The following is a 57,671-nucleotide window of genomic DNA, read 5'->3' as shown; positions in this document are numbered from 1 at the left end:
GCTATGGAGGACGGAATGTTACGCTAGTCTACTAGAATCTTTAAACTTTTTTCTTCAAATGATACTTAACAATACCAGTATCAGAATCTTTAATGTCTTTTTTTTCATCTTTAGCAAAGTAAACCGCAAAGCTCGTATTGTCGGAAACATCTTGTGCAACTACTAGGGATGATTCGTAGGGATCCTTTGCTTTATAAATTTGTGCTCCACGAACTGCTTCGCCATAATCTTTGGAGTTAGCAATCGCATCGCCGGGGTTAAAAAATACCATTTCATCCATAAGTAACACATCCTTTCTCTTTTTTCCATTATACAATTATTGGACAAAAGATAGAAAATAATAACGATATCATTAACTTTTATTAATATCTTTTCTCAGCTATACTATGACATATGGAGGGTGTATAAATGACTAATGTTGAAGATTATATTAAACAAAATGTTTTTGGCAAGCCACAGTTAAAGCCTGATGAGAAGAACAAATTCTTGGGAAACTTTGCTGAAAGAGTAGCGATTGCTTTAACGATTGCCCAATTAAAAAATGAGGATAATATCAAGACAGTTGAAAGCGTTATGAAAAAATATCCAGAGTATCATCTGTACTTAAATGGAAAAATTGATTCATATATACTGGATAAATACCTACAATTGAGTGTAAAATTAAAGTATAAGTTTACAATAGTTTCACAATCGGGAGTTCGTAATAAGGACCGTGCCTTAACTGATAATGACATGGGACTAGTTATTGCTAACGAGGGTAAACCTGTTGATAGACCAGTGCTTATATAATTTTGGAGGACAAAAATGTCTAATAGCTCATTAGATAAAATTGCTTTACTTTCTTTAAATGGTAATAAACCATTAGCAAAAAGAATTTCTGACTACATGGGAATTCCATTGTTGGATGCTACCGTTTCACATTTTAGTGATGGTGAAATCAACATTCAAATGAACGAAAGTATTCGTGGAAAAGATGTTTACATTATTCATTCAGTTTCTGATCCTGTTAATGACAACTTCATGGAATTGATGATTGCCGTAGATGCTTTGAGACGTGCTAGTGCTAACAGCATTACTTGTGTATTGCCATACTTTGCTTATACACGTTCAGATAGAAAATCTCGTTCTAGAGAACCTATCTCAGCTAAGTTGTTTGCCAATATGCTAGAAATGGGACAAGTTGATCGCGTAATTGCCATCGACATGCATGCTGACCAAATTCAAGGATTCTTTGATATTCCGGTTGATCACTTACGTGCTATGCCAATTTTTGCCAGTTACTTTGAACAAAAAATCAAGAACCCTGACGATTTCGTCTTTGTAGCTCCTGATCACAATTCAACTAAACGTGCTCGTTCATTGGCTGAAGTATTTGGTTCACAAATTGCTATCGTCGACCAAAGATCAACTGAAGACGATAATGTTATTCCTGATATTATTGGGGACGTTGATGGTAAACAATGTGTTATCGTTGATGATTTGATTGATACAGGTACTAGAATGATCAATAGTGCTGAAGCTGTTAAAAAAGCCGGTGCTAAGACTATTTCTGCCGTTGCTACACACCCAATTTTCTCAAAGAATGCTGCCAAGCGCCTAGAAGCATCAGACTTGATGGAAGTTTTAGTTTCAGATTCAATTGTCGTTCCAGAAGAATGTCATTTTGATAAATTAAAAGTTTTATCTGTAACTGATTTAGTTGGCGATGCTATTCGCATGACTCAAGACAATGAATCAATCGACTCATTATTTGATGTTCGTGATAGCTTCACAATTATTAAATAAATTAATTAATCTCAATCCTTAGTGATTGGGATTTTTTTGTTATCAAAATACTTAATAATGGAAAAATAAAATAATTGTTGTTAAGGTAGTGTTACTTGAGGAGGTTTTATTAATGAAAGTACTTATTATTGGTGCCCATGGTAAAGTGGGTCGTTTATTAGTTGACGAGTTGAAAGCTAGAAAGATTGATTTTGCAGCTGGTTTGCGTAAAGAAGAACAAATCAAAGCTTATCAAGCAGACGGTATTCCAACTCAATACATTGATTTAACAGCATCTCCAAAGGACATTCAAAATTCCATTGCTGAATCTGGTGCCGATACGATCGTCTTCTCTGCTGGTGCCGGTGGTGCTGGATATGACAAGACAATTGAAATCGATTTGGACGGAGCCATCAAGACTATGGATGCCGCACAGATCTTAGGTATCAAGCGTTACGTTATGGTTAGTGCTGTTTACAGTGATGATCGTACTAAGTGGGAAGCTTCAGAAATCAGACCTTATTACGTGGCTAAGCATTATGCTGACAAGTATCTTCGTAGCACAAACTTAGATTATACGATCGTTCATCCTGGAACTTTAACTGATGATCCTGCAACTGGAAAAGTTAACATTCAAAGCAATTATGAAGGTGGATCGGTTGCTAGAGCAGATGTTGCTAAAGTCATTGCTCAAGCTATTCAAACTCCATCATCAATTAAAAATGAATACAATTTCTCTGCTGGAGATCAAGCTATTCAAGACGTTATTAGATAACAAAAAGGAGCCTAAGTTATTGAGGCTCCTTTTTGTGTGTCTTAATTAATATCGGCGTCAGCTAAACTCCATTCCAAGACTCCAGTATACTTACCGGCTTCATTTAAGCCAGTTTGTTTCAAGATTAAACCTGTGTCATCTTTCCAAGAATCAGAAATCATTGTTTCGGTTTCTTCAGGATAACTATGGTTGTCTTCTTCAATCAAAGTTGGCGAATCGTTTAGTGCAGATCTTTGGTCGTCGTCGATGTAAAGCAAGCTACCAGCGAATTGTTCATTGTCACCTGACTTAGTTAATGGTGTAACTACTCGAGTACGTAATTGCCAAGGATTGTTACGACTAGTTACTTTAACATAACCATCATCTTTACGGTGGATGTAGTCAGCTTTACTAGAATAATTGATGTCTTTGAAAGAAATACTCTTGGAGGCGTCAACTTCAAGAACTTTGTTAGGAACTACTTCAACATAGAATTGGACGTTGTTAGAGACTTTAGAATCCTTATCGGTCACTGTGATTTCAATTCGGTGAGGATTGTTCTTTTCTAATGAGAAAGTATTCCAAAAATCACTTGCGGAATCAAAGATAGTTTCATTGATAGGAATTTCGATTTTTTCAGTCGTATCGTTACCAGTGACGTTGATTTTACTTTGAATTTTTTTGTCATTATCGATATTGATATCTACGAGCAATTCATCTCCAGGGACAAATTTTTGTTCAGGGTTGTAAGATAGTTCGATAGGCAAAGTGATATTAGGATTTTCTTGTTGGAAACGGAGCGTGTAATTTTCTTCAAGCCCTTTAGCCATTAAACTCCAGTTCTTCTCATAACGAATATTAAACTCTGGAGAACTAGTTGAAATGATGGCATTGCTACCATTGAAGTAGGCGGGAGCCTTTTGAACTAGATGGTCTTTTAAGTCCTTGTTAATAGCTGTTCCAAAAATTTTGATGTTGGTAATTTTATTGTCGGCGTTATCGAGGTCTTTGGAAAGCTTTTTGTTGATTAAACGGCTATTAATGTCGACTCTGTTACTAGTACTTTCCGCTTGGCCACTAGTTAAAGATACGTCTGAAACTAATAGGTCATCTTGAGTACCATCTTGATATTCGATATAGCCGATACGTTTTTGCCCGGGAGTGTTGGGACTGTCTTCTTGGCGAAAATCTAAGTAAGTTTCCATATCAGGAATTTGGATAGCCGCCACGATATCTTTCCAAGATGGTTTTTGTGAATCGGGGAGAATCGCAGAATTGGATTTTGTATCATCGTCTTTGGCGTGACGAATTTCGTAATTTAAATCGACAGAATCACTACTATTGACGTCAATGTCAGTTGATTGATCAGTGATAGTTTTGTTTAATGTGTTATCAGTTATTGAACTGTTGGCGATTGGATTAGGGGAGTCGGGTAGGGTTTCAAGTTTGACATATTTGTCATAAACTTTATTAGGATCATCATCATCACTGTCTTGACCATAATTACTATTAGACCCTGTAAATCCCCAATAAACGTTGTAATTGTTATAAAGATTAAAGGTACTCATTGGAACTTTGATAGAAGATTCAACACGACGGAAGTATTCATTAGTTGATTTATTATTGTTGGTAATTCCGTTTTCATCTTTGTCGTTGTACACATAACTCAAAGTTCCAGCAGTGAGATCTTCGTTGGGTTCCCAAGTAATCGTGACGTGATGCCAACTAACTAAGTTTCCAAAATAATCATCGTCATTAGTTAACTGTGCTTTTTGTGGGTTTGCGTGAAATTGACCAAGAGTTGTTGAAACACGGTTTTTTGAATAATTAGAAGGTGGATCTGAAAAAATATTGACGAAGTAAGAATAAGGAGTTCCTGGCAAAGTAAAAGCAATATGTCCTGATCCAGCGTTATCCATCGTTTCTGTATAAATTTTAGGTCCTAAATAGGAGTTAGGAAGTAATTCACCTGAAGGAATTCCAAAAAAGTCTGATGGATTTCCAGCATCCATGACGGTACTATCGAAAGCATGTGAGGTAAAGTATTGATCACTTTTAATGCCTAAAATTCCCTTTTTGTAATGTAATTCAGTAGGGGATGCATCGTCAGTTACTTTGTTAAGATTAGTGTCAAACTCTAATGCAACACTATTTCTAATGGAAGTATTAGCAATGATATTTGGAGTAGCGGGTTTTACCGTATCGTCAATGTGAGTCAAATCCCACCCGTAAACGCCTAATCCTTGCAATCCAGTACCCATAGCTTGACCTTTTCTAATGTCGTTTTGTAGCACAAAAGCAAGTCCATCACCATTTGCTAGAGGATTATTATCATAAGGTCCAAAGTATAGCCACGCTGAAATACTTTGCTTTTGGGACAAATCCCAACGATTTTTTTCATTTGACCATAGAGCTCCGTAAGTTCCCATATTTGTATTAATTGTTTTTTCAAGAATGCCGCTTGATTCAGTTGAACCGGAACCATCGGTTAATTGTCCAGTATCAGTATTTAAAAATTGAGCGCTGTTCGTTTTAAAAAGATTAGTACCATTGTCTGGATTAACGACTACAGGGTCGTAGACGGATAGATAATCTTTTATAGGTAAACCAGCTGGTTCAGAAGCATAAATAGTATTTGTATTAAAGAAAACGGCAAAGAATAACCAAAAAAAGGATATAAAAATATATCCAATCAGATGCTTATGATGTCCTTTCATCAAGATTCACTCCCCTAAATGTATATTCATTGTATATAATAGTATATCAAGATATGAATCCGTTTTCATTTCATTTATTAAAAATATTATTTTTAATAAATGAAACACAAAAAAACCGATCCCAAAAGGAATCGGTAAAAGTTAAGCCATCGTATCTTCAACGACGTATTCGTTTTTATTTTTGAAATTGGGAAGAATTTTATTCTTAAGTTGTTGGTTTTCGAAGATAACTGCATCGTAAGGATGATCCTTCAAATAACGGGCAACTTTATTAGTAAAATAATTAAATTTCAAAACATCATGCTTATTGGATTTTTTAGAAAATTTCTTAAAAAATGAGTTCAAAAGTGAATCAAAAAGTAAAATCCGTTTAGGTATCTCAATTGATTGGGTATTTCTCGTATACCAAATTTTTTGAGTTCCTGGAGTAAAAATGACATCAACATCACTATTGTAGGGAATCTTATTGATATCTAAAGCTACGGCAATAACTTTCTTTGTCTCTGACATAATCTAAGACTCCTTTCTATAACTTCAACTGCATATTAGCATAAGAAAAATTATATTATTTAAAGATTGCTTGATGTTTTTGTGAAGATATGAGCTGAAGCTTAAAGGAGTAAGGAAAGAGCAATATATACATTCCGTCATTCCTGTATATATTCTAAGATATCACCAGGCTGACAGTCTAGTGCTTGGCAAATTTTTTCTAAAGTTGAAAAACGAATTGCTTTGGCACGTCCATTTTTTAAAATTGAGATGTTGGCTTGCGTGATACCAACCTTTTCAGCCAATTCAGTAACAGTCATATTCTTTTTAACTAGTAGAAGATCCAAATTTATTTTTATCATTTTGACCTCCTATATTGTTAATTCATTTTCTTGTTTAAATTGAATCGAGTTGATCAGAATTTTTTCCATGACCGAGATAAAAGCTGCGATTGCACTGGGGAAAAAGATAAATCCTAAGGCTACAATAATGAGTCCAGGAGCATCATCGATGTCGGCTGCTTGATACGCTATCGGTAAAATTGCGAGTAAAACAACTGAACAAGCAATGAATAAATAACGAACCATTCTAACAAAGTGCAAAGCCTGTTGGGTAAAAAAATTGTGATTGTCGATCAGTTTGAAAATTCTAAATAAGTAGTAACTGATGATAAGGACTAAGAGACCCACAGTCAAAAAGGTCGTACCAGCAACGGTCGGTAATAATTCAAAAGGATGGTCTTGAATGGCGTTAAGCATGCTCATAGATAACATGACTACAAAGAATAAAACAAAAGCATCTATAATCAAAGTAACAATTTTTAGTAAAGTAGTTTTGATTTTCATAATCGAAATCTCCTTTGTGATTAAGGATATTTTAGCTCATTTTATATTGATAAACAATATAAATTTATTGAAAAACAATAAAGAATATACTTTTAAATATTTTGCTGTTTATTTTTGAAATAAAACTTTTCTAAAAAATGACTTGACGGATATCGAAGAAAGCGCTATCATATTGCTCGTAAACAAAAAGCGTGTTACTGATTCGATCAGGCATAAACCTACTAAATTGTTACACTATAAGTGTAAAATTAGTGGGTATTTTTTTTGAGGAGGGTATTTTTGTGAAATTTGTCAAAAATTATAATAATAATGCCGCTCTTGTCGTCGATGATGAAAACGTTGAATGGATGATTGTTGGAAAAGGAATTGGATTTGGCAAGAAGCCGGGCGATTTGGTGGACGCATCAAAAATCACTCAAAAATTCAAATCAGTTAATAATGATGAAATCGATACCTTGAAAGAGTATGACGAAGGCATTATTAACGTAACGACTGACATTGTTCAAGACGTTGAAGCTTTCTTGAAGGTCAAATTTAACGACTATCAATATTTGATTTTGGCTGATCATATCAATTTCGCGTATAAACGTGCTAAAGAGCACATTGAGTTTACAGATCGAGCAGTTAGTTGGGAAGTTAAGAAATTATTTCCGAAAGAATATCAAGCTTCTGTTCGAGCTCTTGAAATTATTCGAGAAGATTTGGGCGTCGTGTTTCCAAAAGGTGAATTAGTTTTTCTAACTTATCATTTCGTTAATCTTGAAAATGAAAAGGAAACTTTGCAAGATACGATTCAAGTATCAAAGATGATTGCGGATATTATTAATATTATCCAAATCAGTTATCATACGACTTTGGATGATGAATCATTCAATTACAGTCGATTGGTTTCACATTTGCGATATTTTCTAATTAGAAAACTAAAATCAAACAAGACTTCAACTGAACAACTGGATCCGAGTTTATTGAAGTTGATGATTATGAAGTATCCTGATGAAAATGCGACGGTTCAGAAGATTTCTACATTTTTACGCAATACTAAAGGATGGGCACTTTCCCAAAATGATCAAGTTTACTTGATTTTACACGTTTGGCGAGTGACTCATCGTAACAATTAAATAAAATAGCGTGTTACTGTTCGGCAGGCATAAGCTCAAGACTTACATTACTCAACACTTTTGGTGTGGGGATGTTGTCTTGAGCTTTTTTTGTTGGAGAAGGAGGATATTATGATTAAAGATTATGACGGCTTAGCTAAAAAAATAGTTAAGTTAGTTGGTGGTAAAGACAATGTTAATAGCGTTGTTCACTGTGCTACTAGATTACGTTTTAAATTAAAAGATGAGAAAAAAGCTGGCACTGAAGAATTAAAAGATACAGACGGTGTCGTTACAGTTGTTCAAAGCGGTGGCCAATACCAAGTTGTTATTGGTAATGAAGTCGCTGACGTTTACGACCATGTTATCAAAGTCGGTGGTTTCCCAGATGGTGGAACTGTTCCTGATGATTATGGTGAAGAAGACGAAAATATGAGCCTTCTTGATAAATTTATTGATTTAATTTCAGGTATTTTTGCTCCAGCCTTAGGTATTTTGGCTGCTACCGGGATGATCAAAGGTTTGGCAACAATTCTTTTGACTTCCGGATTAATTACTAAGACCTCTGGTACTTATGTGATTCTATATGCCATTGGTGATTCATTCTTCTACTTCTTACCAGTTATCTTAGGACTTTCAGCTGCTAAGAAGTTCGGCGTTGATCAGTTTATTGGTATGACGATTGGTGCGGTTTTGGTTTATCCAACTATCGTAGCTTTGAATCCTACCGCTGTAGCTGGTAAGCCACTCTTTACATTGTTCTCAGGAACGATGTTATCTTCACCAATTCACATTACTTTTTTGAAGATTCCGGTAATCATGATGAACTATACTTCATCAGTTATTCCAATTATCGTAGCCGTATGGTTGGCCTCTAAAGTTGAAAGATACTTCAAGAAGGTTGTTCCAACAGTTGTTAAGACATTCTTAGTTCCATTTTTCACCTTGTTAGTTGTCGTTCCTTTGACATTGCTAATCATTGGACCTATTACTTCATGGATCAGTGATGCTCTAGCTGCTGGTGCTTCAGCTCTATACGGTTTGAGTCCAATCATCACTGGTGCAGTTCTAGGTGGTTTATGGCAAGTTCTTGTCATTTTCGGACTACACTGGGGACTTGTTCCACTACAAATGCTTAATTTACAAAACTTGCACAGTGATCCAATTCTAGTTCTAACAATTGGTGCTTCATTTGCTCAAATCGGTGCCGTTTTGGCTGTTATTATGAAAGTTAAGAGTAAGAAAGTTAAAGGTCTAGGTTGGTCAGCTTTCTTATCAGGTATCTTTGGTATTACTGAACCAGCTATTTATGGTATTACTTTGCCACGTAAAAAAGTTTTCGCTATGAGTTGTGTCGGTGCTGCTATTGGTGGTGCTGTTCTAGGTCTATTTGGTACTAGATACTACATGACTGGGGGCCTTGGCGTCTTTACATTGCCTAGTTTAATTGGTCCTAAGGGTATCGACATGGGATTCTATGGTGCTTTGATTTCATTCGTAGTTTCGTTCCTATCTGGCTGGCTTTTGGCATTGTTCTTTGGTTTCAGCAAAGAAGATTTGAAAGCTGAAAACTCTAAACCAGAGCATGTTGAAAATACAAACGCAGAACCACAATTAGCTACAGCCACAGTAAACTCAGATTCAGCTACAACTACAGTCGCACCTGAAACTGTAGAAAAAGATCCTGTTACACCCGAAACAGTTGTTAGTCCCATCAAAGGTTCTATCGTTCAATTAGCAGACGTCAAAGATGAAGTCTTCTCTTCCGGTGCTTTAGGTAAGGGAATCGCTATTATGCCAGACGAAGGGAAAGTTTATGCTCCAGTAGACGGTAAAGTTTCAGTCGTTTTCCCAACTAAACACGCTATCGGAATCAATTCTAAAGACGGAGCTGAACTATTGATCCACATTGGTATGGATACCGTTCAATTAGAAGGTAAAGGTTTCACTAGCCACGTTGAACAAGATCAAGAAATTAAAAAAGGTCAATTATTGATGGAATTTGATGTTGACGGTATCACTGACCAAGGTTATGACGTAACAACTCCAATTATCGTGACAAACAGTAAAGACTATAACGATGTAAAAGTCGTTGCTGATGGTCAAGTTAATGATGGCGATAATTTAATTGATTTGAAATAAACTTGTTTTCAAACTGAAGAAAACGTTACCATATTAATAGATTGTAAAGAAGGAGAATTTAATTATGACAGTATTTCCAAAGAACTTTTTATGGGGTGGCGCTACTGCCGCTAACCAATACGAAGGTGCCTGGGACGTTGATGGCAAAGGTGTTAGTACAGCCGACCTCTTATTAGGTGGTACATATGAAAAGCCACGTGTCTTCACTAAGACCGTTAAACAAGGTGAATATTATCCATCTCACCAAGGTAGTGATTTTTACCACCACTATAAAGAAGATATTAAGTTACTAGCAGGCATGGGTTATAAGACTTATCGTTTGTCAGTCGCTTGGACAAGAATTTTCCCTAACGGCGACGATGCACAACCTAATCAAAAAGGTTTGGACTTTTATCGTAATGTCTTCGAGGAATGTCATAAGTATGGTATCGAACCATTGGTAACAATTTCTCACTACGAAATGCCATATCATTTGACTGAAGCTTATGGTGGCTGGGGCAATCGTAAGGTAATCGACTTTTACGTTAAATACGCTAAGACTTTGTTTACAGAATACAAAGGCCTCGTTAAATATTGGTTAACATTTAATGAAATCAATATCGGTATGATGTTTGGTGGCTACATGTCACTGGGACTTCCAGTTGAAGACGGTGCTGCACCATTCAATCCTAAGATGAGCAACGACGATATCCAAGCTAACTTACAAGGTTTGCATCACCAATTCGTTGCCAGTGCTTTGGCAGTTAAAATTGGTCACAAGATCAATTCTGACAATATGATAGGTTGTATGATTGCCGGTAACGTTAACTATCCACTAACATCTAATCCTGATGATATTTTGAAGGCTCAACTAGCTAACGAAATTAACAATTACTATTGTGGTGACGTTCAAGTTCGTGGGGCCTATCCACACTTTGCTAAACGTTTCTGGGATGAACATGACGTTAAGTTAGACATCACAGCCGAAGATAGTGAGGTTCTAAAAGAAGGTACAGTTGATTTCTATAGTTTCAGTTACTATTCATCAAATGCTTTGACAACTGATGAAAGTAAAGCTGACGCTGCTGGAAACTTCAGTACTGGTGTGAAGAATCCATACTTGAAGTACAGTGAATGGGGCTGGGCTATGGATCCTAAAGGTCTACGCTGGTACCTAAATGACGTTTATGGACGTTACGGTATTCCTATCATGGTCGTTGAAAATGGATTAGGTGCTCGTGATGAAGTCAAAGCTGATGGTTCAATTGATGATGACTACCGCATCGAATATCTCAAAGGTCACATCGAACAAATGAAAGAAGCTATCAAAGATGGTGTCGATTTGATTGGCTATACTCCTTGGGGCTGTATTGATTTAGTTTCTGCCGGAACTGGTCAAATGGCTAAACGCTATGGTTTCGTTTATGTAAATCGCGACGATAACGAAGAAGGAGATTTCAGTAGAACTCCAAAGAAGAGTTACTACTGGTATAAGAAAGTTATTGCTTCTGATGGTGAAGATTTAGAAAATAACTAAGCATCTGGATTGCACGTTGTTAAAAAATCTTCCATAATGTAGGTGAAATCTCAAGGCAAAGAGGTAATAATTTTATGAAAGACAAAGTACCGAGGTTTTCGCTTAGAGTATCGATTCTAATATTAATCGGACTAGCAATAGTTTTGTACTTCTTCAACCAACCAAATGCGTTTTTAGCGTTGTTTGCGGTGGTAGTGTTGTCGATAGTTTATTTAGGTGGTATGGAGAAAAATCATGAAATATTCATGCGACATCATAAGCGTTGGTTGTAAATAAGAAATGAATGAATATAGACAGAATTGTTTTTAAAAAGCATTCTGTCTTTTTTTATCCTTAATTTTTTCTTTAAAGTAGGAAAAATATGATAATATGTTTCTTGTTTACATAGGGGGTAAATATGAAGTCAAAACGTGTTATTTACATTGATGTTATTCGTGTCGTGGCTATGATTTTGGTTGTTTTGGCACATGCCTGTTCAGTCAGAATAGCAACGCCAGATCATTCTTTTTCGTGGTCAGTGACAAATGTTTTAGTAGGGATTACTGAAGTAGCTGTACCAATGTTTTTCATGATAAGTGGGGCAACTATTTTAAATAGTAAAAAAACGACGAATGTAGGGTATCTATTCAAACATCGTTTGGTCAATTATCAGTGCCTATCCGGTAAGTAAGATAGATGGAATTTTTAATATTCATCAATTCTTAGTAACGGTTTCACTGATATTTCATCAACCAGTTTTGATGGCCTATTGGTTCATTTATTCATTGTTTGGATTGTATTTAATTTCGCCATTCATCAAGCTATTAGTTGATCATATGAATAAGAGCTTGTTGAACTATCTTCTATTATTGTGGATGATTGGTGATATTATTTTGCCAGCAATCGGTCAATTCACACCACCAGCAATTGGTAATGTGTTTAGCTTATATAGTATGGCTAAAATTATTTTGTCATCTTATTTGGGATATTTTGTGATGGGGTACTTATTGACCCACAAGACTAAGCTGAAATTCAATTTATCTAAATATGTAATTATTATTGTTATTTTGTTCGTAATTAAAGTAGCAGTGAGATTTATTCCGGCACAAAGTCCATGGGCTTTTTTGAATATCGCTTCTTCATTGAGCACACCAGTGATTGCCGTCATGTTGTTCATGTGCTTCAAATTTTTTGAGGGAAAGTATTCAAATTGTTTTACGAAGTCGGTAGAATTCATTGCACCGTTGACTTATGGAATTTATTTGTCACATGGATTGATTATTAATTTTATTGGTAAGTTCATTAGTCCTAATAATTATCCAGTTATCTTTTTAGCTACGTTAGTATTTTCAATAATTATGATTTACATTATCAGAAAAATTCCTGTAATAAAGAATTTACTGGCATAATTGTTCGAAAAAAGTAACCGTTTTACAAATATTAACTTTTATTTAAATTTTTCTTAAAAAAGAAGGTATTTTTGCCTTCTTTTTTTGTTGTTTCTTGATATGATAAAGGTGTCTAGATATATATATAAATTATCAGGGAGATAAATGCTATGAAAAAAATAAAAATGATAGCTTTGACTGGTATTTTGTTATCAAGCACTATTTTAGGGGCAAATACAACAGTTGCACAAGCTAGTTCCAACAAAGCATTAAGCGTTGACAAATCTGAAATCGCTAACAACGTGATTCAAGTTATCAATGAGTTATTGAATTCAAGTTCCACCGCTAGCAACGTCAATTCCCAAACGAAGTTTTCTGATCTAGAAGATGGTCAAACTATGTCAGTTGCACCAATCTTTGGTCAAAAGACTGACACTCAATTTGACAATGTCTTGCAAGGGGAACTAAACGTAGTCGATGGTAATGAACAATTAGTTTCTATGGTTACATCTGACAAAGATTCAAATGGATTCCCTAAGACAGTTAAATATACTCTTGATGGTGTGACGAAGACTATTACAGTAAACTACAATTTTGCCAGACCAATCGTTTCATTTACTAATAATAGTCAGGTTATGAATTTTAAAGATGGAGAAACTGGTATTAAAAATACTGCTGAAAATTCTGACGTTAAAGCTATTAGTTCTAATGGAACAAACGCTTTAGGTGTTGAAAATAATCCTGTAGTAAAAGGAGTAATGTCAACAGATGGTAAATCAGTAGAATTCACACCGAGTGACAATTATACTAATGCTACTATAACCGGTATTTCAGCAACAAGAACAGTTAATACTTATAAAGAACCAGATTGGTCTAAATTGAACAATAGAACTATTACAAACGCTTCTGATATAAAAAATCCTATCGTGATTAAAGATAGTAATGGTAATTCATATTTGGTTAAAGCCACTGGCTATCCTGATTCTGATGAGACAAATAGCACAATAAATGATGTTACTTATGTTGCAACGGCTATTGATGGCGCAGGTAACACAGTTATTTCAGATGCGACTGGTGATGAAATAACATTTACTGATCCAGATGTACAGAATGTTGCAATAGATGAAAATGCAGTTAATCCAATAATTACTTTTAAAGATAAAACAACTAAAAAAGTATTAGGAACTTATATGCCTGGTACAGGAACTGAAACTATTACTGCCGCTAATATTCAGGAAGCAATGCCGGAAAACAGTACTGTAAGTGGTACAGTAGAGGACTTTACACCAAGTGCTTCCGACTATACTAAAACTTATCATGTAACTAGAAGTGCCAATACAAATATTAATTTTGTAAGTGTTGTGGGAGACAATCCTACTAATTCAACCACTACGTTAGATGGGAATGATGGTGATACAGTATTATTGACAGGCATTCCTGAAGGATACGAGTTAGTAAATAAAGAAGATATGTTGCAAAAATTAAATGCATCTATTTCAAGTAAGAACGTTTACGTAAAACCAAAAGCAGATTCCAACGTTTTAAATTACACTGTAACTTTCAGAGACAAAACAACTGGTAAAGTAGTTGGAACAGAATCTCAAGGTACAGGTAATTTTGGAAGCTATGTTGGTGTTACAGCACCTGATGGCTATGCATTAGCATCTGTTATCGACCATGGCTTTATTTTGTTGAAGAATGACCAAGAGGTAACAAAATATGTTGTAGCCGCAGACACACCTTATAACATCTCCTACGTTGATCAAGATACTGGCGAAGAAGTCGGTACACAAGCAGGTAAGGGTGCTAACGAATCGAAGATTGTTTTGAAGGCCCCAACAGGTTATGCTTTTGTTAATGCCGATGACATTAATTACACAATCGATAAAGACACACCTACTGCAACAGTTTATGTTCAAAAATCAGACCAAACCGTTGATAATATCGTTTCCGGTTATCCACACAATGGCAATATCAAGATTTATGACGGTAATGGTAAATTAAACGATGACGTAGTTCTTTCTGAAGGTTCAAGCTGGATCATTGATAAGACTATAACTATCAATGGTGCTGAATACTATCGTGTTGCGACAAACCAGTATGTCAAGGCTAGTGACGTCTACAAGTACACACCTCTACAAACAGTGGCCGTAACTAATGGAACAAACGTCACACCGGTCTATAACTCTAAAGGACAATTGATTATCGATCGTGCCTTGGATGTCAATACACCATGGTACACCGACAGAAGTGCCACAATCAGAGGTAAGAAGATGTATCGTGTTGCTACAGATGAATGGATTAAGGCAAGCGATTCAACATTAAGATAAATTCTAAAATACACTGACTTTTGTTGGTGTATTTTTTATTTTGTTCCCGCTTACATTCTGGGTTACACTATAACCAAAAGGAGGCAATAAAATGCATGGAATGATTAGAATGTTGCTGATAGTCATGGCAGCTGCTTTAGTCGTCGGGATTGTTTCAACATTGAAATTGAATATGTTAGTTCAGAGCTTGATTTATGCCATAGTTGTTGGTTTAGTCATCTATGCAATTGCCAAAAAGGTTGATAAGTAGGGAGAAAATTATGGATAGAAGTATGCAAGGTTTGATTATGGGATTTGTCGCCTTCATTGTTGTTTTTGGGTTAAGCATGTTGAAAGTCAGTCAAACAGTTATTGGGGCAGTGTTGGTTGTAGCTATATTATTGAGTGCAGTAATTATGAGAAGAATTAAATAAAAGATATTATCGTCATTTATTTTAGTAAATCAAAATGACATCTATTCAGATTTCTTTGAATAGATGCCATTTGTTTTTTATATTACTACTATATCTATTTCCAATTAATTCTTGAAAATACACGCCGACCCAAAACTTCACGCATGAACATGAACAAAGGCCAAGCAGTTAGGAAAATCGCTACATATAAGTATGTGTAGTGCCAATTTAAGATACTTTGTAAACCAAAAGCTTTTTCACTAAAAATGAAAGTAATAATGAAAAGCATAAAGGCAATGCCAATCATGATCTGTTTTCTGACATATAGAGGATTGGCAATCGAAATCAAAGCACAGAATCCAATTACACCGATCGTAAAGACGGATAAGGTTGAAGTAATTTCGTATGAGAAATTAAGATGATTCCCCAAAATAGAAATTACGACGATAAATAAGATATTGCAAATGGCGGCAGGCAAAGCAATTTCCATGACGTTGTGCATAAACCGTCCTGCTGGTGGAGTGTAGTTTGGCTCTAGGGCTAGTAGGAAGGTTGGAATGCCAACGGTTAGTGCATTGATTGGTGTTAACTGGGAAGGTTCGAAAGGATAGCCAGTTCCCAAAATAATAAAGAGAATTGAGAGCACTACTGAATAGATGGTTTTGATCAAGAACAGTGAAGCAACACGTTCTACGTTATTGATTACTCTTCGTCCTTCATTGAGCATGAAAATCATGGAATCAAAATTACGATTTAACAAAACAAAATCCGCTGCCGCTTCAGCCGCATCGCTTTCACCAGCAATAGCAACGCTACAATCGGATTGACGCATAGCCAAAACATCGTTGACACCATCGCCAGTCATACCAACAGTTAAACCGTTATCTTGCATAGCTTTGATTAAATGAGCTTTTTGAGTAGGGCGAACTCGACCAAAAATTTTATAGTATTTGACTAATTCATGATAATCTTCTTTTTCACCTACTTGACTCATATCGATGTATTTGTCTCCAGAAGCGATCCCGGCCTGAGCAGCAACGTTGGCTACTGTAACGGGATTGTCACCAGAAATGATTTTGAGATTGATACCTTGATTGTGCAAATAATTGAAAGTATCAGGAGCTTGTTCTCTGATCTCATCAGAAATCAATAATAAGCCTAGGACTTCTTGTTGCGAAGTTTCTTTGAGAATAGCAATAACTCTGAATCCTTTTTGAGCTGCTTGTTGAATCGTATTCGTTATTTCTGAGCTAGGTTTTTTGATGATGAACTCTGGGGCACCCATGATGTAACGGGTATTGTCACTGGCAACGAAGCCGGAGTATTTAGTTTCAGATGAAAATGGAATGACTTCTTTCACGTCGCTTGCAAAAGGTTTTACTTGTAAAGCTTGAACGGCTAAAGCTGTCGCATTTGTTTCTTGAGTAACATCGACGATCTTTTGAGCAATTGCTTGAACGGTTTGTTCAGTAGTTTGATAACTGAGAGTTTTTTTGACGGTTAATTTGCCAGTTGTGATCGTCCCAGTTTTATCGAGGCACAAGACGTCGACTCGAGCTAGAGTTTCAATGGCACTCAAGGAACGAACTAAAATATGACGTTTTGACAAGTTGTAAGCCCCTGTAGCTAGAGCTACTGATGTTAATAAAACTAAACCTTCAGGAATCATACCAATAACTGAAGCCGATGTTCCGAGAATTGATTTAGCAACGTTATTGTTTTGGGAATAGGTTCTGAAAAATAGTAATAAACCAATTGGGATGATAGTGTATGTTAGAATCTTAATAATATTATTTATAATCTTCATCAAAACACTGACAGAACGTTTTTCTTTACCAACAGCTGAAGAAATTTTAGAAACAAAGCTTTCTTTGCCAACTTGCGTCAATTGAATTCGAGCTTGACCGGCAACGACAAAACTGCCTGAGAAGACTTCATCGTCGGTTGTTTTACTGATAGTATCAGCTTCACCAGTAATACTTGATTCATTAGTTTGTAAACCGTTAGAGGAGCGGATAATACCATCAGCAGGGATAGTATCACCACGTTTGATCGTTACGATATCGTCTTCAACTAAATCGGCAATGTCGACTTTTTCTAATTGTGAATTTCTAGTAACATTAAAATTAGCCGAATTGACTAAACTAATTTTATCAACAGTAATTTTGGCACGGATTTCTTGATAGCTTCCAATAATAATATTGGCAATCACGGGACCTAGGAAAAAGAGATTTCGGTAGGATCCAGTCCAAAAAATTAAAATAGCGATGACCAAATTTAATAAGTTAAACAAAGTAAATAAGTTATCGGCTAAAATTTTTGGAATCGGGCGCGATAATTTTTTGATTTGAACGTTTGTCAGTCCCCGTTGTACTCGGGAATCAACCTCTTGATTAGTTAATCCTTCGTCGAGACTGGTATATTTTTGAGGTTGCTTAATTTTTACCATACTCTACCTACGACTGTTAGTTATTTTCTATTGAATGCTATATACTCTTTACATAACTTAAATTTAACATAAAAGGATGAACAAAATTTGAACAATTTATTTTTTGATTTGGATGGAACGATTATTAATTCTGAAATTGGAATTATGAAGAGCTTGAAGTATATGTATAATCATACTTTAGGATACGTTCCACACGATGATGCTACGTTGCACACTTTTATTGGACCAACGATCGGTGCGTCTTTACAAAAATACGATCACGTAGCGCCAGATGATCCATTTATTAATCAAAGTATAAATGCTTTCCGGGAATACTATCAAGAAGAAGGCTGGGAGCAGTATACTGTTTTTGATGGTATTTATGATATGATGGAGTCCTTAAAGAAAGCTGATAAAGAAATCTTTATTGCGACTTCAAAACCAGAAGTTTTTGCGAAGAAGATTATTGATCAACTGAATATGAAACAATATGTACGACATGTTTTTGGGGCAGCTGAAGATGAATCGATTCGCTCTTTAAAAGAAGACGTTATCTCTTATGGAATCGAGAAAACTTCAGTTGAGTTAGACACAAAAAATCTTGTTATGGTTGGGGATCGTAGCAGTGATATTGTGGGGGCACATAAAAATAATTTAAAAGCTATTGGGGTAACTTATGGCTTTGGGGATTATGCTGAATTGAAATCTGCTAATTCAGAATGGATCGTAAATAAACCACAAGAAATTGCTAAACTAGCTATGGAGAATTAAAAATTATGAGCAAGTCATTGTCATACAACAGACACGGTTTTACTTTGATATTATTGTCAATTTGTTTAATGGTCATCGTTTTCTTAGGGATAACTCTGTCCACAGTTTTGAACAGTAACTATGTCAAAAAAGTCGTCAGTAGTGATACTAATGTTACTTTGATTAGAAACTATACAAATCAACGTTTAGGTCGATTGGTCAATAGTTATTCTGTCTCAACTGATTTGTCAGCAGTGAATTTGACTAATAAGGATGTCAGAAGAATCATTAATGTTTCAGTAGACGAAGTGTATGATGATGACTCACAATTAACTATCGGTAGCAACATTTTGGCTACTATCAGTACTAAATTAAAAGATCAAGCTAATAAATATGGTTTAAATATTGATAGTGAGATTGACGCGGTTATCAAGAGCAATGAAGGAATAATGAATCAAATCGTCAATAATGATTTGGGACCGATCGAGTCGGTGATTGAACAAATACAGACCATTAAACGGTTAATCAAGACTATTATGGTGATAGCGGCTGTTTTATTCGTTATTTTAGCGTTACGTTTGCGAGCTAAAGTTGGATCTAGCATGTTGTTTTTCCACCATTTAGGAACAGTTGGAATTTGTACGTCAATTTTATTGGCAATGCTGTTAGGTGGTACTTATTTTCCACTGCAAGATTTCATCGTAAACAATATAGATTACAATGTCAGGGATGTATTATACAATGTCCTAAACGGAATATTTATTAGTTATATTTCGATTATTTTCATGGTATTTATCGTCAGTATTCTAGATTGGGGCAGTACTGTTAAGTATAAATACTAAAAACAAAATTTGAGGGAACTTGAGGATTAATCTTCGAGTTCTCTTTTTTTATTAGGCCAAAATCATGAAAAAAATACTTTTAAGATATAAATTCCCACTGACATTGATTTTATTTTTAGTAATTAGTATTCTTTCAATTTATTTGACTGGGCTGGATGGACACATCTGGTCTTTTTTGGAAATGGGTAATGATGGTCGTTTCCACGTTATGAGAATGCAAGGTTTGTATGAATCTATCAAACATGGCAATTTCTTTCCTATCGTCAACATGTCATTTTTGGATGGGTTTGGATATATTGCCAATGTTTTTTACTCTAATTTGTGGCTTTATCCGGTAGCATTCTTAAGACTTCTAGGGCTGACAACTGTTCAAGCCTTTATTTGTTTTTACATTTTGATAAATTTTGTAACCTTCGTGATTTCATTTGTTTCGTATTACATAGCTAGTCAAAAGTTTGGCAAGAGTCTAGTTTTTAGCTTCGTCTATACTTTATCGGTTTATCGAATTTTTGATATGGTCCGTCGCTTTGATATTGGCGAAGTATTAACTTTGACATTTTTACCGATTGTTGTTTTAGGCGTGTACGAGATTTTTTATGGAAATAACAACAAGTGGTGGTATTTGACGATTGGAATGACGGCTGTTATTTATTCGCATGCCTTATCACCGATATTAATTGCCATTTTTATTTTATTAGTCATTCTTTTTCGTCTCAAAATTTTGATCAAAGAACCAAAAAGAATTTTAACGTTGATTTATTCAGGATTAACGTCGTTATTATTGAGTCTAGGCTATTTTTTGCCAATGTATGAACAGTTAAAGCATACACAATTTAAATTGACTAATGCGCCACTGATTTACGTTTCTCAAGGTAGTATGCGAGTTCATGAATTGGTCAAATTTAGTTTGAAGAATGACCTTTTTGAACAAAATATCGGTATCTTAATGTTATTAATGGCCTTGGCTATCCCAATAATAATTTGGAAAGCAACGCCTGCTATTCGTGACTTTGGCATTATCGGTGAAATTCTATTATTGATGACAACTGATATTTTTCCGTGGAAGTTGTTTATTCATACACCTTTGAATATGATTCAATTTCCTTGGCGCTTTAATATGTTAGTAACGATCTTATTTGCAATCGTCTTGGCTAGTGATCCTTGGAAATTGTTGAATAGTTTTTGGAAAAAAGGTGTAATCATAAGTTTAACTATCCTGATGATCTTTTTAGCGGAATTTAGTTTGGTAACTAACCATCCAGCTCAAGACGATAGTTACGCTGCTTTTAACAATCTAGACGTTTACAGTATCGGTGCAGGACAAGAGTATTTGCCCAAAGATGCAAGTTTAAAACAGTTGCGTCAGACAAAACATGTTCCCGAAGTTAAAAGTGGGGCGGTAAAAATTAAAAATTTCCAACAAAAAGATTCAGCTATAAAGTTTGATTTTAATGCCACTGAGAGTAGTAAAATCGACTTACCGATTATTGGATATTATGGATATTCATCCAATTCGTCTACTGGACAGGTTTCAGCAATAAAAATGGATCAAACTAATAATGGCTTAGCTCAAGTGAAAGTCTGTGGTAAAGGGATTTTACGAGTGAATTATCAAAAAACACCTATTCAAAAAATCAGCAAAGCGATATCTTTAATTAGCTTTTTAATAATGATTATTTGGCTTTTTCGTCAAAATAAGGTTTCTTCAAAAATTGAATAGTGAGTATAATATGTGATATTGCATGTACAAAGGAAGGCATTTATTTTATGCAATTAAGTTTTTTGAAGAAAAAATCAACTAAAGAAACCTTAATAGTTTTCTTTACAGTTTTACTTTTTTTATTAGTTAGTTTTTTAACGCTTTATCAAACACAATTTTATCATGGAAAGATTTGGTCTTATTTGGGTACTAGCGATGACCGTTTTCACATGATGCGAATTGAAGGTTTATATCATTCATTACAACGGCATCAGTTTTTTCCGTTCGTAAATATGTCATTTATGAACGGTTTCGGATACATTGTTGATGTCTTTTATTCCAATCTCTTGTTGTATCCAGCTGCTTTCTTGCGTTTGATGGGATTTTCAAGTGCTCATACATTGATGGGTTATTATTTGCTCATTAATTTCTTGACCTTTGGAATTTCTTTCTTGTGTTTTTATAAGGTCAGTCAAAAGTATTTCAATAGTTTGGTATTTAGTTTTGTGTATACTTTATCAACTTATCGTCTACATAATTTGTTGTTTCGACATGATTTAGGAGAAGTTGGAGCTTTCATTTTCTTGCCAATTGCGATGTTGGGTATTTATGAAATATTTTATGGCAATCGCAAGAAATGGTGGTATTTGACCTTCGGAATGACAGCTATCATATATTCACATGCAATTTCACCAATTCTGGTAGCCGTTTTGATAGTCATTATTGGGTTATGTCAGTATAAAGAAATCCGCAAGCATCCTAAGCGTTTGCTGTCACTAAGTTGGGCAGCGTTATGTTCTTTGCTATTATCGGCAGCATATTTTTTGCCAATGATTGAACAATTGCGTCATACAAAATTTGTTCTGACGCAGTCAAATGGAATTTTGCCAAAGGGTGCTACGAGCTTTTTTGATATGAGTAAGTGGAGTTTGAACAATGGTCTAGGAGAGCCTAATATTGGTATTGTCCTCTTTATTGCAGCAGTTGTAATAGTGGTGTCATTTACAAAGATTAAAGATAAAGCTGTTAAAGATTTTGCATTAATTGGCGTTATCTTGTTGCTATGCAGTACCAAAGTCTTTCCGTGGGTAATTTTGAATCACACGCCATTTAAGGTGATCCAATATCCTTGGCGTTTTGATATGTTAGTTACTGTATTATTGGCTATTGTAGTGGCAAGTGATCCTTTAAAACTATTTAATAGTAAACTAGCTAAAAGTGGCTTGATTTTGTTTACTTTATTGTTTGCAATTTCGGCCAGTTATCGCTTGGTACAAGGTTCGTCATTACAGTTTGTGGATCAAAGTGAATATAATCAATTAGAACCCTTCAGTATTGGTGCAGGACAAGAGTATTTGCCTCAAGGTACTAGTTTAAGTGATTTGCAAAGAACGTCTCACAAGCCCAAAATAATGGCTGGTAAAGCAAAGATTAGTCAGTTTAAGCAGTATGGGACTCGTTTGAGCTTTGATTTTAAGGATGCCAAGAATGCTAAAGTAGATATTCCTATCATTGCTTATTATGGTTTTCAATCAACTCAGTCAGAAGGCAAAGTATCAAGCTTGCGAGTAGATAAGAGTAATAATAATTTAGCTCAAGTAACAGTTAATGGCAGTGGAAAGGCCGTTGTTGATTATTTTGAGACGATGACGCAAAAAATTGCACGTCGCATATCGTTCTTATCGTTGCTGGTCATGATAGCGATGATCTTTATCAATAAATTGAATTTAGTAGACTTTGGAAAAATCGAAGGTTTACGTTCTAAAGAGTAAAAAAAACTGAATCCCTTTTGTGGATTCAGCTTTTTATTTATCTTTCAAATCATCAACATCAGTTAATGATGCTAAATTATCTTGCTTAGTAACGGCTTTTTTGTCGATCGTAACCTTGAACCAGTTAACAAAACCGTGGTCAAATTCAGCAACTTCAAAATGGAAATTATCCATATCAAAGGTTGAACCCTTTTGGAGGTTAGGGAATTTTTCAATTAAATAGCCACCAACGGTAATGATGTCGGATTTTTGAAATTCTCTAACGTCAGTTCTGAAGTAACGTTCAAAATCGTATAACGTAGTTTTACCTGAAACGTTGTATGAACCGTCTTCGTTTTTAACGATATACTCATCAGAAACATCATCAATTTCATCTTTGACAGTTCCAAACAATTCTTCATAAATATCTTTATCAGTAACAATACCACTAGTACCACCATATTCATCGACAACAATAACGATAGGTGTCTGTTTCTTGATCATCTTGGATAAGATATCTTGAATTGGCATAGTTTCAGGAACGGTATTGACAGAACGCAAGATACGACTGATTCCAACATCACCATCAACTTGGTTTTGACGAACGATATCGTAGGCATAGACATAACCGAGAACTTTATCTTTATCGTTATCCGCTACAACAGGGAATCTTGAAAAACCTTGTTGTAAATAGTCTTTGATAACATCTTTGACCTTGTCGGTTATATCGACGACGTAAAGGCTTGTTCGGTCAACCATGATATCTTTGGCGACTTTATCGTTCAACTCAAAAGCACGCTGCATGAAGATAACGTCGTCTGGTTCCATATCGCCACCCTTGATTGAAGACTTGGATAATCTCAAAATTTCAGATTGAGAGAAGACCTCATTTTCGCTATCAGCTGGGTTCATACCCATTAATCTGACGATTCCAGACGCTGAAACATTTAGTAACCAAACGAATGGATAAACGGCTACGTGGAAGAAACGTAATGGTGTAACGACTAGCATTAACATCTTCATTGGCATATCAATAGAGATATTCTTGGGAACAATTTCTGTTAGAACCACTTCCAAATAAGTTAGTAGTAAAACACCAACGATTGAACTCAAGGCATGTAGACCACTGCTACCACCAGCTGAAACGTGAGCAACGCCCAGTACTTCTATTAATAAATATTCGATGGTGCTTTCACCGATCCAACCTAAAATAATACCAGCGATACTAGTACCAACTTGAGTTGTTGATAAGTATTCGTTTAGGTTATTGACCATCTTTAAAGCACGTTTTAATTTCTTTTTATTTCCTTCACCTTTTTGAATGGCATCTTCTAGTTGACTGGATCTGGTTTGAACTAAAGCAAATTCAGCAGCCACGAAGAAGAAAGCAAAGATAAAGGTAATAAGTATGATAATAAAGTTTGTTGTAATTGCAGAACTTGACAATATATTATTTCCCCTTCTATTCCTGTAAATCGAATTATACACCAAAGAAAAACCGACTGTGTCGGCAAAGAGTAAATATTTTATCTTTTCATCTTTAGTATATCCAATTTAGTGGGTAAAATATAGCTAGGACAATTTTAATTTGAGTTCGTTATGAATTTTGTAGTTGAACTTAACAATCATTATTTTTATAATGAAGAGAATGAAACAACCTTGGGGGAATCCTTTTGAGTAAAGTAAAAACTAACAACTTATTAACTCCTGCACAAGCCGCAAAGGACTTGGGGATCAGCGTTGCAACGCTACGTAAATATTCTTTGATCGTCGAAAAAACTACAGCCAATAGTAAATATTTTGAGCGTAATAGTCAGAATAATCGTCTTTACACTCAAAAAAATATTGAAGACTTTAAAGAAATGGTCAAATTAAGTCATGGACCTAAAATGACTCTAGAAACATCAGCTGCACAAATTTATCCTGCTGCTGACACTAAGAGTCCAGCTGATACTAAACAAAACGATGAAATTGCAGAATTACAAAAAACTGTCGCTAAGTTAGAATCAGAAAATAAAAAGCGCGAATTAACTATTAAAGAATTACAACAGGAGTTAAATGATGCGCAAAAATCAAAAGAACAACTCCAAGTCGAGTTGGATACTTTAAAGCAACAAGCTAAAGAAAAAGTTGAAAATAATGACACGCAAAAAGATGAAAACATCAAAGAACGTGTAAACGAAAAGGTTAATGATGATAAGAAAGGTCACTGGTGGAATAAGTTCATGAACTAATCAACCAATAAACCTTATGATATCAACCTCTTAAGCAATCGGGTCGTACCAAAATGTTGATTTTGGCACGGCTTTTTTATGTATAATTAGAACTTGTGAGAATAACTTAGGAGGATTAATTTTGAAATTAGCAATGATTGGACTCGGCAAGATGGGAATCAATTTGACCGAGAATTTGATTCGTAACGGTAATGAAGTAGTTGCTTTTGATTTAAACGATGGTGCTAGAAATGATGCTTCAACTTTGGGCGCGCGTGTGGAGAAAAGCCTTAAGGATGCGGTTTTAGCCTTGGAAGCACCACGTGTTGTTTGGGTAATGTTACCAGCGGGGAACCCAACTAACACAACGATCGATACCTTGAGCGAAATTTTAAATGAAAATGATATCGTAATTGACGGTGGAAATTCATTTTACAAAGATTCATTGCGACACAATAAAATCCTAACTGATAAAAACATTAAGTTCTTCGATGTTGGTACGTCAGGCGGTATGAGCGGTGCAAATCGTGACGGTAATTTCATGATCGGCGGGGACGATGAAAAAACCTTTGAATATATCGAACCTATTTTCAAAGGTATTGCTCAAACTGACGGTTACTTATATACTGGAAGAGCCGGTAGTGGTCATTACTTAAAGATGGTCCATAACGGTATCGAATACGGTATGATGCAAGCAATCGCTGAAGGTTTCGATGTTTTGAAACATAGTGAATTCGACTATGACAACGAAGCTGTTGCCAAAGTTTGGGAACACGGTTCAGTCGTTCGTGGTTGGTTGATGGAATTGACACAATCGGCCTTTTCAAAAGATCCAGACTTGGATGAAATCAAGGGTGTTATGCATTCATCAGGTGAAGGCAAGTGGACAGTTGAAGAGGCATTGAGATTGCAAGTTCCAACGCCTGTAATTGGAGCTTCATTGATGATGCGTTATCGTTCACTAGAAGACGATACATTTACAGGTAAGGTCGTAGCGGCTTTGCGTAACGAATTTGGTGGACACGTTGTTGAAATAAATAATAATGGGAACAAAGATAAAAAATAATTAATGGAAAACTTGTCGTTGGCAAGTTTTTTCTTTTTTAGAGAGGTTTTTAGATGAAAGAACGAGGGAAAATATTTTTGTTAGTGCTGATTGGGGCCTTTATTGGTAGCAACTTGCGCTATTTAGAGAGTTTGATTTTTAAAAGCGCTAGTGGTTTTCCCTTGGGAACATTGGTAGCTAATTTAACCGGAGCTTTTTTCTTGCCCTTTTTGATTCATTATTTACAAGATCGCTATAATTTATCATCCAGAGTCATTTTAACTTTAAGTACTGGTTTATTAGGATCTTATACGACTTTTTCGACATTTACAGCTGACAGTTATCGGTTATATCAAAGTGGAAATTGGATGTTTTTAATACTGTATTTGACTATGACGATTCTGGGTGGTTTTATTGTAGCAATATTAGGTAATTACTTGGCTGCTAGTCGTGCTTTTAGTGATTATGTCAAAAGGGAGCGGGTTAAATGAATTTTTTAATTGTTGGATTAGGCGCTAGTTTGGGTGCCATCTTGCGAAATGAATTGACATTTTTACAAAGCAAAATAAAAATTGATTTTCCAATAATAACCCTGTTGATAAATATTTTTGGAGCGTTATTATTAGGTATCTTCACTGCACAAATTCATAACGGTGCCTTATTATTGTTGTTAGGGACAGGTTTTTGTGGTGGTTTTACTACTTTTGGAACTTTGAATATGGAATTAAGTCAACTATGGTTTCAACGACGTTTTGTTCGTTGCTTTCTTTATTTCAGTTTGACGTATATTTTTGGTATCCTAGGATTTGTCATTGGAATTCAGATATAGGAGATTTTATTATGCAAATAAAAGAACCAATTTGGAACGAAAGTTTTCGACCAGGAATTATTTCTTCAACTAAATTGTATTTTCAAGATCTTTTCGTTGGCGCTAAAAGAATGAGTCGGAAGGATTTTTGGTGGGGCTATTTAGGATTTAGCATCGTAGCCTATGTTATTGTAGCGTTATTAGCGTTTATCCTTACTAAGATGCCGGTAATGGATTATTATTGGAGCTCAATTATTGGCGTAGCACTGGCTATAACGATGGGCTATTATTGGATTGCTATTTTTACGGCTATTATCAGACGTCTGCACGATCGCAAAATGCGTGGTTGGTGGGTATTATTAGGCTTAGTTCCACTCGTTGGTGCTGTTGCTTTGATTGTTTTATTGTGTTTGCCACAAAGGAATCTCGGTAATCGTTTTCCCAAATCAATCTAAAATTTTGTTAAACTAGAGCAGAAATGTTCTAGTTTTTTGTTGGAGGAAAAATATGTGTGGACGCTTTTTGTTTGAACCTGATCAAAATCCTGAAATAAAGCGGATTTATCAATTAGCTAAAAATGCTGGATACAATCCTAAAACGGGCGAGGTTTTTCCAACTGATGAGACAGCTTTGATTATTGCTGGAAATCGTCAAGTTCAGGTAGTCGGTATGAAATGGGGGTTTCCTGGATTTAAAACGGGTCAATCATTAATCAATGCTCGTAGTGAAACAGTGCAGCAAAAACCAATGTTCGCTGATTCATTTTTGAAACGGCGCTGTGTTTATCCAACAACTGGTTTTTTCGAATGGAACAAGACTAAGCAAAAATACAAATTCAATTTTTCCAATGATCCTCAGACACTCTTTATCGCTGGTTGCTATAACTATTTTGACAGTATAGCTCAGAGTATCTTATTTACGACAGCTCCCAATGAATCAATGGTTCCTATTCATGACCGGATGCCATTGATCTTACAAAAAAATCAAATTAATGCTTGGATTTATAACGATGACTTTGCAAAGAATTTTTTGGATTCGGCAATGCCATCGTTGTGTTCGCAGGCAGAAAAATAGGTATTTCATTATGAATGATAAGATTCAAAAATTTAGTAATAGTCAAGATTTCTTTCAATGTCCAATCTGTGGGAAAGCATTAAAACTGATTGGCAATAGTTTATTTTGCAGTAATAATCATTGCTTTGATGTTTCCAAAAAAGGCTTTGTTGATTTTGTTTTGAATAATAAAGCATCCAAAAATTATGATTTGGAATCTTTTGAAAATCGTCATGTGATTTTGGAACATGGTATGTATGATCACATTGCTAATAAATTGATTGAATTGATTCAAAAATTACATTTGAGAAGCATTTTGGACGTTGGCTGTGGGGAAGGATACTATGCTAAAAAAATTGCTCAAGCTGGCATTGACGATGTTTTAGCTTTCGATATTTCAAAGGATTCAATTCAAATGGCGGCTAAGGGAATAAATACACCAGTGAAGTGGTTTGTTGGCGACTTAGCGCATTTGCCAATTCAGGATAATACGGTTAGGGGTATTATCGATGTTTTTTCACCAGCAAATTACGCTGAATTCAATCGTATTTTAGCTGACGGCTATGTGTTAAAAGTTATCCCTAATCAATTCCATGTACAAGAATTGCGTCAAGTTGCCAAAGATCAATTGCACCAAGCCCAATATTCTAATAAAAAGGTACTCGATTATTTTGAAGAGCATTACGAATTAATTGACCAAATCGATGCAACTGAAACCTATTCGGTAACGCCAGAAGTTAGAAATGCTTTCATCAATATGACGCCGTTATTGTTCAATGTTGATAAATCAAAAATAAATTGGTCCCATGTTAAAAATATTACGGTCGGTTCGACCATCTTAGTTGGACAACCAAAAAATCGTCGAAATTAATCGGCGATTTTTTATTTAGCATATTTTTCTAGATCATTTTTGAAAGCACCTTGGACTAAGGTAGCAACTTGTTGAACGATTTTTTTTGGATCTTCCTTCAGATCGTTTTGAACCCATTCGTGAATCAAAGCTAGTAAAGCTAATGTATAAAAATGAGCGATGAAATCTTTATGTTTCTGTGCAACCGTCATATTTTCAGCTACCTTTTCAACAATATCGATGACATAACTGTAGATAATTTTGAAGATGTACTTTTCCATCAAATCACGATAATTTGACTGATAGACGTTCTTCACAATCGTTTTGTTGTTTTGCATTATCGTCATAACGGCATAAAAACCACATTGTCATTTATCGTAGCTAGCAGTTTTATCTAAAATTTTTCGAGCGTTAGTGCAAGCAGCATATTCGACTAACTCGTAAATGTCAGAGAAATGGTTGTAAAAAGTTTGACGGGTCAAATTGCATTCAGTCACGATATCTTTGACTGTGATTTTATCGATGGTTTTTCTTTTTAAGACATCACGTAACGACAAAGCTAAAGTTTCCTCGGTTGTAGGCATTGTATCCTCCAAATATTCTCAAGTGAGTTTAATTATATAATTTTTTAAATAAAAATACACCGAAAATTTGTTTATTTCTTCAGTTAGTTTAGAGTAATAATACAGACAAAACAGAACGTATGTTTTACAATGTTATTTAACGATATGAGGGGGATACAGTATGGCGACTAAAATTGGAATTCGACAATTAGTGGAATTCGTCTTACGCAGTGGTGATTTAAATGAGACTAAGAATAGTCAAAATACAGCCCTAAATGGCGCACGAATTCATCGGCGGTTGCAAAAGAAACGTAGCCAAGATCCAGATTATCAAAGTGAGGTCTATTTAAAAACTGAAGTGACGATGAATGATAACGAATACTTGATATCAGGTCGCGCTGACGGATTAAAAATTACTGACAAGAGTATTTTAATTGAAGAGATCAAGACTTCAGATCAATCTTTTGAAGAGCTAAGCGATAACACCTTGGAATTATACTGGGGTCAAGTTAAAGTTTATGGTTATTTACTTTTAAAAGATCATTTAGAATTTGACCATGTGACTTTGCGTTTAACGTATTTTCAAGTCAGTACCGAGAAGATCACAACCGATGAACAAGTTTATAATCGTGATGATTTAGATCGCTTTTTTAAGAATTTAATTGATGAGTATGAATATTGGTTAGTTTTACGAGCTAATTTACGGAAAACACGCAATACTTCAATTAAAGAATTACAATTTCCTTTTCCACAGTTTCGAACAGGTCAACATGAACTAGCCGCTGCTGTTTATAAAACCGTTTTGTATGAAACAAGGTTATTTGTCGAAGCACCAACGGGTACCGGCAAAACGATTTCGACATTATTTCCAGCAATTAAAGCAATGGGTGAAGAAAAGATACAGCGACTATTTTATTTGACAGCTAAGCAGAGTACTAGAAGGGTTGCTGAAGAAGCGATTGATTTAATGGCTAGTAAAGGATTGAAACTAAAGAGTATTACTTTGACCGCAAAGGATAAAATTCGTTTTCCTGAGCAGGATGTCCCACCAGAAAAGGACCCATATATGATTGGGTATTATGACCGTTTAAAGCCAGCTCTATCAGATTTATTGACTAATGAAAATAGTATTAGCCGAGAAGTAATTGAAAAGTATGCCAAAAAACATCAAGTTGATCCGTTTGAATTTTCTTTGGATGCGTCACTGTTTTGTGATGTAATTATTTGTGATTATAACTACCTGTTTGATCCTTTAGTTTATTTGCAGCGTTTCTTCATCGAAAAGGATACCGACAATTTTTTCTTGATCGATGAAGCACATAATTTAGTTAGTCGTTCTCGGTCAATGTATTCAGCTCAAATCAGTGATCAAAAGATTGCCGGATTGTTAAAAGCAGCTAAGAAGATCAATACACAACCAAGTGCCGATTTTCAAAAGCAATTGAAGAAGGTTCGCCGCGTGTTCAGTCAGATGAAAAAAGTCTTAAAGGAAGATGATTTAACGGAAAAAATCACTTCGGAAGTTCCTGATAAATTGTTAAATACCTTGAGTAAATTCAATGATTTCATGACTGACTGGATGGCGGATCAGCAACCGTCAGATTTTCTTGATAGTGCTAAAGATTATTTCTTCGATAGTTTAACTTTTGTGAAGATTGGAGCGTTATATGACGATACCTACAAAACAAGAATCATGCTCGAAGACAAGAATTTGCTTGTTAAACAATTGTGTTTAGACCCAAGTCATTTCTTAGATAAGTCGCTAGATTTAGGTTTAGGGGCAGTTTTATTTTCAGCCACATTGTCGCCGATGGATTACTATCAAAGTGTTTTGGGTGGTAAAGAAAACAGTTTTGCGTATCAATTGCCATCGCCTTTTCCAGCACAAAATCAAGCTATCATGGTTACAAATTATATCCAAACTACTTATCGTCAACGTCCTTTTAGTCAAGATGACATTGTTGAAAGTTTACATACATTGATTAGCGGTAAAACAGGTAATTATTTGTGCTTTTTCCCCTCATATGGATATCTGAAACAAATTGCGATTCTTTTTGAAGAGAAATATCCAGAGATTTCGACTGTTACACAGACAAATTCAATGGACAATATCGCTCGTGACGAGTTTTTAAATAAATTTCAGGATAACCCTCAACAGACGTTATTAGGATTTTGCGTTTTAGGTGGAATCTTTTCGGAGGGAATCGATTTGCGAGGAAATAGGTTAATTGGAGTAGCAGTAGTTAGTGTGGGCTTACCTGGACTTAGTGCAGAGAATAATTTAATTCGTGATTATTATGACCAAGAAAATGGACGTGGATTCGAATATGCGTATCAGATGCCAGGGATGAACAATGTATTGCAGGCCGCTGGAAGATTGATCCGTAGTAGCCATGATAAAGGAATCATTTTATTGTTGGATCAACGTTTTGCTAGTTATCGTTATACACAACTTTTCCCCAATCATTGGTACAATCGACAAAAGTTAAAGTCATTAGGACAATTACAACGAGCTGTGGATAAGTTTTGGAAGGGAGTTTCAGATGAAGACTAAGTTAACTAAAGATTTAGAAAGTACGCTTTATCAGTATTGTTTGGAACAAGGATCCTATGTAGTGGAAGAAGTGTCGATGCCCGATAAAAAAGGAATCGTCGATACTTTGAGTTACCAACAATTATCTGATGGTCAGATAGAATGGCGTTGTTATGAATTGAAGGTTACGAAGGCTGATTTTCATTCCAAAGCTAAATTGTCATTTATTGGTAACTACAATTATTTTGTTTTACCACAAAAATTATTTGAAGAAGTAAAAGCTGAAATTCCCACGCATATTGGTGTTTTGATATATCGAGCTTTTGATCAAAAAGCAATTGAGAATTCACCACAGACCTTGCGAGCACCAGGATTTTTGACAGTGGCTAAAAAAGCTCAGTATCAAGACTTGCAAGTAGATGAAACTAAATTAACTAGTCATTTTATAGCATCATTATTTAGAGAAGTCGATAAAGCTAAAAAGGTCGAAAAGGGCCTACAATTGTATTCGGATGATAAGTTATTCAAAGAATTAAAAAAGCGTTCTAAAGCTGGATATGATGTCTATACGCCAGACCATAATCTTTATGATCGTTTTATTGATGATTTGCAAGATGAGGCTATTGATTCATTGCAGGAAGAATTGGATGCTCGTAATGAGCAATATCAAGCTTTGAAATTAGAATTACAGAAATTGCATCAACCAAATTTGGAGGATCAAGTATGATTTATTATCCTTATTTACGAGGTAGAATGTATGACTTGCTGGCGTTAAAAGAATTGGTTGAACAGAGGCGCTTGAGTAAAAATATTATTCCGATAATCGAGCCAGTGAGGGATTCCAAAGAGTTGTTGAAGACGGTGCAAACTTTGATTGAATTTCAACATCCATTCAGCGTTATAGCGAATCCTCAAGTCAGTGTTTATGGTTTGAATGATACAAAATTATTTCCCTTACCAAATTTGTCAAAGCTAGATTTTTATTATCCGAGCGCTATTTTAGCAGCTGATTTTAGTAGTGATTTTGTTCAGACTGAAGGTTCACAAAAATCTTTATTGATTGCCAAAGATTATGAGTTATTGAAGGCTTACCAAAAAACTCAAGTGCTAAAAATTGTGGATAAAGTACTAATTCCCGATGTTGCTCGAATGCAGAAAATGGTTTCTACTAAGGAAATTAAAATGGCTGATCCATTGACTTTTGTGAAACACGTTGAAGATTATCAGTTATTAACGGATGAATATTTTGAGCCAGCTGATTGGTATTATCAAGTGGGTGGTTTCAAAGGATTCGGTGATTATTCAATGGTCGGACACGTTTATTTTGATAAGGGAATGCCATCGCGCGCTATTGCTTTACATTTGATTTATGTAACAAAAACAGGTGAATTACGAATTCATCACTTTGTCTCGGACAGTAATGAGAAGGTAAGCGGACAAAAGGAGAAATTCTTTGAAGCTTTGAATAAGATGATGTCATGGTGTCAGAAAAACATTTCAGGTTTGAATCAGACTCCAGCATTAGAGGAACTATTAAGTTATGCACATCATAATAAGTTTCCGGGACTAGGAGTAGTTAAGAAACTGTCATTGATGCATCATTTTGAATTAATGAGTAAATTGTTAGAAATGAAAACAACTCCAACAGAGTAGCCCAAATAATTTTGAGTTATTCTGTTGGAGTTTTTAATTACCATAATTTAATTAAAGCTTGTGTACCGTCATTTCCGAGGCCTTTTTGATCGACCAAGGTTTCATAAAGTTTCTTAGCTTGTTTAGTAGCTGGCAAGTCTAAGCCCATTTTTTCACTTTCATCCAGAGCAATCCGAAGATCTTTAAGGAAATGCTTAGAATAAAAGCCCGGTTTGAAATCGCCTTTGAGGATTCGTGGACCGTAATTTTCTAGGCTCCAGTTATCTCCGCCGCCACCTTCAACAGTTTCGAGAACTGATTGTAAATCCAATCCAGCAGCTTTAGCATAAACAAACATTTCTGTTAAACCAGTCATCGTGCCAGCAATCATAATTTGATTAGCCATCTTTGCATGTTGTCCAGATCCATATGAGCCAAAGTAGTGATAAGTTTTGCCGATGATATCAAAGATAGGCTTGAGAGTTTCAAAAGCTTTTTTACTGCCACCGACCATAATAGTTAATTTACCATCACGAGCACCAACGTCACCGCCTGAAACAGGAGCATCGATTGATTCAACGTTCATTTCTTCAGCCTTTTGACCGATTTTCTTAGCCAAAGTGGGTGTACTAGTTGTCATGTCAACGATAATCTTACCGGCACTTAATCCGGCAAAGATACCGTTGTCTTTAAAATAAACATCTTCAACATCTTGTGGAAAACCGACCATGGAAAAAATTATGTCGGCATTTTGTGCAACAGTTTTAGGATCAGAAAACCATTTAGCACCTTCATTAATCAGAGGTTCAGCCTTTGATTTTGTTCTAGTATAAATATCAACATCATAGTTAGCTTTTAAGAGATTATTGATGATACCGCTACCCATAACGCCAGTACCAATGAAACCAATTTTTTGCATATTATTTCCTCCAATTATCAAGTTAATTATATTATACGAAAAATCTTCTAGTTAATGATATGATTGCCCTATTTATTAACCATAGTTGTTTGCTATAATTCAGTTGATGTTGTTAATTAAGTTAGTGTTAAATTTTATCGTCCGTTCCAGCCAAATTTTCTTTGCTATGGAGGACGGAAGCATACATTAACAAAAACAAATAGAGATAAGGAGGGGTATTTCGTGAAATTTATTAAGGACTACTATAAAAGTATATTGGCAGCTTTGTTTTATGGAATAACCTCGGCTTTGGGTATTCAGTTACTCTTGCAGCCGGCAAAACTTTATACTAGTGGTGTTACTGGTGCATCACAGTTAATAGTGAACTTGTTGAATGAGTTCGCACATATGAGTACACCTGTTTATCTATGGTACGTTTTATTAAATTTACCATTGATTATTTTGGCTTGGTTAAAATTGGGTAAGAAGTTTACCATCCTTTCAATCATCTCAGTCGCTTCAGCTTCATTATTTATTTTATTTATACCGTTATATCCAATTACTAAAGATCCATTACTTTCAGCCGTCTTTGGTGGAATCCTATCAGGGGCTGGAATTGGTTTGTGTTTTCGTTATGGATTTTCAACTGGTGGTACCGATATTATCGCTTTGATTGTCCAAAGAAGTACGGGTCGTTCAGTTGGTCAAGTTAGCTTTGCCATTAATGCTGTTATTATTACGATTGCTGGTTTTGCCTTTGGATGGGAACTAGCATTGTATACAATTATTTCTATTTATATTACTAATATGGTAATAGATAAAATGTATATCCAACAACAGAAAATTACTGTTACAGTTTACAGTCATAGAGTTGATGATATTGCAAAAGAATTACTCAAGTCGCTTAATCGTGGTTTAACACTTGATTATCACTTGCGCGGCGCATATTCCGGTGAGGAGATTGGCTCTATTACGATGGTTTTAACTAAATATCAATTGTTCTTTGCCAAAAAGATTATCTTAAAAGAAGATCCACAAGCGTTTATCAATATTCAACCAACGATGTCGATTGCTGGTAAATTTAATGATAATTAAAATATAATAAATAAAAATATTTATTAGGTCTGGAAATCGGTTACAATAGAGCTTAATGTAAAGTATGAAGGAGATTTAATATGAAAACTGTTATTTATACTCATCCATACGCGGGAAGTTTTAATCATGAAATTCTAAACAGATTAACTAATTCATTTTCGAAAAATGATGAAGAATTCGAAATAATCGACCCTTACAGTGATCATTTTGATCCAGTACTTTCTGAAGAAGATTTGAAAGTTTATAGTCAAGGTCAAACTAACGATGAATTAGTTAGACGATATCAACGAAAAATCGCAGCATCAGACGAATTAGTTTTTATTTTTCCAATCTGGTGGCACAATCTACCGGCCATGTTGAAGGGCTTTTTGGATAAAACGATGCTGAGTGGCTTTGCATATAACGAAGATAATGGTTGGAAAGGTCTATTGACTAACATCAAGAAGGCTACCGTTATAACGACTTCAACGGTAACTAAAGAATACTTAGAAAATGATTGTGGCAATCCAATTCAAAATGTTTTTATTGCACGAACATTGAATGACTTAGGAATTGATCCTCAGACGGTTAATTGGATCCACTTTGGCCAAGTTAATACGACGACTGATCAAATACGAGAAAAGTATTTAGATGATTTACCTAATTTATATGCGAATAAGTAAAAATAACGCCGATTAGACTTTTTTAGTTTAATCGGCGTTATAATATCTCTAATACTATAGTAATTATGAGGGCGTTTTAATGCACAAAAAGAGAAGGAATAATTTAGGTTGGTTACAGTTAATATTTATGATATTAGCTTCTTTTTTGATAGGCTTTTGCTTAAATTGGGCTCAAACGGGCGACTTAATATTTACCAAACAAATAGTTTTTAGGACTAATTTGAATACGTATTTACTTACCACGGCAATTATTTTCATTATTTATTTAGGATTATATGGTTTATTCAATCGCTTCTTTTATGCTTCAGCGGTGTTTTTCGTGTTCTTTTTCATTTATGCGGTGGCTGACAGAATGAAAGTAATCTATCGTTCTGAACCGATTTTGCCAAGTGATTTATTGTTATTGAAAAACACCAAATCGTTATTAGCAATGTTGACACCAAAACTTATTGTGACCGTATTAGTAGCGTTGATTATCGTTATAGCGGTCTTTGTTATTCTAGAATTGCGATTTGGTAAAAGGATGTTACGCTTCAAACCAATTACAAGATTGATTTTTGTAGGACTGACAGCGCTCAGTATTGGTATTTTTTATACCGCAAATGATAATAATTCGTTCACTTATCGTTTATTGGCGGCTTCGGGATATACTAATTTAGATTCAAATATTAATAAATCGGCCAATACCAACGGTCCAATGCTGACATTTTTAGGTAATATGTATGTCAATATCATGGAAAAACCACAGGATTATAGTCAACAAACAATGTCAAAAGTCGTCAAAAAATATCAAACACGAGCTAAAGAGATAAATAAAAAACGTGATAATAATAATCTATCTGATCAGACTTTGATTTTTGTCCTTAGTGAAAGTTTCTCTGATCCAACTAGAGTTCCCAATCTTAAGATGAATCAAGATCCGATGCCTAATATCCGTAATCTTGAGAACACGACTACTTCAGGATTGATGATGAGTTCTGGATATGGTGGGGGTACTGCTAATATGGAGTATATGACTTTAACTGGTTTGGCCTTGAATCAATTCTCCAATTCGTTACAATCTCCATATACTCAAGTAGTTAACAAGCAAGAAAATCCAATTAATATCGCTAATAGTTTTAAAACTGCCAGCGCTATTCATCCTTATCATGGTAATTTTTATAATCGCAATACGGTTTATAAAAGTTTTGGTTTTCAAAGTTTCCGCAATATTGATACGACTGGTGATGAAGCATTGAAATATTCGACTATTTTGCCAGGAATGGAATATATCAGCGATGAGTCTGCATATGATGATGCATTATGGCAAGTTAATCACGTTAATAATGGGCAATTTATCAACTTAGTTACAATGCAAAATCATATGCCTTATATGAATAATTATAGTGATAACCAATTTTCTAATACCGGCTCAGCTATTTCGAATAAAAATCGTGACCAAGTTAACAACTATGCTAAAGGTTTAAGTTATACCGATAATGCTACGAAGGAATTCTTAGATAGTTTGGATAAGATAGATAAACCAATCACTGTTGTATGGTATGGCGACCATCTCCCAGGTATTTATGATGGCAACGATATGTACAAATACAATATTGCTCAACATCAGACTGATTATTTTGTCTATAGTAATAAATACGCTCGTGACCACAATCAAGGTACAACTAAGATAACCGATGCTACCAAGGTCACTGATCCAAATGGCTTTATCCCGCTAGCCTTGAAACAAATGAATCAAAAAGTGACACCTTATTACGCTCTTTTAACTGAGGTTCAAGAAGAATTACCCGCTATGGCAAGAAATATCGATGATTCTAGTAGTAATTTGTATGTTAATGAGAAAAGTAAGCAAGTTAAAGAATCAGATTTAACACACAAACAAAAAGAATTGCTTCAAGATTATCGTTTAGTCCAGTACGATTTAACAGCTGGTAAAGGATATACTCAAAAAATAATTAATAAATAAGGACGAATCGAGAAATCGGTTCGTTTTTTTTGTAAATTTAAATTAGAATATTAATATACATTCAATAGAGGACATGGGGATATGCATATTAAAAAGTCTGTTTTTATTTACTTGTTACAATTTTTGTTTATGTTATTTTCCGTCGCATTAGTGGGGTATTTGCTTCATCTGTCACAAACAGTTGATGTTAAAGCTACTAATGAAGCAGTTTTTCACACTAATGTAGCGGCGTACTTATTAACAATTACGATTTTGTTTTTATTGTATTTAGCAGTTTATGGTTTAATTAACCGTTTCTTTTATGCGACAGCTATTTATTATATTTTCTTTGGAGTTTATATTGTGGCTAATCGTTTGAAAGTGGCATATCGCAATGAACCAATTATGCCAAGTGATTTGGCGCTTTTAAGAAGTTGGAGGCAATTATTCTCCATGATTAGTTGGAAAATAGTTGCTTTGGCTATTATTAGTTTTGTAATTGTAATAGGTTTTTGCATCTTTTTAGGGAAACATTTTTCGGATAAGACTTTACGTTTTAATCTAATTACAAGAATCATTTTAGTCATCTTGGGAGTAGCTACTATCGGGTCGTTTTATAACGTTGATAAAGAGGGCTCTTTTATGAACAAAGTTACTGCCAAAACTGGTTACATCAACTTTGCACCAAATATTAGTTTGATTGCCAACACTACGGGTCCACTATTGCCATTTTTGGGGAATATTCACACTGATATTATGGATAAACCAGCAAATTATAATCAAGAAACAATGCAAAATATTTTGCACAAGTATCAAAAATCCGCTCAACGAATCAATCGAAAGCGTCCTAATAATGATTTAAATAAGCAAACTTTGATTTTTGTCTTGAGCGAAAGCTTTTCTGATCCAGTGAGGGTTCCAAATGTTACGCTCAATCAAGATCCTATTCCTAAGATCAATCAAATCAAACAAGAGAATACCTCAGGATTAATGTTGAGTTCTGGATACGGTGGTGGAACGGCCAATATGGAATACATGGCTTTTACGGGTTTGGCTTATAATCAATTTGCCAAATCTTTACAATCGCCATATACGCAATTGGTAGTTAATCAAGATCATCCTATCAACATTATTAATAGTTTCGATTATGCGGCAGCTATTCATCCATACTATGGGAATTTTTATGATCGTGATATCGTTTATCCTAAATTAGGATTTGATAAATTCAAGAATTTTCAAACCAAAGGTAAAAATGCCTTGGAGTATAAATCCAAGCTTAGTTACAGTACTTTTATCGATGATAAATCTTCCTATAAAGAGACTTTGAAGCAAATCAACGCCAGAAAAAAGGGACAGTTTATTAGTTTAGTAACGATGCAAAATCATATGCCATTTAATGTATCGTATGATAATAATCAATTTACATATAAAGGTTCAGCGGCGGGGATTCCACTACAAGTTGGCAATTATGCTAAAGGAATTAATTATACTGATGACTCGACTAAAGAATTTTTAGATAAATTGGATACTATCAAAAAACCAATCACGGTTGTTTGGTATGGTGATCATTTGCCAGGATTGTACGATAAAAATTCCATGGAAAAATATAACGTCGTTCAACATGAAACTGATTACTTCATTTATAGCAATAAATATGCTTTGAATCATAATTATGGCACTAAAAAAATTGAGCAAAATACAGCTATAACTGATCCAAATGACTTTATTCCAATTGCTTTAAAACAAATGAAACAAAAAGTTACACCTTATTATGCTTTGTTGACTAAGGTTCAGGAGAAATTGCCAGCTACTGCTAAAAACAGTGTTGGTAAAGATGAAGATTTGATGGTTGATCAAAATGGTAAGCAAATTTCTGACAAACAATTAACCAAATCACAACGTCAATTACGAAAGGAATATCAATTAGTTCAATACGATTTAACAGCTGGCAAGGGATATATCAAGAATAAGATTAATAAATAATATTTTTTAGTATTGAAAACACTTTCATTTTTTGGAACCCTTTTCGTAGGAGTACACTTAACGTATTCACTTACAAAAATGGGGATGAAATTAAGTTTTGAATTTTAAGGGTTTTCTATACATATTGATACCAACATTTCTTTTCAGTTCAATGGAAATTGCATTAAAGATTGCTGGTGGACAGTTTAATCCAATCGAGTTGAATTTTATTAGATTCTTGATTGGTGGACTAGCCCTCTTACCATTTACTATTCTTTACCTTAAGAAGAACAATGTAAAAATATTTAAATCTGGTTGGGGTCGTATCGCTTTGACAGGATTTGTCATCGTTGTAGTAAGTATGACCTTGTATCAAATCTCAATCGGAATGGCAAAGGCCTCGGTTATTGCTATCATGTTGAGTGCTAATCCAATTTTTGGTTTGATTATCGGATTCGTGTTCCTCAAAGAAAAATTATCGAGAACTAATGTTTTAGCATTGATTTTAACGTTAGTCGGTTTATTGATTATTATTAATCCATTCCACTTATCAGGTGCTATGGGAATCATGTTAGGTTTATTATCATCAATTATCTTCGGTGTTTATGGCGTTATGTCACGTGTTTATGGTAGCAAGATTGGCTTGAACGGTCTTTCAATGACTTGCTTGGCCTTTTTGTTCGGTGCCGCTGAATTAGGTATCTTGATGGCTATCAGTCATGTACCTGCTGTTGCTAATGCCATTCCAAGTAATTTTTCACAATTTAGTAACATCCCATACTTCCAAGGAATTTCCTTACAAACCTTGCCATTGATCTTATATATTTCAATCTTAGTCACAGGTGTGGCTTTTGGATTGTACTTCCTATCAATGGAAAAAGTTGGTATCTTGCAAGCTTCATTGATTTTCTTAGTTAAGCCTGCATTAGCACCAGTCTTGTCACTGTTAATTTTGGGTGAGGCAATGACTGCTAATACTATTTTTGGTATTGTGGTTATCTTGCTTGGTTCATTAGTAACACTAATGGGAGAAAAAATTGCTTACCGTGTTATGGCAATCTTCAGACGTAACAATCCTGAAGCTCATCAAGAAGTGGACGAATTGGAAGTTGTTAAAGATAAAATTGAAAACAGTGAACTTGCCAAACGTCGTAAGGCCACTGAAGAAGCTGTCCGTGATACTCTTGAATCAAAAAAAGAGAATCGAGAATTACCTTCTGAAGACTAAAATATTGATTAATGAGATTATGCAAATTATGCATAATCTTATTTTTTTGCAAAAATTTGAGCTATTATGAAGGTAGCGGTTTCAAACGACCCAATATTAAGGAGGCTTTGCGAATGGATAACTTAATTAAAATTGGAAATACTGATGTAACTAGCAAAAAGATTGGTCTTGGGACTAACAAAGTTGGTGGCCACAATCTATTTGATAATTTAAAAGATGAAGATGGCTATGATGTTGTCAAAGAAGCTATCGACAGTGGTATCACGACGTTAGACACGGCTTTTATGTATGGACTCGGACGTTCTGAAGAAATTATTGGCGATGTGATCCAAAATTATGATCGTAGTAAATTAGTCATCGCTACAAAAGCTGCGCAAGATCCTGATAATGATTTGAAATATAATAATAGTTCTGAATTTTTGAAGAAGTCAGTTGATTTAGCCTTGAAGCGTTTGAAGACTGACTATATTGATATTTTCTATATTCATTTTCCAGATGAGAAGACGCCTAAAAATGAGGCGGTAGTGGCTTTGGACGAACTCAAACAAGCAGGAAAAATTAGAGCCATTGGAGTTTCGAATTTCTCACTAGAACAAATTAAAGAAGCTAATCAAGATGGTTTAGTTGATATCGTCGAAGATAATTACAGTTTGGTACATCGTGATGCCGAGCAAACTTTGTTCCCATATTTGAGAAAGAATAATATCTCGTTTGTACCATATTTCCCATTGGCTTCAGGTTTGTTGACGGGTAAATACAATACTTCTGATTATAAGAAATTTGAGCAATATTCTAAGGACGAGTTCGATAACATTTTGAAGTCGATTGCAGTTGTTCAAAAGATTGCTAATAAGTATGATGCAACCATTGCTCAAGTAGTTTTGGCATGGTACATGAAGAATCCAGATATTTCTATCGTGATACCTGGAGCTAGAAAACCAACCCAAGTCGATCAAAATGTTAAGTCTTTGAGTGTTGAATTAGGTAACTCTGATTACCATGTGATTGATGAAGCATTTGAATAGTTTTAAATTGAAAGGATTTTAATTATGGCAAGAAAAGTAGTAATTTTTGGTGCAAACGGATTCGTAGGTGGCGAGTTCGCTAAACAATTTATCGAAAATGGAGATTCGGTTACGAGTGTTTCTAGAACTGGTGAACCTTTGGGCAATGAATTATGGTATAGCAAAGTTGACTGGAAGATTGGTAATGCCTTGGGCACTGGTTTTTGGGAAAACTATTTGAAAGATGCTGACGTAGTTGTTGATACGATCGGCGAATATCAAGAAAATCAAAATGAAGATTTAACTTTTGAAAAGGTTAATTACCAAAGTGCTTTAAATATCGCCGATGCAGCTGAAAAGAATAAAGTTCCAGTCTTCGTTTACATTTCCGCTGACGATATTCCTGGTGCTAATAAACGTTACATCAGTACCAAACGTGATGCTGAAGACAACTTGAATAAACGCAGCTTTAGAACAGTTATCATGAGACCAGCCACGATGGTAACTGACGATGATAAAGTTGATTCTGACTCTAGATATCGTAGTTTACCTGTCAGCATGGTAGCTTTGGCAGCTTTGGATGCTGTTGATAATGATAAGGAAAACGTTACTTTAGATGTTGAAGATATTGATAAATTATAATTATTCGAGTTGATATAAATACAAAAGACACCATAATACTCGCAAGTGAGTTGTTATGGTGTCTTTTATTAGTAATTGTTATTGAACTTTCTTCAGTTTACCGTCTTCAATTTCCCAAATTGTATCGACTAAATCAAGCACTCGTTCATCGTGAGTTACCATAACGGCAGCTTTGTTTTCTTGATGAACAGTCTGTTGAATAATGGAAACGACCTCGTGACCTCTTTGGGAGTCAAGACTAGCAGTTGGTTCATCGGCTAAAATCAAGTCTGGTTGATTGATAAAGGCTCTGGCGATTGCAACTCTTTGTTTTTCGCCACCAGATAAGACGTTTGGATAATTATTGAGACGTGAATTTAGCCCCAACTTGTCGAGAATCTCTATAGCATCGACTGGTTTTTTGGAAGAGATTTTTTGAATAAACTGTAATTGGTCTTTGATTTTTAAGTAGGGAATCAAGTCAGAATTTTGGAAAATAAAGCCAATTTGATTGAGTCGAATCTCAGTTTGTTTTTTCTTAGATAGTTGGCTGATATCTTGACCATTTAAGAGAATCTGTCCAGAAGTAGGTGTCAATAAAGCACCCATGATTGTCAGTAAAGTACTTTTACCAGCACCACTAGGACCAACGATAGCTGCGAATTCTCCTTGATTAACTTGAAAAGAGACGTTCTTTAAAACTTCGTTGATATTTTGTCCATCAGGATAGTTTTTGATGATATTTTTTAATTCTAGAACTGGCATTAGTTATTACCTCCGATTGCAGAAATTGGATCTACTTTGACAACTTTGATTAATGATAGTAAAGCACTGATCAAAGTGATGGCTAAAAAGAGCAGCCCAGTGCCAAGCAAGATTGTTGTGCCCAAGTTAAATGGCATTGAAGCAGGCATGTAAAGTGAGATGCCATAAGTAACTCCTGAAGCAACTATGATAGAAACAAGAGAGAGAATTCCCATTTCTGATAAGACGTGCTTAACTAAATATGAAGTTTTGGTTCCAAGAGCTTTTAGAGTTCCAAAGTCGCTTAATTTTTGTAAATTGATAATGTAGAAGAAGACAGCCAGTACGAATAAAGAAATAATGTAAAGGAAGCCAATCATTAAGTAGAGCGAACCTTGTTCAGCTGAATATCCAGGGATAGCATCAATTAAATCTTGTTGACTAATAACTTGATAGCCAGATTTTTTAGAAATTCCACTCTTTAAAGCAATAGTATTGAAATTAGTATTTGGTGAAAGTTTTTGAGCTTGTTTTTGGTTTAGATAAATTACTGGTGTATGTGAATAAGCTTTGTTGTCAGTAAAACCAGCAATTTCAAAAGTTGTTTTGGTAGCTGGATCTTTGAATTTGTCCCCAAGTTTATAACCGGAGGATTTTAATTTATCGCTGACTACGACTTGGTTATTATTAGCGTTCTTTAGTTTTTGACCAGAGATAGTTGTGGGATTCAAAAAGCTGTTAGCGTCAATTATGAAATAGGCAATGTCAGTCTTTTTGCTGGCATTGTTAGCTTGTTGAATCGACATTTGCGAAACGCTCAATTTGGCAGCCTTATTGTGATATTTATCTTGAAATTTTTGCCAATCTTGCTCAGTTAATTCGGAGCGGTTCAATCTAGATTCAGAACCTTTTTGCAAAATAAAAGTTTGAGCATTGGTTTCTTTAATAGCTGAGCCAGAATCGTTTGCAAGACCACTAGCTAGACCAGTAATGAACAAAACTAAGAAAACAATTAGAAAAATGATGAGTCCTAAAGCTGAAAATTTTAATTTTTCGTGTAATAATTCTTTTAATGTGAGAAACATATTATCTACCTCCTGAGTAACTCTATCTTATGGAGGAATGGTTTTAGGAACAATAAACAATGGTAGCGGTTATGTGTTTTAATGCACAGAAATTATGATTTTGTGAAGGAGATTTGTATGAATGAAAATGATCGTCGGACCAGACGGACTCAAAAATTGATTCGAGATAACTTCATTGACTTGATGGAACAAAAACCAATCAACGAGATTACGATTCAAGAAATTACTGACAAGGCTGATATAAATCGGCGGACATTTTATTTGCATTTCACGGATATTTACGATTTATTGAGTAAAACTGAAGATTACGTCATGGATCACTTTGCCCAGATGTTGCTAAATTTTGAAGCACCAGCGAATAATGAAGTTATTGGTCCAGAATTTTTCCGAACGGTTATGGCTTATATCGGTGAAAATCAAAGAATGATCGGCGTCTTGTGTCAAAATCCTGATTCGAAATTAATGCAGAAGTTGATTGAATTGACGATTACTAATGGTAAAAAAGTCATTCCGTTCGTTCATCCGGAAAATAGTGATTATATTCTTAATTACTGTTGCTGGGGAATGGTTGGCGTTTTGCATACAGCTTTGCGTCAAGGAAAGTTTGATATTACAAAGCTATCCGATTTAGCAGATAATTTATTGACCAGTACCTTAAAGGCTGATGGAATAGCATAAAATTAATTAGGAAAACGCTTTTGTCTATGTATGTAAACTAATAAGTTGTAAAATTAAAACTTGTTTTTAGGACAAATTTACATATATAGGGGTTTATTATGGAAGAACTAGAACCAAATAAGAAGTACATCTCCTGGCCAGTTTTGGCGCTGATGGACTTCGTTACCGTAATTGGCTTTGATGATTTAGCTTACAACTTTCAGAGTCAAGGGATGGGAGTCATTACATCCTGGATTATCATGCTATTCTTGTACGTCATTCCTTATTCATTGATGGTGGGACAATTAGGATCTACCTTCAACAAGGAAGGTGGCGGTTTGACTTCTTGGATTAGAGGTACGAATGGTGAATTTTTGGGATATTTCACTGCTTGGACTTATTGGGCGGCCTCGATTCCTTACGTTGTCGATACGGCCAATTCGTTAGTCGTTGGTTTGGGTTGGACTTTCAATGGAAATGCTAGCTTGCAAAATCACATGTCTAACGGTTGGTTTGCTTTTTGGACTTTGGTAGTATTCGTAGTCTTTATTTTCACTCAATCACGTTTCAAGCATTCATTGGAAGTTTTGAGTACGATCGGTGGAGTGGCTATTTTTGGATTGACGGTTTTATTCGTTTTCATGACTTTTGCCGGACTAGCTATGGGTGGACACATTGCCACTCAACCATTTACGATTCACACAATTATTCCGAAATTTAATTTGCATTACTTAACTACTTTGGGACTTTTGATTTATGCGATGAATGGAGCTGAACTGATAGCACCGTTCGTTACTAAGATGCGTCATCCAAATAAAGAATTTCCCAAAGCAATGATCATGTTGGCTGCAATGACGGCGTTCTTGACTATTTTTGGATCATTCTCATTGGGTGTTTTCTTCAATGCTTATCATTTACCAAAAGATTTGAAGATGAATGGTGCTTACTATGCTTTCCAAGCTTTGGGTAATCAATATCATCTAGGTAATACTTTGTTATACGTTTATGCTTTAGCAGAAGTGTTCTATTTAGCAGCTTTGTTAGCTGTTTTATTAGATGCAATGACAAGAATGTTGATTTCTGACACTGGTAATCGTTATATGCCACAAGTTTTGAAGAAAACTAATTCAGTTGGTTTGCCAGTTAATGGATACTTGCTAACTTGTGGTTTGAGTGCCTTCATTATGTCACTAGGTATTTTCTTGCCAAGTATGAACGATATTTTTAACTGGCTCTTAAACTTGAACGGAATTATTTCTCCGGGTGTAACTTGCTGGGTTTTCTTTGCTTTCATTAAGATTCGTCAAGATAGTGAAAAGTATCCATCCGATTATGTCTTCATTAAAAATGACAAAACTGCTTTGACAGTTGGTTGGTGGTGTTTGATAGTTACTGCCGTTGCGACAATTTTTGGTATCGGACCTCAAGACGTAGTTTTCGCCTCATCAACATGGTGGTACGAATTGATCATCAACTTTGTTTCTATCATTGTCTTGATTGGACTAGGTTTGATCTTGCCATACGTAACTCGTCGTGAAGAACGCAGTACTAATGGTTCAGCCTTTACACGCTTACAATGGACGGGAATTCTGGCAGTTATCTTCTTGACGATTGTCGGTGACTTGTATTTGGGTGGTTCAAATCACGCTTACAATATTCACGGAATCGTAGCACTTAGTGTTGTAGGAATTTTGTTAGTAATCTTGTTTGGTTGGAAAGAACATAATTTGAAAGTTTACTAATCTTCGTTGTCATTTATTATTTATTTTGACAAATTAAAAAACGCGTTTATTCAGATTTGGAGACAGATCTGAGTAGATGCGTTTTTTTAGTATTATTAAAAGTTAAACCACCATTTTCTTCGCTATGGAGGACGGCATACCACCACCAACTAAACTTTTAATGCTATCTTTTTTTTGCAAAAATGTAGGCAAATCAGGAGAGAAAATATTTATATATCACTCCCATATCTTTTATGGTAAAATATTTCGAGTTGCTTATTTTCCATAATGTACACCAAAAGGTCAATCTTTTTAGATTGCGGTCATGTCGGGTAAGTAAGCGCTTAAAATTATTTGATGTTTTTAGATCATTTTCCTACTATTCAACCGAAAGTATTGTATATTTGAATTAACCGTTAGGTGAGTAAATTAGAAAGATGATTTATTTTCACTTGAGGAAAACGCCATGACAGAATTAAATACAAAGAAGAGATACATCAGCTGGCCAGTGTTGGCCCTTATGGATTTTGTTACCGTAGTTGGATTCGACGATCTGACTTACAATTTCCAGAATCAAGGGATGGGCGTTATTACGTCCTGGATCATTATGATTCTCATGTATGTTATTCCGTATTCGTTGATGGTTGGACAATTGGGATCCACCTTTGACGATGACGGTGGAGGATTAACTTCATGGGTAAGAGAAACTAGTGGGGAGTTTTTGGGATATTTTGCTGCCTGGACTTATTGGGCTGCTTCGATTCCGTATGTTGTTGATACTGCTAATACGATTGCGGTCGCGTTAGGTTGGGTCGTTAACGGGAATGCTAACTTGCAGACGCAAATGTCTAATAGTAATTTTGCCCTGTTCACTTTGTTGATCTTTGTATTCTTTATAATCATTCAATCCCGTTTTGAACATTCGTTAGAAGTACTGAGTACGATTGGTGGAATTGCCATGTTCGGGATGACAGTTCTTTTCGTAGTTATGACCGTCACTGCTTTAGGGATGGGTGGCCACATTGCGACTAAGCCTTTAACTGTTCATACGATCGTACCAACTTTTAACTTACATTATTTGACGACTCTAGGATTTTTGATTTTTGCTATTAATGGAGCTGAGAGAATTGCACCCTTTGTTACGAAGATGCGTAACCCTAATCGTGATTTTCCTAAAGCGATGATCATGTTGTCAGTTATGACCGGATTTTTAACTATCTTTGGTTCATTTTCATTGGGAGTATTTTTCAACGCGTACCATTTGCCAGATGATTTAAAAATCAACGGCTCATATTATGCTTTCCAAGCCTTAGGTCAAAGGTTCCACATGGGAAATACTTTGATGTACGTATTTGCTTTTACTGAAATTTTTTACTTAGCTGCTTTGTTGGCCGTCTTGTTGAATGCAATGACGAGAATGTTGATCTCTGATACGGGTAATCGTTACATGCCTAAGTTTTTGCGAAAGACCAATTCCGCTGGATTGCCAATTAATGGTTATATTTTAACGGTTGGCTTGAGTGCCTTTATTATGTTCTTAGGTATTTTATTACCTAATATGAAAGATATCTTCAACTGGTTGTTAAATCTAAACGGAATCATTTCACCGGGAGTAACTTGTTGGATCTTCTGGTCCTTCATCAAGATCAGAATGAATGACGATAAGTATAAATCGGGCTATGTTTACATTAAAAATAAAAAACTTTCGCTCGCTGTTGGTTGGTGGTGCTTGATTTTGACTGGTGTGGCAACTGTTGCTGCAATCGGTCCACAGGATGTGCCATTTGGATCAACAATGTGGTGGTATGAGTTAGTTATTAATTTCGTAGCCATTATTGTTTTAATCGGGCTCGGATTTGTACTACCATACATTACGAAGAGAGAAAGACGCAGTCAGACTGGAACTGCCTTTACGAGGATTCAGCGTATCGGTATTTGGATAGCCGTTCTAGGTACCTTAGTTGGAGATTTGTATTTAGGCGATATCAATTTCAGTCGTAATATTGGTTATATCATTTTATTGACCGCTGCCGGTTTAACTCTAGTGGTTGCCATGGGTTGGCGGGAGCATGATTTGAAGGAAAGTCTTGAATAGTATTCAAGGCTTTTTTTGATACAATAAGAGAGGAATCAGAATAAAATCACATCTAGTTTTTAAAACTAGATTGAATAGTTAAGATAACTATGTTAAATTATAAAAGTAATTACAAAAGGAGCGCTTTCTTATGGATGAATTACAAGACTGGTTAGACAAGGTAGAGGCCTATCACATGCCAAGGTTTGAGGATTTGCCAGAACTAGATCTGTACCGTGATCAACTATTGACACTAGTTGATAAATATATTGGATCCGTTTGGTTGGAGGATGGTCCCGTTGTCACCACATCAATGGTCAATAATTACGTGAAGAATGGTTTATTGCCTCATCCAGAAAAGAAGCGATATACTCGTGAACATTTAGCATATTTGATTGCCATAACTTTTTTGAAACAAGTAGTTTCAATCAACGACATTGAAGAAGGTCTGAAGGTAATGACACGTTTAAACGGTGGTATTGCCCAAGCATATGATTTCTTTTGTGAAAAACAAGAAATAGCTTTACGAATGTTGAATCATCGTGAAGAGAAACAAGCTTTATCTGAAAAGGATCAATCTTCAGCTTATTTGATGGTCGAGATGGTGACAATGGCTTTTGCCACGAAACTAATTACGAAGAAAATATTAATGATTGAAAACAATTCAGATGAAAAGAGTTAATTAGAATGGAAAAGATTGCTGTATTGGTAGATTCTTGTTGTGATTTGCCTAAAGAATATCTCAAAAAGGCTGGTATCTATGAGTTACCAATGCAAATTGCTTACCATGACAAAACTTACTTGGACCGGGTTAATATTTCGGCTGAAGAAGTTTACAAAAATTTACCCGTTGAAATTCCTAAAACTTCATTGCCATCAGGTGAATCGATTCAAAAGACTTTGGATCAAATCGCTAATGATGGTTACACACAGATTATGTCAATTTCGGTTTCGTCAGGTTTGAGTGGGACATTTAATTTTTTGAAAGTCTTTCTAGATGATGATGATCGTTTTGTTTCTAAATATTTTGATACGAAACAAGTTGCTATTGCTTCTGGTTTGATTGCCATTGGTGCCAAAAACTTGGTTGATGAAGGTAAGACTTTAAATGAAGTTGCTGCTGCAGTGGAGAAGATGTGCCAAAACGCCATGGTCTACTTCTGTATTCCAACTTTGACTTACTTAAGAGCTGGTGGTCGAATCAGTGCGGTTGCTTCTGCAGTTGGTGGAATGTTAAAACTAGCACCAATCGTCACTTGTACACCTGAAGGTACTTACACGATTGCCGCCAAAGCTCGTGGTATGAAAAAAGGTCAAAAGATGATGCTTGGTTATGCTCAAGATTTCATCAATGATGGTGATAAATACATGATTGGTATTGGTCATGGAGCTGATGAAGCCGGTGGTCAACACATGTTAGATATTTTGCATGACAACGGTATTAAAGGACAACAAGAATTTACTGAACAAGTTGGACCCGCTTTAGGAGTTCATACTGGTCCCGGTTTGATTGGGATTGCAGTAGTTAAAATATAAAAAAAGGCATTACTTAGTAGTCAATTGATTACTAGGTAATGTCTTTTTATTTGGAATTATTTTTTCTAATAGATTCATAACCAGCACTGGTGAATTGATTGAGTAATTGTAATTCACGATACCAATCATCGTCTTTAATGAAATGATGACGTTTGTTGATGGCAAAAGATCCGTGGATTGAATAGTTAAACAATAATTCTGCTTCCGATTCATTGAGACCAGTTCGCTTCTGAATAGATGGAACGAGTTTATCTTTTTCATGAGCGACGATGCGACCAATAATATAATCATTCAAACTGGGGTCCATTAATAACTTACGATATTTACTAGAATCGGCAATTCGTTGGCAGGCCGGTAAAAGAGATTCATTTTCTTTCAATAAATCCAAACTAGCAGTTGGATCGATAGTTGTATTGGATTGATTATTGTCGGTGAATAGTAAGGCATCATCCAAAACTGCATTCAAGACGGCTGTTAAGTTGTCAAAATGGGCATAAAAAGTCGAACGGGTCATATCCGCATGACGACATAGCTTGGCAACATTGATTTGGGGGTATGGCTCTTGATTGATTAGTTCCAAAAAAGAATCCTTAATGGTACTGATTGTATAAATGGTTCTACGGTCTAGCTTTTTTGTATTAGACATATTTTCTCCCTTACACTTTTGAAAATATGTTATGAAATTAGGCAAATTCACAAAAGTGTTCTTAAATTCAAAAAATGATTTTCATACACTGTGTACGTAATTGTACTATATGGAGGATAAAAAGGAAAATAAATGAACACAAAAATAAAAGAAGTTAAACATTTAATTGATCAGAGCGATGCACTTTTAATCAGTGCTAGCAATGGTTTGTCGATTGCTGAAGGATATAATATTTTTGCTGATGATGATAATTTCGAAAAATATTTTGGTCATTTCAACATTCTTTACGGAATTAATAGTTTGATTCAAGGTGTCTTTGCACAGATTCCGACGCCAGATCATCAAGAATTCATGCGTAAAGTACATCAATATTTAATCGATGATTATCAAAAGACCGAAATCTTTGCAATGTTGAAGCAAATTGTTGATCAAAAAGATTATTTTGTCGTCACATCTAACGCTGATACGCATTTTCAATTAAATGGATTTGATCCTGGAAAAATCTTCGAAATAGAAGGAAATTTCGATCAATTAGAAATGCAATCACCACAGTGGCAAAAACAAAAACAACGTTTTGACCAATCTGTCAACCAATATGCTGACAAAAAAGTCGTTCAACTTGAATTAGGAATCGGTTCACGAAATAAGTTGATTAAGCAACCTCTGATGAAGGCTGTTAGTCAACTACCTTCGTGGAATTATGTGACGCTCAATATGGTAAATGAGATCATGATTGCACCAGAAATAGAATCAAGGTCCATCGCTTTACCGGGAGATATCGAAACTACATTTAAAGATTTATTGAAGGAGAATAAATAATGGCTCAATCATTTTATGAACAATTAGTAATGAAGACACAAATGAATTATCAACAATTTTTTAACGTTTACGCTAGTGGCAAGACACCAGTTAAATTGACGGAAAAGCCAATGTTGCCATATGAAGAACAAGTACAGATCTTAGCGGATAAAATCAAAGAAGCTGATCACATTATCGTTGGGGGAGCTTCAGGTTTGTCAGCTGCCGGTGGTGGTGATTTTTACTACGAAGACAATGCCTCATTTAGAAAGTATTTTGGGAAGTTTGCTGAGAAATATGGTATTAAAGGAGCTTTTTCGGGAATGCAATATCCTTGGCCTAGTCGTGAAGAATATTGGGGTTATTTAGCTACTTTCTTATATACGACTCAACACGCTGAAATTAGAAAGCCATTTTTGGATCTTCAAGAAATTTTAAAGGATAAAGATTATTTTATTTTAACGACTAATCAAGATACTCAAGCAATCAAGGCTTTTCCTGAAGAAAAGGTTGCTCAAATTCAAGGAGACCATCGTTATTTCCAATGTTCACAACAATGTAGTGATGAAGTTTGGGATGCAGTCAAGCCGGTTGAAGAAATGATTCAAGCCATGGGGGATGACACTAAAGTCCCAACTGAATTGATTCCTCACTGTCAAAATTGTGGTGCTGAAGCTTTTCCTTGGGTACGTGGTTACGGTAATTTTCTTGAGGGAACTAGATATCACCAAGAGTACCAAAAGATATCTGACGATGTTTTGAATCATTTGCATGATGACCATCTTTTGTTGATCGAGCTAGGTGTAGGTCGCATGACTCCAATGTTTATTCAAGAACCTTTCTGGGGATTAACAGGTAGTCTTGACGGTGCCTATGACGTTATGATTAACCGTGATTATCAATTTTTGCCAGAAGAAATTGAGGACAAGGGTCAGGCTATTAAGGGCGATATTGCTCAAGTATTGGATGACGTCAAAGCTGCCATGTAATTTTGGAACTCTGAAACTTTTTTGATATGATTAAGAAAAATTAGTTTTAGGGGGATTAATAATGGAACAGGTGGAGAAACTACCGTCGTCGATCAAAACGATTTGGCAGATTAAGGCTTTAATTACTTTGGGAATTTGGCTAATAATTGCCGTAGCACTACTTGTAGGAAAGAACTGGGCCAGTGGATTTTTTGAACAATTTCTATTTGGGGCTAGTTTGGCAGCACTAATCATAGGCGTATTGAATTTTGCTTTTGATATGGGATTAGTTAATTACCATTGGAATTATTGGACTTATTTTATTGATGGACGACAAGTTGAACTGCACCATGGTTTCTTCTTTCGTAAACAAATTATTATTCCAATTGCTCGTGTGCAAAATGTTACCCTGAAACAGGGACCAATTTTACGTCTCAAGAAATTACAAAAAGTTGTCGTTGAAACAGCAGCTGGAGCGGAAGATATTGCAGGATTAGATGAAAAAACGGCTGATAAACTAAAAGAATTGATCATGAAATTAGCGCAGGAGGCCAGAAATGACATCTAAACCGAGACGAATGCATCCCGCAGCGCTAATTTTTTTGACGTACACTTCAATTCGAAGCGTGATTATTCCTTTAATAATTTTGGCAATTGGGATGAATAACGATAATACTCAATTTCAAAAGATTATTATCGTAATCGTTGCTGTACTAATCATTTGGTCAGTTGCCGATATTTTTGTCGATTATTTTATGTACACTTATCAACTGCTTGAGAGTGAAATTGTCATTAGAAGTGGTTTATTCGTCAAAAAAGTCAACCACGTGCCATACAAGAGAATTCAAAATATCACAACTAACCAGTGGTTCTTTTTAAAACCATTTAAATTAGTAGAGTTAGAGATTGAAACAGCTGGTCATTCAGAAACTTCAGAGGTATCTCTAAAAGCCGTACCTAGTAGTCTTAAAGATGAAATCAATCATCTAAGAGATGGTGTCCAAGTCGTTGAAGATATTAAACCGGTTGCCAAAAATACTTATCAAATTTCTTGGTCTGACTTATTGTCATTTTCTTTAACATCACCTGCTTTTCTTAGTGGATTATTAGTTGTTTTGGCCGCTTATGGTAAAATTTCCGATTTAATCAATGACCAATTTTATGCAGATATGGCAACTAAAGCGGCTGGTTTAGGTTTTCTAGTGGTAGTCTTTTTAGCCATATTAGTAGTTGTGATTTTTTACATCGGTTCAGCGTTAATTTTGATTGCTAAGTATTATCACTTTCGACTGACAGAAAACGATGGGCAATTCGTAATTGAGCGTGGCTTGTTCCAGACTAAGAAGACGACGATTGCAACTGAGCGGATTCAAGCTATCGTTATTAAGCAACCGTTAATGCGAAGTTTTTTGAAGATTGCGACGATTCAATTAGTGATAGTGTCAAATTCTAATCAAGGCGATACAGAAAAGGGCATCATCGTAATGCCAGTAATTAAGACAGATAAGATTCCGCAATTTATGACACATTTTTTTAAGAGTGTTCCGTTTGCTATTCCAGAATTTCAACCACAGAAATTTACGTATTTTTATAATTTCAGAAATTACAGCTTGTGGTCCTTGCCGATATTAATTATTTTGATTGCAATTTTACACAACCACATTTTAATCACGGTAATTTTAACGATGGTAGTTTTGATTTTGTGGAATATTCCAGCTTATCTTAAGTCCAAGCGCTCTAAGGTAACAGTTTTAAATCGAGACTATATTTTCTTGCAAAATAGTTCTTTAATGACTAAACAAACGATGTTCATCCCTAAAATGACGATTCAATTTTTAAAGCGACGTAATAGTTTGTGGCTAGAGAAAAAGCAAATTGCTGGTTTAACAGTCAACGTACGCTCCGGCATTGCTAAGCGAAGTTTTAATGTAGATTATCAAAAACAAGCCGATATTGATTCCGTTTTGAAATGGTATAAAGAATAATTGTAATTAATTTAGATGCTTGCTGTCTGTAATAAAAACTCCTCAAAATTTTAATTAATTTTGAGGAGTTTTTATTATGAATTATTCAGATCTAAGTGCTGTAGCAGCATCTTTTTTAGCCGCCATCTTAGCAGGAATGTGACCACCTAAAACAGTTAGAATCGTACTGATAATAACCAAGACGATTGCATGAACTGGATTTAGTTGTGAGACATTCTTCAGATCAGTCATGTTTTGCAAGATGATATTGATTGGGAAAGTTGCCAACCAAGCGATGATAACACCAAGTAGTCCGGAAGAAACACCTAAAATAGTAGTTTCAGCATCGAATACGCGAGTAATATCTTTCTTTCTAGCACCCAAAGCTTTTAGAATACCAATTTCTTTAGTTCTTTCTAGCACTGAAGTGTAAGTGATGATAGCAATCATAATCATACTTGTTACTAGAGATATTCCGGCGAAGGCTACTAAGACATATGTGATAGCATCCATCAAGCCACCAGTTAAGTTAGAAACTTGACCAGCTAAATCAGTATAGATAACTTTATTTGATTCCTTCTTGCCCTTGTTGTATTTATCTAAGTAACTTAGAACCTTATCTTTATCCTTGAAAGTATTAGGGTAAATCAAGATACTTGCAGGAGTTGTTGAACCACCAAGATAACTAACTAACGAAGTCTTAGTTGTATCATCAACATTGCTACCAGTTAAGACGTTACTGTCACTAGCTTTTTGAGCTTGGACGATGTCAGAATTCTTGTTAGTTTGGATGATATCTTGAGTTAATTTGTCACTGTAAGCAATTCCTGAAGCAAGAATGTTTTCAGATGACTTGGATTTAACTTTCAAAATACCAGCAATCTTAATAGTTTTGTTGTTAGCGTTGTTGTAAACGTCATTTAAATTAGAATTTGGTGTGTAAAGATTGTTGCTGACTTTATTGTAGTAATCATTGTTAGCAACGACCTTGAATTCTTTACCGACTAATTTGTTAAAGTCGATTTTTTGATTATCTTTAACGTTCATACCAAGGTTCTTTAGAGCGTTGATGTTGGTTGAATTATCGCGGTCAACTAACAAAATAACTTCATTCTCATTCTTAGGTAGAGCACCAGCAATAACTTTGTAGTGCTTCTTTAAGAAATTATTGTTGTTTGAAGATGGATACACGGAAGTTCCAATACCAGTTGATGAAGCCATAGCAGCAGACATGCCACTCATGGAATTAGAACTGTTAGTATTAGAGAATTGGGCTGTTTTAACTTTGCCGTCGTTCTTAGTCAAAAGATTCATACCAGTTGAATAAGTATAAGTGACGTTCTTACTCAATTCTGGATCTAAGTTCTTAATGTAATTTAAGTAATTCTTGTTTAATTTATTAGTATGAGTTGATTTCTCTTGTTGACTCAATTTGGAAGTAACTTTTTTGGAATTGGAGTTTTTCACTTTATCCACAGAAGCTGTCTGTTTAGAAGCAGTTTGCGAAATAGTAACCGGGAATTGTGCCAAAGTGTTACCTTGGGTTTTGTCAATTTGCTTTTGGAAACCAGACGACAAAGCTAAAACGATAGCGATACTGATAATACCAATACTTGAAGCAAAAGCCGTCAGAGCAGTTCTGGCTTTTTTAGTTTTCAAATTTGTGAATGACAATTTCAAAGCCGTCCAGAAAGTCATCTTAGTTTTCTTGAGTTCAAAATTATCTTTAGAAGCATCTTCAACGAAAGGATTTGAATCGTCAAGAATTTTGCCATCAGCAAAGTTGATAATACGGTCAGCATATTCTTTAGCCAAAGTAGGGTTGTGAGTAACCATGACAACTAATCGTTCAGCTGATAATTCTTTGATCAATTGCATGATTTCTTCACTGGTTTCAGTATCTAAAGCACCAGTAGGTTCATCACAAAGTAAAATTTCTGGGTCATTAGCAATCGCACGAGCAATCGCTACACGTTGTAATTGACCACCAGATAGTTGGTTAGGTTTCTTGTTGATATATGGACCTAAACCGACTCGTTCCAAGGCTTCGCGAGCTTTTTTCTCTTTTTCTTCACTAGGGACACCACTAAGCGTCATTCCCATTTCTACGTTATCTAGGATACTCAAATGTCCAATGATATTGTAGCTTTGGAAAATAAACCCAACGGAATTGTTACGATAAGCATCCCAGTCGGCTTCAGAAAAGTCCTTGGTAGATTTACCATTGATAACTAGATCCCCTGAATCGTAGATATCCAAACCACCGATACCATTAAGCATGGTCGTTTTACCAGAGCCACTAGGTCCTAAGATGGCTACGAATTCTTGCTTACGAAAAGCAACAGAAACGTCATCTAGAGCTTTTGTGACGGAATCACCAACATGGTAATACTTTTTAATATGTTTTAATTCCAGCATTAATTATTCGGCGAATTTTATAATCAAGTTAGCCACCTTAAGAAAAAATAAATAAAAAAAACACC

The 57,671-nt window shown here is 35.2% G+C and carries 52 protein-coding genes and 2 pseudogenes; 40 read left to right on the top strand and 14 right to left on the bottom strand.

All coding sequences use genetic code 11. The features are described from left to right. Positions 1 to 40: 40 nt before the first annotated feature. Positions 41 to 280 carry a hypothetical protein gene (locus tag FC88_RS04780; RefSeq protein WP_057813326.1) on the bottom strand — a complete coding sequence of 80 codons (240 nt, stop codon included), beginning with the start codon at positions 278 to 280 and terminating at the stop codon, positions 41 to 43. A gap of 128 nt (positions 281 to 408) precedes the next feature. Between FC88_RS04780 and FC88_RS04775 the strand changes: the two genes are divergently transcribed. From FC88_RS04775 to FC88_RS04765, 3 genes are all read left to right on the top strand, one after another. Next, on the top strand, positions 409 to 789 hold the full coding sequence (locus FC88_RS04775) for a YueI family protein (RefSeq protein WP_010018294.1): 381 nt from the start codon (positions 409 to 411) through the stop codon (positions 787 to 789). A 15-nt stretch (positions 790 to 804) separates the two neighbouring features. Next, positions 805 to 1,785, top strand: a complete 981-nt coding sequence (locus FC88_RS04770) for a ribose-phosphate diphosphokinase (protein WP_057813324.1) — start codon at positions 805 to 807, stop codon at positions 1,783 to 1,785. Positions 1,786 to 1,897: 112 nt separating this feature from the next. Continuing rightward, entirely contained in the window at positions 1,898 to 2,539 is a 642-nt protein-coding gene (locus tag FC88_RS04765) for an SDR family oxidoreductase (RefSeq protein ID WP_057813322.1), read from the top strand. 41 nt (positions 2,540 to 2,580) lie between these two features. On the opposite strand, the gene FC88_RS04760 is transcribed toward FC88_RS04765, so the two are convergent. The 4 genes from FC88_RS04760 to FC88_RS04745 all read right to left on the bottom strand — a co-directional run bounded on the left by FC88_RS04760 (position 2,581) and on the right by FC88_RS04745 (position 6,569). Then, positions 2,581 to 5,238 carry a hypothetical protein gene (locus FC88_RS04760; protein ID WP_157060424.1) on the bottom strand — a complete coding sequence of 886 codons (2,658 nt, stop codon included), beginning with the start codon at positions 5,236 to 5,238 and terminating at the stop codon, positions 2,581 to 2,583. Between the two features lie 138 nt (positions 5,239 to 5,376). Further along, positions 5,377 to 5,745, bottom strand: a complete 369-nt coding sequence (locus FC88_RS04755) for a hypothetical protein (RefSeq protein WP_057813318.1) — start codon at positions 5,743 to 5,745, stop codon at positions 5,377 to 5,379. 137 nt (positions 5,746 to 5,882) lie between these two features. Continuing rightward, a complete protein-coding gene (locus FC88_RS04750) occupies positions 5,883 to 6,086 on the bottom strand; it encodes a helix-turn-helix domain-containing protein (RefSeq protein WP_057813316.1) in 204 nt (67 codons plus the stop codon). A 9-nt stretch (positions 6,087 to 6,095) separates the two neighbouring features. After that, a complete protein-coding gene (locus FC88_RS04745; RefSeq protein WP_057813314.1) occupies positions 6,096 to 6,569 on the bottom strand; it encodes a DUF2975 domain-containing protein in 474 nt (157 codons plus the stop codon). Positions 6,570 to 6,850: 281 nt separating this feature from the next. On the opposite strand from FC88_RS04745, the gene FC88_RS04740 reads away from it, so the two are divergent. The 7 genes and pseudogenes from FC88_RS04740 to FC88_RS12810 all read left to right on the top strand — a co-directional run bounded on the left by FC88_RS04740 (position 6,851) and on the right by FC88_RS12810 (position 15,434). Then, a complete protein-coding gene (locus tag FC88_RS04740; RefSeq protein WP_057813312.1) occupies positions 6,851 to 7,687 on the top strand; it encodes a PRD domain-containing protein in 837 nt (278 codons plus the stop codon). A gap of 111 nt (positions 7,688 to 7,798) precedes the next feature. After that, positions 7,799 to 9,808 (top strand): beta-glucoside-specific PTS transporter subunit IIABC, encoded by a 2,010-nt coding sequence (locus FC88_RS04735; protein WP_057813310.1) that lies wholly within the window; start codon positions 7,799 to 7,801, stop codon positions 9,806 to 9,808. A gap of 64 nt (positions 9,809 to 9,872) precedes the next feature. After that, positions 9,873 to 11,324 carry a glycoside hydrolase family 1 protein gene (locus tag FC88_RS04730; RefSeq protein ID WP_057813308.1) on the top strand — a complete coding sequence of 484 codons (1,452 nt, stop codon included), beginning with the start codon at positions 9,873 to 9,875 and terminating at the stop codon, positions 11,322 to 11,324. Between the two features lie 397 nt (positions 11,325 to 11,721). Next, positions 11,722 to 12,712 (top strand): annotated as a pseudogene (locus FC88_RS04715) (acyltransferase). A gap of 149 nt (positions 12,713 to 12,861) precedes the next feature. After that, positions 12,862 to 15,021 (top strand): SLAP domain-containing protein, encoded by a 2,160-nt coding sequence (locus tag FC88_RS04710; protein ID WP_057813298.1) that lies wholly within the window; start codon positions 12,862 to 12,864, stop codon positions 15,019 to 15,021. Between the two features lie 91 nt (positions 15,022 to 15,112). Beyond that, entirely contained in the window at positions 15,113 to 15,271 is a 159-nt protein-coding gene (locus tag FC88_RS12815; protein ID WP_157060423.1) for a hypothetical protein, read from the top strand. Between the two features lie 10 nt (positions 15,272 to 15,281). Beyond that, positions 15,282 to 15,434, top strand: a complete 153-nt coding sequence (locus tag FC88_RS12810; protein WP_010018312.1) for a hypothetical protein — start codon at positions 15,282 to 15,284, stop codon at positions 15,432 to 15,434. Between the two features lie 94 nt (positions 15,435 to 15,528). On the opposite strand, the gene FC88_RS04705 is transcribed toward FC88_RS12810, so the two are convergent. Continuing rightward, a complete protein-coding gene (locus FC88_RS04705; RefSeq protein ID WP_057813296.1) occupies positions 15,529 to 17,862 on the bottom strand; it encodes an HAD-IC family P-type ATPase in 2,334 nt (777 codons plus the stop codon). 87 nt (positions 17,863 to 17,949) lie between these two features. Between FC88_RS04705 and FC88_RS04700 the strand changes: the two genes are divergently transcribed. The 4 genes from FC88_RS04700 (at position 17,950) to FC88_RS04685 (ending at position 22,904) form a co-directional block, all read left to right on the top strand. Then, positions 17,950 to 18,612, top strand: coding sequence for an HAD hydrolase-like protein (locus FC88_RS04700; protein ID WP_057813294.1), 663 nt, complete (start codon positions 17,950 to 17,952; stop codon positions 18,610 to 18,612). A gap of 5 nt (positions 18,613 to 18,617) precedes the next feature. Further along, complete coding sequence (locus FC88_RS04695; RefSeq protein ID WP_057813292.1) at positions 18,618 to 19,433, top strand: hypothetical protein; 816 nt, start codon at positions 18,618 to 18,620, stop codon at positions 19,431 to 19,433. Between the two features lie 64 nt (positions 19,434 to 19,497). Next, the gene (locus FC88_RS04690) at positions 19,498 to 21,153 is read left to right on the top strand and encodes a hypothetical protein (protein ID WP_057813291.1); all 1,656 of its coding nucleotides are present in this window, start codon (positions 19,498 to 19,500) and stop codon (positions 21,151 to 21,153) included. Positions 21,154 to 21,200: 47 nt separating this feature from the next. Continuing rightward, complete coding sequence (locus tag FC88_RS04685; protein WP_057813289.1) at positions 21,201 to 22,904, top strand: YfhO family protein; 1,704 nt, start codon at positions 21,201 to 21,203, stop codon at positions 22,902 to 22,904. A 33-nt stretch (positions 22,905 to 22,937) separates the two neighbouring features. Here FC88_RS04685 and FC88_RS04680 read toward each other — a convergent pair whose 3' ends face one another. Then, entirely contained in the window at positions 22,938 to 24,329 is a 1,392-nt protein-coding gene (locus tag FC88_RS04680) for a hemolysin family protein (RefSeq protein WP_057813287.1), read from the bottom strand. Between the two features lie 227 nt (positions 24,330 to 24,556). On the opposite strand from FC88_RS04680, the gene FC88_RS04675 reads away from it, so the two are divergent. The 7 genes from FC88_RS04675 (at position 24,557) to FC88_RS04645 (ending at position 28,873) form a co-directional block, all read left to right on the top strand. Beyond that, a complete protein-coding gene (locus FC88_RS04675) occupies positions 24,557 to 25,117 on the top strand; it encodes a MerR family transcriptional regulator (RefSeq protein ID WP_057813285.1) in 561 nt (186 codons plus the stop codon). 121 nt (positions 25,118 to 25,238) lie between these two features. Further along, a complete protein-coding gene (gnd, locus tag FC88_RS04670) occupies positions 25,239 to 26,162 on the top strand; it encodes a phosphogluconate dehydrogenase (NAD(+)-dependent, decarboxylating) (RefSeq protein ID WP_057813283.1) in 924 nt (307 codons plus the stop codon). A 53-nt stretch (positions 26,163 to 26,215) separates the two neighbouring features. Then, a complete protein-coding gene (locus FC88_RS04665; RefSeq protein WP_057813281.1) occupies positions 26,216 to 26,632 on the top strand; it encodes a fluoride efflux transporter FluC in 417 nt (138 codons plus the stop codon). Next, positions 26,629 to 26,970, top strand: coding sequence for a fluoride efflux transporter FluC (locus tag FC88_RS04660; protein ID WP_057813279.1), 342 nt, complete (start codon positions 26,629 to 26,631; stop codon positions 26,968 to 26,970). The genes FC88_RS04665 and FC88_RS04660 overlap by 4 nt, the downstream gene beginning before the upstream one ends. A gap of 11 nt (positions 26,971 to 26,981) precedes the next feature. After that, a complete protein-coding gene (locus FC88_RS04655; protein WP_057813277.1) occupies positions 26,982 to 27,404 on the top strand; it encodes a DUF805 domain-containing protein in 423 nt (140 codons plus the stop codon). Between the two features lie 52 nt (positions 27,405 to 27,456). Next, positions 27,457 to 28,023: an SOS response-associated peptidase gene (locus FC88_RS04650; RefSeq protein WP_057813275.1), complete on the top strand. Its 567-nt coding sequence runs from the start codon at positions 27,457 to 27,459 to the stop codon at positions 28,021 to 28,023. A 10-nt stretch (positions 28,024 to 28,033) separates the two neighbouring features. After that, the gene (locus FC88_RS04645) at positions 28,034 to 28,873 is read left to right on the top strand and encodes a methyltransferase domain-containing protein (RefSeq protein WP_057813274.1); all 840 of its coding nucleotides are present in this window, start codon (positions 28,034 to 28,036) and stop codon (positions 28,871 to 28,873) included. 11 nt (positions 28,874 to 28,884) lie between these two features. On the opposite strand, the pseudogene FC88_RS13095 reads toward FC88_RS04645, so the two are convergent. Both FC88_RS13095 and FC88_RS13090 read right to left on the bottom strand, forming a co-directional pair. Beyond that, positions 28,885 to 29,202, bottom strand: a pseudogene (locus FC88_RS13095) (TetR-like C-terminal domain-containing protein); the annotation flags it as partial. 18 nt (positions 29,203 to 29,220) lie between these two features. After that, positions 29,221 to 29,436: a TetR family transcriptional regulator gene (locus FC88_RS13090; RefSeq protein WP_235526900.1), complete on the bottom strand. Its 216-nt coding sequence runs from the start codon at positions 29,434 to 29,436 to the stop codon at positions 29,221 to 29,223. A gap of 160 nt (positions 29,437 to 29,596) precedes the next feature. Here FC88_RS13090 and FC88_RS04635 point away from each other — a divergent pair, with 160 nt between their 5' ends. Genes FC88_RS04635 through FC88_RS04625 form a run of 3 tightly spaced genes read left to right on the top strand, consistent with a single transcriptional unit; the run spans position 29,597 to position 33,601 of the window. Next, positions 29,597 to 31,969: an ATP-dependent DNA helicase gene (locus FC88_RS04635; RefSeq protein ID WP_057813272.1), complete on the top strand. Its 2,373-nt coding sequence runs from the start codon at positions 29,597 to 29,599 to the stop codon at positions 31,967 to 31,969. Further along, positions 31,959 to 32,675 (top strand): hypothetical protein, encoded by a 717-nt coding sequence (locus tag FC88_RS04630; RefSeq protein WP_057813270.1) that lies wholly within the window; start codon positions 31,959 to 31,961, stop codon positions 32,673 to 32,675. The genes FC88_RS04635 and FC88_RS04630 overlap by 11 nt, the downstream gene beginning before the upstream one ends. Beyond that, entirely contained in the window at positions 32,672 to 33,601 is a 930-nt protein-coding gene (locus tag FC88_RS04625) for a sce7725 family protein (protein WP_083484556.1), read from the top strand. The genes FC88_RS04630 and FC88_RS04625 overlap by 4 nt, the downstream gene beginning before the upstream one ends. 37 nt (positions 33,602 to 33,638) lie before the next feature. Here the strand turns inward: FC88_RS04625 and FC88_RS04620 are convergent, their stop codons facing one another. Beyond that, the gene (locus FC88_RS04620) at positions 33,639 to 34,499 is read right to left on the bottom strand and encodes an NAD(P)-dependent oxidoreductase (protein ID WP_057813268.1); all 861 of its coding nucleotides are present in this window, start codon (positions 34,497 to 34,499) and stop codon (positions 33,639 to 33,641) included. A gap of 222 nt (positions 34,500 to 34,721) precedes the next feature. Between FC88_RS04620 and FC88_RS04615 the strand changes: the two genes are divergently transcribed. The 7 genes from FC88_RS04615 to FC88_RS04585 all read left to right on the top strand — a co-directional run bounded on the left by FC88_RS04615 (position 34,722) and on the right by FC88_RS04585 (position 43,016). Further along, positions 34,722 to 35,573: a YitT family protein gene (locus tag FC88_RS04615; RefSeq protein ID WP_057813266.1), complete on the top strand. Its 852-nt coding sequence runs from the start codon at positions 34,722 to 34,724 to the stop codon at positions 35,571 to 35,573. An 80-nt stretch (positions 35,574 to 35,653) separates the two neighbouring features. Continuing rightward, a complete protein-coding gene (locus tag FC88_RS04610) occupies positions 35,654 to 36,235 on the top strand; it encodes an NAD(P)H-dependent oxidoreductase (protein ID WP_057813265.1) in 582 nt (193 codons plus the stop codon). Between the two features lie 352 nt (positions 36,236 to 36,587). After that, positions 36,588 to 38,201, top strand: a complete 1,614-nt coding sequence (locus tag FC88_RS04605) for an LTA synthase family protein (protein ID WP_057813262.1) — start codon at positions 36,588 to 36,590, stop codon at positions 38,199 to 38,201. An 81-nt stretch (positions 38,202 to 38,282) separates the two neighbouring features. Then, on the top strand, positions 38,283 to 40,163 hold the full coding sequence (locus tag FC88_RS04600; protein ID WP_057813260.1) for an LTA synthase family protein: 1,881 nt from the start codon (positions 38,283 to 38,285) through the stop codon (positions 40,161 to 40,163). Between the two features lie 97 nt (positions 40,164 to 40,260). Then, entirely contained in the window at positions 40,261 to 41,370 is a 1,110-nt protein-coding gene (locus tag FC88_RS04595; RefSeq protein WP_057813258.1) for a DMT family transporter, read from the top strand. Positions 41,371 to 41,483: 113 nt separating this feature from the next. After that, positions 41,484 to 42,395 carry an aldo/keto reductase gene (locus FC88_RS04590; protein WP_057813257.1) on the top strand — a complete coding sequence of 304 codons (912 nt, stop codon included), beginning with the start codon at positions 41,484 to 41,486 and terminating at the stop codon, positions 42,393 to 42,395. A gap of 24 nt (positions 42,396 to 42,419) precedes the next feature. Beyond that, a complete protein-coding gene (locus FC88_RS04585) occupies positions 42,420 to 43,016 on the top strand; it encodes an NAD-dependent epimerase/dehydratase family protein (RefSeq protein WP_057813255.1) in 597 nt (198 codons plus the stop codon). A 78-nt stretch (positions 43,017 to 43,094) separates the two neighbouring features. On the opposite strand, the gene FC88_RS04580 is transcribed toward FC88_RS04585, so the two are convergent. Then, complete coding sequence (locus tag FC88_RS04580) at positions 43,095 to 43,760, bottom strand: ABC transporter ATP-binding protein (protein WP_057813253.1); 666 nt, start codon at positions 43,758 to 43,760, stop codon at positions 43,095 to 43,097. Continuing rightward, the gene (locus tag FC88_RS04575; RefSeq protein ID WP_057813251.1) at positions 43,760 to 44,824 is read right to left on the bottom strand and encodes an ABC transporter permease; all 1,065 of its coding nucleotides are present in this window, start codon (positions 44,822 to 44,824) and stop codon (positions 43,760 to 43,762) included. Before FC88_RS04575 ends, FC88_RS04580 begins: the two co-directional genes overlap by 1 nt. A gap of 117 nt (positions 44,825 to 44,941) precedes the next feature. Between FC88_RS04575 and FC88_RS04570 the strand changes: the two genes are divergently transcribed. The 5 genes from FC88_RS04570 to FC88_RS04550 all read left to right on the top strand — a co-directional run bounded on the left by FC88_RS04570 (position 44,942) and on the right by FC88_RS04550 (position 50,812). Continuing rightward, positions 44,942 to 45,502 carry a TetR/AcrR family transcriptional regulator gene (locus FC88_RS04570; protein WP_057813249.1) on the top strand — a complete coding sequence of 187 codons (561 nt, stop codon included), beginning with the start codon at positions 44,942 to 44,944 and terminating at the stop codon, positions 45,500 to 45,502. A gap of 98 nt (positions 45,503 to 45,600) precedes the next feature. Next, positions 45,601 to 47,223 carry an APC family permease gene (locus FC88_RS04565; RefSeq protein WP_057813247.1) on the top strand — a complete coding sequence of 541 codons (1,623 nt, stop codon included), beginning with the start codon at positions 45,601 to 45,603 and terminating at the stop codon, positions 47,221 to 47,223. A gap of 445 nt (positions 47,224 to 47,668) precedes the next feature. Next, positions 47,669 to 49,297: an APC family permease gene (locus FC88_RS04560; protein ID WP_057813245.1), complete on the top strand. Its 1,629-nt coding sequence runs from the start codon at positions 47,669 to 47,671 to the stop codon at positions 49,295 to 49,297. A 130-nt stretch (positions 49,298 to 49,427) separates the two neighbouring features. Further along, positions 49,428 to 49,958, top strand: coding sequence for a DUF1836 domain-containing protein (locus FC88_RS04555; RefSeq protein WP_057813243.1), 531 nt, complete (start codon positions 49,428 to 49,430; stop codon positions 49,956 to 49,958). A gap of 5 nt (positions 49,959 to 49,963) precedes the next feature. Beyond that, positions 49,964 to 50,812: a DegV family protein gene (locus FC88_RS04550; protein WP_057813241.1), complete on the top strand. Its 849-nt coding sequence runs from the start codon at positions 49,964 to 49,966 to the stop codon at positions 50,810 to 50,812. A gap of 46 nt (positions 50,813 to 50,858) precedes the next feature. On the opposite strand, the gene FC88_RS04545 is transcribed toward FC88_RS04550, so the two are convergent. Then, positions 50,859 to 51,458 carry a TetR/AcrR family transcriptional regulator gene (locus tag FC88_RS04545; RefSeq protein ID WP_057813238.1) on the bottom strand — a complete coding sequence of 200 codons (600 nt, stop codon included), beginning with the start codon at positions 51,456 to 51,458 and terminating at the stop codon, positions 50,859 to 50,861. Positions 51,459 to 51,590: 132 nt separating this feature from the next. Here FC88_RS04545 and FC88_RS04540 point away from each other — a divergent pair, with 132 nt between their 5' ends. The 4 genes from FC88_RS04540 to FC88_RS04525 all read left to right on the top strand — a co-directional run bounded on the left by FC88_RS04540 (position 51,591) and on the right by FC88_RS04525 (position 55,209). Further along, a complete protein-coding gene (locus tag FC88_RS04540; RefSeq protein WP_057813236.1) occupies positions 51,591 to 52,277 on the top strand; it encodes a hypothetical protein in 687 nt (228 codons plus the stop codon). Beyond that, the gene (locus FC88_RS04535) at positions 52,277 to 53,245 is read left to right on the top strand and encodes an SIR2 family NAD-dependent protein deacylase (RefSeq protein WP_057813234.1); all 969 of its coding nucleotides are present in this window, start codon (positions 52,277 to 52,279) and stop codon (positions 53,243 to 53,245) included. The genes FC88_RS04540 and FC88_RS04535 overlap by 1 nt, the downstream gene beginning before the upstream one ends. Before the next feature lie 61 nt (positions 53,246 to 53,306). After that, entirely contained in the window at positions 53,307 to 53,792 is a 486-nt protein-coding gene (locus FC88_RS04530) for a PH domain-containing protein (protein ID WP_057813232.1), read from the top strand. Beyond that, positions 53,782 to 55,209 (top strand): PH domain-containing protein, encoded by a 1,428-nt coding sequence (locus FC88_RS04525; RefSeq protein WP_057813230.1) that lies wholly within the window; start codon positions 53,782 to 53,784, stop codon positions 55,207 to 55,209. The genes FC88_RS04530 and FC88_RS04525 overlap by 11 nt, the downstream gene beginning before the upstream one ends. A gap of 81 nt (positions 55,210 to 55,290) precedes the next feature. Here the strand turns inward: FC88_RS04525 and FC88_RS04520 are convergent, their stop codons facing one another. Then, positions 55,291 to 57,606, bottom strand: coding sequence for an ABC transporter ATP-binding protein/permease (locus FC88_RS04520; protein WP_057813228.1), 2,316 nt, complete (start codon positions 57,604 to 57,606; stop codon positions 55,291 to 55,293). Positions 57,607 to 57,671 lie beyond the last annotated feature (65 nt).

Source organism: Companilactobacillus futsaii JCM 17355 (assembly GCF_001435505.1).
In the GTDB taxonomy this organism is placed as follows: Bacteria; Bacillota; Bacilli; order Lactobacillales; family Lactobacillaceae; genus Companilactobacillus; species Companilactobacillus futsaii.
Note: the sequence above shows the minus strand (reverse complement) of the source record. Positions and strands in the feature narration are given on the sequence as shown.

What these genes read in the sequence shown, in the direction of transcription:
- FC88_RS04780 (WP_057813326.1), bottom strand. Translation starts at nt 280, where the DNA reads ATGGATGAAATGGTATTTTTTAACCCCGGCGATGCGATTGCTAACTCC.
- FC88_RS04775 (WP_010018294.1), top strand. Translation starts at nt 409, where the DNA reads ATGACTAATGTTGAAGATTATATTAAACAAAATGTTTTTGGCAAGCCA.
- FC88_RS04770 (WP_057813324.1), top strand. Translation starts at nt 805, where the DNA reads ATGTCTAATAGCTCATTAGATAAAATTGCTTTACTTTCTTTAAATGGT.
- FC88_RS04765 (WP_057813322.1), top strand. Translation starts at nt 1,898, where the DNA reads ATGAAAGTACTTATTATTGGTGCCCATGGTAAAGTGGGTCGTTTATTA.
- FC88_RS04755 (WP_057813318.1), bottom strand. Translation starts at nt 5,745, where the DNA reads ATGTCAGAGACAAAGAAAGTTATTGCCGTAGCTTTAGATATCAATAAG.
- FC88_RS04750 (WP_057813316.1), bottom strand. Translation starts at nt 6,086, where the DNA reads ATGATAAAAATAAATTTGGATCTTCTACTAGTTAAAAAGAATATGACT.
- FC88_RS04745 (WP_057813314.1), bottom strand. Translation starts at nt 6,569, where the DNA reads ATGAAAATCAAAACTACTTTACTAAAAATTGTTACTTTGATTATAGAT.
- FC88_RS04735 (WP_057813310.1), top strand. Translation starts at nt 7,799, where the DNA reads ATGATTAAAGATTATGACGGCTTAGCTAAAAAAATAGTTAAGTTAGTT.
- FC88_RS04730 (WP_057813308.1), top strand. Translation starts at nt 9,873, where the DNA reads ATGACAGTATTTCCAAAGAACTTTTTATGGGGTGGCGCTACTGCCGCT.
- FC88_RS04710 (WP_057813298.1), top strand. Translation starts at nt 12,862, where the DNA reads ATGAAAAAAATAAAAATGATAGCTTTGACTGGTATTTTGTTATCAAGC.
- FC88_RS12815 (WP_157060423.1), top strand. Translation starts at nt 15,113, where the DNA reads ATGCATGGAATGATTAGAATGTTGCTGATAGTCATGGCAGCTGCTTTA.
- FC88_RS12810 (WP_010018312.1), top strand. Translation starts at nt 15,282, where the DNA reads ATGGATAGAAGTATGCAAGGTTTGATTATGGGATTTGTCGCCTTCATT.
- FC88_RS04705 (WP_057813296.1), bottom strand. Translation starts at nt 17,862, where the DNA reads ATGGTAAAAATTAAGCAACCTCAAAAATATACCAGTCTCGACGAAGGA.
- FC88_RS04695 (WP_057813292.1), top strand. Translation starts at nt 18,618, where the DNA reads ATGAGCAAGTCATTGTCATACAACAGACACGGTTTTACTTTGATATTA.
- FC88_RS04690 (WP_057813291.1), top strand. Translation starts at nt 19,498, where the DNA reads ATGAAAAAAATACTTTTAAGATATAAATTCCCACTGACATTGATTTTA.
- FC88_RS04685 (WP_057813289.1), top strand. Translation starts at nt 21,201, where the DNA reads ATGCAATTAAGTTTTTTGAAGAAAAAATCAACTAAAGAAACCTTAATA.
- FC88_RS04665 (WP_057813281.1), top strand. Translation starts at nt 26,216, where the DNA reads ATGAAAGAACGAGGGAAAATATTTTTGTTAGTGCTGATTGGGGCCTTT.
- FC88_RS04660 (WP_057813279.1), top strand. Translation starts at nt 26,629, where the DNA reads ATGAATTTTTTAATTGTTGGATTAGGCGCTAGTTTGGGTGCCATCTTG.
- FC88_RS04655 (WP_057813277.1), top strand. Translation starts at nt 26,982, where the DNA reads ATGCAAATAAAAGAACCAATTTGGAACGAAAGTTTTCGACCAGGAATT.
- FC88_RS04650 (WP_057813275.1), top strand. Translation starts at nt 27,457, where the DNA reads ATGTGTGGACGCTTTTTGTTTGAACCTGATCAAAATCCTGAAATAAAG.
- FC88_RS04645 (WP_057813274.1), top strand. Translation starts at nt 28,034, where the DNA reads ATGAATGATAAGATTCAAAAATTTAGTAATAGTCAAGATTTCTTTCAA.
- FC88_RS13090 (WP_235526900.1), bottom strand. Translation starts at nt 29,436, where the DNA reads ATGCCTACAACCGAGGAAACTTTAGCTTTGTCGTTACGTGATGTCTTA.
- FC88_RS04635 (WP_057813272.1), top strand. Translation starts at nt 29,597, where the DNA reads ATGGCGACTAAAATTGGAATTCGACAATTAGTGGAATTCGTCTTACGC.
- FC88_RS04630 (WP_057813270.1), top strand. Translation starts at nt 31,959, where the DNA reads ATGAAGACTAAGTTAACTAAAGATTTAGAAAGTACGCTTTATCAGTAT.
- FC88_RS04625 (WP_083484556.1), top strand. Translation starts at nt 32,672, where the DNA reads ATGATTTATTATCCTTATTTACGAGGTAGAATGTATGACTTGCTGGCG.
- FC88_RS04620 (WP_057813268.1), bottom strand. Translation starts at nt 34,499, where the DNA reads ATGCAAAAAATTGGTTTCATTGGTACTGGCGTTATGGGTAGCGGTATC.
- FC88_RS04610 (WP_057813265.1), top strand. Translation starts at nt 35,654, where the DNA reads ATGAAAACTGTTATTTATACTCATCCATACGCGGGAAGTTTTAATCAT.
- FC88_RS04605 (WP_057813262.1), top strand. Translation starts at nt 36,588, where the DNA reads ATGAAAGTAATCTATCGTTCTGAACCGATTTTGCCAAGTGATTTATTG.
- FC88_RS04600 (WP_057813260.1), top strand. Translation starts at nt 38,283, where the DNA reads ATGCATATTAAAAAGTCTGTTTTTATTTACTTGTTACAATTTTTGTTT.
- FC88_RS04590 (WP_057813257.1), top strand. Translation starts at nt 41,484, where the DNA reads ATGGATAACTTAATTAAAATTGGAAATACTGATGTAACTAGCAAAAAG.
- FC88_RS04585 (WP_057813255.1), top strand. Translation starts at nt 42,420, where the DNA reads ATGGCAAGAAAAGTAGTAATTTTTGGTGCAAACGGATTCGTAGGTGGC.
- FC88_RS04580 (WP_057813253.1), bottom strand. Translation starts at nt 43,760, where the DNA reads ATGCCAGTTCTAGAATTAAAAAATATCATCAAAAACTATCCTGATGGA.
- FC88_RS04575 (WP_057813251.1), bottom strand. Translation starts at nt 44,824, where the DNA reads ATGTTTCTCACATTAAAAGAATTATTACACGAAAAATTAAAATTTTCA.
- FC88_RS04570 (WP_057813249.1), top strand. Translation starts at nt 44,942, where the DNA reads ATGAATGAAAATGATCGTCGGACCAGACGGACTCAAAAATTGATTCGA.
- FC88_RS04565 (WP_057813247.1), top strand. Translation starts at nt 45,601, where the DNA reads ATGGAAGAACTAGAACCAAATAAGAAGTACATCTCCTGGCCAGTTTTG.
- FC88_RS04560 (WP_057813245.1), top strand. Translation starts at nt 47,669, where the DNA reads ATGACAGAATTAAATACAAAGAAGAGATACATCAGCTGGCCAGTGTTG.
- FC88_RS04555 (WP_057813243.1), top strand. Translation starts at nt 49,428, where the DNA reads ATGGATGAATTACAAGACTGGTTAGACAAGGTAGAGGCCTATCACATG.
- FC88_RS04550 (WP_057813241.1), top strand. Translation starts at nt 49,964, where the DNA reads ATGGAAAAGATTGCTGTATTGGTAGATTCTTGTTGTGATTTGCCTAAA.
- FC88_RS04545 (WP_057813238.1), bottom strand. Translation starts at nt 51,458, where the DNA reads ATGTCTAATACAAAAAAGCTAGACCGTAGAACCATTTATACAATCAGT.
- FC88_RS04540 (WP_057813236.1), top strand. Translation starts at nt 51,591, where the DNA reads ATGAACACAAAAATAAAAGAAGTTAAACATTTAATTGATCAGAGCGAT.
- FC88_RS04535 (WP_057813234.1), top strand. Translation starts at nt 52,277, where the DNA reads ATGGCTCAATCATTTTATGAACAATTAGTAATGAAGACACAAATGAAT.
- FC88_RS04530 (WP_057813232.1), top strand. Translation starts at nt 53,307, where the DNA reads ATGGAACAGGTGGAGAAACTACCGTCGTCGATCAAAACGATTTGGCAG.
- FC88_RS04525 (WP_057813230.1), top strand. Translation starts at nt 53,782, where the DNA reads ATGACATCTAAACCGAGACGAATGCATCCCGCAGCGCTAATTTTTTTG.
- FC88_RS04520 (WP_057813228.1), bottom strand. Translation starts at nt 57,606, where the DNA reads ATGCTGGAATTAAAACATATTAAAAAGTATTACCATGTTGGTGATTCC.